The sequence below is a fragment of the Streptomyces celluloflavus genome, assembly GCA_000720995.1.
GTDB classification, from domain to species: domain Bacteria; phylum Actinomycetota; class Actinomycetes; order Streptomycetales; family Streptomycetaceae; genus Streptomyces; species Streptomyces celluloflavus.
This window is the reverse complement of sequence record JOEL01000051.1, coordinates 1-57448: the sequence shown is the minus strand read 5'-3', so window position 1 is coordinate 57448 and position 57448 is coordinate 1. Positions and strand designations below refer to the sequence as shown.

The 57448-nt window shown below is 71.1% G+C and carries 50 protein-coding genes, 2 tRNA genes, 2 pseudogenes and 1 riboswitch (1 of these 55 cut by a window edge); of the genes and pseudogenes, 24 read left to right on the top strand and 30 right to left on the bottom strand.

Annotated elements, in window-relative coordinates; translation table 11 throughout:
- From IH09_RS30415 to IH09_RS30400, 4 genes are all read right to left on the bottom strand, one after another.
- Nucleotides 1-371, bottom strand: partial view of a glycoside hydrolase family 3 protein gene (locus IH09_RS30415; protein WP_052860738.1) — the beginning only. Its footprint begins 1162 nt before the window's first position; 371 of the gene's 1533 nt are visible here — the first part of the coding sequence; it begins with the start codon at nt 369-371; its stop codon lies off the left edge, out of view.
- Between the two features lie 8 nt (nt 372-379).
- Complete coding sequence (locus IH09_RS30410; protein WP_052860737.1) at nt 380-1210, bottom strand: carbohydrate ABC transporter permease; 831 nt, start codon at nt 1208-1210, stop codon at nt 380-382.
- Entirely contained in the window at nt 1207-2190 is a 984-nt protein-coding gene (locus tag IH09_RS30405) for a carbohydrate ABC transporter permease (protein WP_052860736.1), read from the bottom strand. The genes IH09_RS30410 and IH09_RS30405 overlap by 4 nt, the downstream gene beginning before the upstream one ends.
- 257 nt (nt 2191-2447) lie before the next feature.
- Complete coding sequence (locus IH09_RS30400) at nt 2448-3716, bottom strand: extracellular solute-binding protein (protein ID WP_052860735.1); 1269 nt, start codon at nt 3714-3716, stop codon at nt 2448-2450.
- Between the two features lie 241 nt (nt 3717-3957).
- Here IH09_RS30400 and IH09_RS30395 point away from each other — a divergent pair, with 241 nt between their 5' ends.
- The 3 genes from IH09_RS30395 to mctP all read left to right on the top strand — a co-directional run bounded on the left by IH09_RS30395 (nt 3958) and on the right by mctP (nt 6841).
- On the top strand, nt 3958-4719 hold the full coding sequence (locus IH09_RS30395) for a GntR family transcriptional regulator (RefSeq protein ID WP_052860734.1): 762 nt from the start codon (nt 3958-3960) through the stop codon (nt 4717-4719).
- A gap of 182 nt (nt 4720-4901) precedes the next feature.
- Nucleotides 4902-5162, top strand: a complete 261-nt coding sequence (locus tag IH09_RS30390) for a DUF3311 domain-containing protein (protein WP_052860733.1) — start codon at nt 4902-4904, stop codon at nt 5160-5162.
- Nucleotides 5163-5218: 56 nt separating this feature from the next.
- Complete coding sequence (mctP, locus tag IH09_RS30385; protein ID WP_052860758.1) at nt 5219-6841, top strand: monocarboxylate uptake permease MctP; 1623 nt, start codon at nt 5219-5221, stop codon at nt 6839-6841.
- Nucleotides 6842-6937: 96 nt separating this feature from the next.
- Here mctP and IH09_RS30380 read toward each other — a convergent pair whose 3' ends face one another.
- Nucleotides 6938-7525: a Uma2 family endonuclease gene (locus IH09_RS30380; RefSeq protein ID WP_052860732.1), complete on the bottom strand. Its 588-nt coding sequence runs from the start codon at nt 7523-7525 to the stop codon at nt 6938-6940.
- Between the two features lie 129 nt (nt 7526-7654).
- Nucleotides 7655-7800: riboswitch (cobalamin riboswitch) on the top strand.
- 162 nt (nt 7801-7962) lie between these two features.
- Between IH09_RS30380 and IH09_RS30375 the strand changes: the two genes are divergently transcribed.
- The 3 genes from IH09_RS30375 to IH09_RS30365 all read left to right on the top strand — a co-directional run bounded on the left by IH09_RS30375 (nt 7963) and on the right by IH09_RS30365 (nt 13630).
- Entirely contained in the window at nt 7963-10410 is a 2448-nt protein-coding gene (locus tag IH09_RS30375) for a ribonucleoside-diphosphate reductase subunit alpha (protein WP_190233452.1), read from the top strand.
- Between the two features lie 119 nt (nt 10411-10529).
- A complete protein-coding gene (locus IH09_RS30370; RefSeq protein ID WP_240150593.1) occupies nt 10530-11486 on the top strand; it encodes a ribonucleotide-diphosphate reductase subunit beta in 957 nt (318 codons plus the stop codon).
- 173 nt (nt 11487-11659) lie between these two features.
- Nucleotides 11660-13630: a transglycosylase domain-containing protein gene (locus IH09_RS30365; RefSeq protein ID WP_052860730.1), complete on the top strand. Its 1971-nt coding sequence runs from the start codon at nt 11660-11662 to the stop codon at nt 13628-13630.
- A gap of 91 nt (nt 13631-13721) precedes the next feature.
- Here the strand turns inward: IH09_RS30365 and def are convergent, their stop codons facing one another.
- The 6 genes from def to IH09_RS30330 all read right to left on the bottom strand — a co-directional run bounded on the left by def (nt 13722) and on the right by IH09_RS30330 (nt 20194).
- Complete coding sequence (gene def, locus IH09_RS30360; RefSeq protein WP_052860729.1) at nt 13722-14366, bottom strand: peptide deformylase; 645 nt, start codon at nt 14364-14366, stop codon at nt 13722-13724.
- A 58-nt stretch (nt 14367-14424) separates the two neighbouring features.
- The gene (locus IH09_RS30355) at nt 14425-15411 is read right to left on the bottom strand and encodes a tetratricopeptide repeat protein (protein WP_052860728.1); all 987 of its coding nucleotides are present in this window, start codon (nt 15409-15411) and stop codon (nt 14425-14427) included.
- Nucleotides 15412-15889: 478 nt separating this feature from the next.
- Nucleotides 15890-17065 carry an HD domain-containing protein gene (locus IH09_RS30350; protein WP_052860727.1) on the bottom strand — a complete coding sequence of 392 codons (1176 nt, stop codon included), beginning with the start codon at nt 17063-17065 and terminating at the stop codon, nt 15890-15892.
- 287 nt (nt 17066-17352) lie between these two features.
- Nucleotides 17353-18924: an HD-GYP domain-containing protein gene (locus tag IH09_RS30340; protein WP_052860725.1), complete on the bottom strand. Its 1572-nt coding sequence runs from the start codon at nt 18922-18924 to the stop codon at nt 17353-17355.
- A 161-nt stretch (nt 18925-19085) separates the two neighbouring features.
- Nucleotides 19086-19493 carry a mycothiol system anti-sigma-R factor gene (gene rsrA, locus IH09_RS30335; RefSeq protein WP_052860724.1) on the bottom strand — a complete coding sequence of 136 codons (408 nt, stop codon included), beginning with the start codon at nt 19491-19493 and terminating at the stop codon, nt 19086-19088.
- Complete coding sequence (locus IH09_RS30330) at nt 19490-20194, bottom strand: sigma-70 family RNA polymerase sigma factor (protein WP_190233451.1); 705 nt, start codon at nt 20192-20194, stop codon at nt 19490-19492. Before IH09_RS30330 ends, rsrA begins: the two co-directional genes overlap by 4 nt.
- A 353-nt stretch (nt 20195-20547) precedes the next feature.
- Between IH09_RS30330 and IH09_RS30325 the strand changes: the two genes are divergently transcribed.
- Nucleotides 20548-21135, top strand: a complete 588-nt coding sequence (locus IH09_RS30325) for a helix-turn-helix domain-containing protein (RefSeq protein WP_318279594.1) — start codon at nt 20548-20550, stop codon at nt 21133-21135.
- A 30-nt stretch (nt 21136-21165) separates the two neighbouring features.
- Here the strand turns inward: IH09_RS30325 and IH09_RS30320 are convergent, their stop codons facing one another.
- Nucleotides 21166-21762: an alpha/beta family hydrolase gene (locus IH09_RS30320; RefSeq protein WP_052860722.1), complete on the bottom strand. Its 597-nt coding sequence runs from the start codon at nt 21760-21762 to the stop codon at nt 21166-21168.
- Between the two features lie 176 nt (nt 21763-21938).
- Nucleotides 21939-22772: an SOS response-associated peptidase gene (locus IH09_RS30315; RefSeq protein WP_052860721.1), complete on the bottom strand. Its 834-nt coding sequence runs from the start codon at nt 22770-22772 to the stop codon at nt 21939-21941.
- 35 nt (nt 22773-22807) lie between these two features.
- Between IH09_RS30315 and IH09_RS30310 the strand changes: the two genes are divergently transcribed.
- The 4 genes and pseudogenes from IH09_RS30310 to IH09_RS38165 form a co-directional block, all read left to right on the top strand.
- Nucleotides 22808-23521 carry a M50 family metallopeptidase gene (locus IH09_RS30310; RefSeq protein ID WP_052860720.1) on the top strand — a complete coding sequence of 238 codons (714 nt, stop codon included), beginning with the start codon at nt 22808-22810 and terminating at the stop codon, nt 23519-23521.
- A 182-nt stretch (nt 23522-23703) separates the two neighbouring features.
- Complete coding sequence (gene aroA, locus IH09_RS30305) at nt 23704-25062, top strand: 3-phosphoshikimate 1-carboxyvinyltransferase (RefSeq protein WP_052860719.1); 1359 nt, start codon at nt 23704-23706, stop codon at nt 25060-25062.
- A 14-nt stretch (nt 25063-25076) separates the two neighbouring features.
- Nucleotides 25077-26084 carry a ribosome small subunit-dependent GTPase A gene (gene rsgA / locus IH09_RS30300; protein WP_052860718.1) on the top strand — a complete coding sequence of 336 codons (1008 nt, stop codon included), beginning with the start codon at nt 25077-25079 and terminating at the stop codon, nt 26082-26084.
- Nucleotides 26085-26175: 91 nt separating this feature from the next.
- Nucleotides 26176-26436: pseudogene (locus IH09_RS38165) on the top strand (DMT family transporter); the annotation flags it as partial.
- 376 nt (nt 26437-26812) lie between these two features.
- Here IH09_RS38165 and IH09_RS40325 read toward each other — a convergent pair.
- Nucleotides 26813-27406 (bottom strand): annotated as a pseudogene (locus tag IH09_RS40325) (TetR/AcrR family transcriptional regulator); the annotation flags it as partial.
- Between the two features lie 189 nt (nt 27407-27595).
- Between IH09_RS40325 and hisN the strand changes: the two are divergent.
- Complete coding sequence (gene hisN / locus IH09_RS30290) at nt 27596-28399, top strand: histidinol-phosphatase (protein ID WP_052860717.1); 804 nt, start codon at nt 27596-27598, stop codon at nt 28397-28399.
- Between the two features lie 153 nt (nt 28400-28552).
- Nucleotides 28553-28954: a CBS domain-containing protein gene (locus IH09_RS30285; protein WP_052860755.1), complete on the top strand. Its 402-nt coding sequence runs from the start codon at nt 28553-28555 to the stop codon at nt 28952-28954.
- Nucleotides 28955-29087: 133 nt separating this feature from the next.
- Here the strand turns inward: IH09_RS30285 and IH09_RS30280 are convergent, their stop codons facing one another.
- Nucleotides 29088-30551, bottom strand: a complete 1464-nt coding sequence (locus tag IH09_RS30280; RefSeq protein ID WP_052860716.1) for a catalase — start codon at nt 30549-30551, stop codon at nt 29088-29090.
- A gap of 158 nt (nt 30552-30709) precedes the next feature.
- On the opposite strand from IH09_RS30280, the gene IH09_RS30275 reads away from it, so the two are divergent.
- Nucleotides 30710-31126 carry a Fur family transcriptional regulator gene (locus IH09_RS30275; protein ID WP_052860715.1) on the top strand — a complete coding sequence of 139 codons (417 nt, stop codon included), beginning with the start codon at nt 30710-30712 and terminating at the stop codon, nt 31124-31126.
- 110 nt (nt 31127-31236) lie between these two features.
- Here the strand turns inward: IH09_RS30275 and IH09_RS30270 are convergent.
- The 4 genes from IH09_RS30270 to IH09_RS30255 all read right to left on the bottom strand — a co-directional run bounded on the left by IH09_RS30270 (nt 31237) and on the right by IH09_RS30255 (nt 36540).
- Nucleotides 31237-31310 (bottom strand) — tRNA-Met (locus IH09_RS30270).
- 92 nt (nt 31311-31402) lie between these two features.
- The gene (locus IH09_RS30265) at nt 31403-33256 is read right to left on the bottom strand and encodes a tetratricopeptide repeat protein (RefSeq protein ID WP_094791699.1); all 1854 of its coding nucleotides are present in this window, start codon (nt 33254-33256) and stop codon (nt 31403-31405) included.
- A gap of 208 nt (nt 33257-33464) precedes the next feature.
- A tRNA-Met gene (locus IH09_RS30260) sits at nt 33465-33538 on the bottom strand.
- A 113-nt stretch (nt 33539-33651) separates the two neighbouring features.
- Nucleotides 33652-36540: a UPF0182 family membrane protein gene (locus IH09_RS30255; protein ID WP_205379393.1), complete on the bottom strand. Its 2889-nt coding sequence runs from the start codon at nt 36538-36540 to the stop codon at nt 33652-33654.
- Between the two features lie 137 nt (nt 36541-36677).
- Between IH09_RS30255 and IH09_RS30250 the strand changes: the two genes are divergently transcribed.
- Nucleotides 36678-37232, top strand: a complete 555-nt coding sequence (locus IH09_RS30250) for a PPA1309 family protein (protein ID WP_052860712.1) — start codon at nt 36678-36680, stop codon at nt 37230-37232.
- 43 nt (nt 37233-37275) lie between these two features.
- On the opposite strand, the gene IH09_RS30245 is transcribed toward IH09_RS30250, so the two are convergent.
- The 4 genes from IH09_RS30245 to IH09_RS30230 all read right to left on the bottom strand — a co-directional run bounded on the left by IH09_RS30245 (nt 37276) and on the right by IH09_RS30230 (nt 40724).
- A complete protein-coding gene (locus tag IH09_RS30245; protein WP_052860711.1) occupies nt 37276-38373 on the bottom strand; it encodes a YlbL family protein in 1098 nt (365 codons plus the stop codon).
- A 109-nt stretch (nt 38374-38482) separates the two neighbouring features.
- Nucleotides 38483-38665, bottom strand: a complete 183-nt coding sequence (locus tag IH09_RS30240; RefSeq protein WP_052860710.1) for a hypothetical protein — start codon at nt 38663-38665, stop codon at nt 38483-38485.
- Between the two features lie 343 nt (nt 38666-39008).
- Entirely contained in the window at nt 39009-39488 is a 480-nt protein-coding gene (locus IH09_RS30235) for a molybdenum cofactor biosynthesis protein MoaE (protein ID WP_052860709.1), read from the bottom strand.
- Between the two features lie 96 nt (nt 39489-39584).
- Nucleotides 39585-40724, bottom strand: a complete 1140-nt coding sequence (locus tag IH09_RS30230) for an SDR family oxidoreductase (protein WP_052860708.1) — start codon at nt 40722-40724, stop codon at nt 39585-39587.
- A gap of 190 nt (nt 40725-40914) precedes the next feature.
- Between IH09_RS30230 and IH09_RS30225 the strand changes: the two genes are divergently transcribed.
- Both IH09_RS30225 and IH09_RS30220 read left to right on the top strand, forming a co-directional pair.
- Complete coding sequence (locus tag IH09_RS30225) at nt 40915-42459, top strand: zinc-dependent metalloprotease (protein WP_052860707.1); 1545 nt, start codon at nt 40915-40917, stop codon at nt 42457-42459.
- Entirely contained in the window at nt 42456-42986 is a 531-nt protein-coding gene (locus tag IH09_RS30220) for an NUDIX hydrolase (RefSeq protein ID WP_052860706.1), read from the top strand. The genes IH09_RS30225 and IH09_RS30220 overlap by 4 nt, the downstream gene beginning before the upstream one ends.
- 118 nt (nt 42987-43104) lie before the next feature.
- On the opposite strand, the gene IH09_RS30215 is transcribed toward IH09_RS30220, so the two are convergent.
- Nucleotides 43105-43731 (bottom strand): SprT-like domain-containing protein, encoded by a 627-nt coding sequence (locus IH09_RS30215; protein WP_110952677.1) that lies wholly within the window; start codon nt 43729-43731, stop codon nt 43105-43107.
- A gap of 194 nt (nt 43732-43925) precedes the next feature.
- On the opposite strand from IH09_RS30215, the gene IH09_RS30210 reads away from it, so the two are divergent.
- Together IH09_RS30210 and IH09_RS30205 are read left to right on the top strand one after the other, a co-directional pair.
- The gene (locus tag IH09_RS30210) at nt 43926-45047 is read left to right on the top strand and encodes a TOMM precursor leader peptide-binding protein (protein ID WP_052860704.1); all 1122 of its coding nucleotides are present in this window, start codon (nt 43926-43928) and stop codon (nt 45045-45047) included.
- A 266-nt stretch (nt 45048-45313) separates the two neighbouring features.
- Nucleotides 45314-46705 carry an ABC1 kinase family protein gene (locus IH09_RS30205; protein WP_052860703.1) on the top strand — a complete coding sequence of 464 codons (1392 nt, stop codon included), beginning with the start codon at nt 45314-45316 and terminating at the stop codon, nt 46703-46705.
- Nucleotides 46706-47110: 405 nt separating this feature from the next.
- On the opposite strand, the gene IH09_RS38155 is transcribed toward IH09_RS30205, so the two are convergent.
- The 4 genes from IH09_RS38155 to IH09_RS30195 form a co-directional block, all read right to left on the bottom strand.
- Nucleotides 47111-47428 (bottom strand): hypothetical protein, encoded by a 318-nt coding sequence (locus tag IH09_RS38155; RefSeq protein ID WP_094791694.1) that lies wholly within the window; start codon nt 47426-47428, stop codon nt 47111-47113.
- On the bottom strand, nt 47425-47778 hold the full coding sequence (locus tag IH09_RS30200) for a WhiB family transcriptional regulator (RefSeq protein ID WP_052860702.1): 354 nt from the start codon (nt 47776-47778) through the stop codon (nt 47425-47427). The genes IH09_RS38155 and IH09_RS30200 overlap by 4 nt, the downstream gene beginning before the upstream one ends.
- A gap of 120 nt (nt 47779-47898) precedes the next feature.
- Nucleotides 47899-48225: a hypothetical protein gene (locus IH09_RS39390; RefSeq protein ID WP_190233450.1), complete on the bottom strand. Its 327-nt coding sequence runs from the start codon at nt 48223-48225 to the stop codon at nt 47899-47901.
- A gap of 143 nt (nt 48226-48368) precedes the next feature.
- Entirely contained in the window at nt 48369-50621 is a 2253-nt protein-coding gene (locus tag IH09_RS30195) for a UvrD-helicase domain-containing protein (protein ID WP_110952676.1), read from the bottom strand.
- A 1243-nt stretch (nt 50622-51864) separates the two neighbouring features.
- Between IH09_RS30195 and IH09_RS30190 the strand changes: the two genes are divergently transcribed.
- A complete protein-coding gene (locus tag IH09_RS30190) occupies nt 51865-52122 on the top strand; it encodes a glutaredoxin domain-containing protein (RefSeq protein WP_052860700.1) in 258 nt (85 codons plus the stop codon).
- Between the two features lie 239 nt (nt 52123-52361).
- Here the strand turns inward: IH09_RS30190 and IH09_RS30185 are convergent, their stop codons facing one another.
- The gene (locus IH09_RS30185) at nt 52362-53702 is read right to left on the bottom strand and encodes a transcriptional regulator (RefSeq protein ID WP_110952675.1); all 1341 of its coding nucleotides are present in this window, start codon (nt 53700-53702) and stop codon (nt 52362-52364) included.
- Between the two features lie 196 nt (nt 53703-53898).
- On the opposite strand from IH09_RS30185, the gene IH09_RS30180 reads away from it, so the two are divergent.
- The 4 genes from IH09_RS30180 (at nt 53899) to IH09_RS30165 (ending at nt 56895) form a co-directional block, all read left to right on the top strand.
- Nucleotides 53899-54645, top strand: a complete 747-nt coding sequence (locus IH09_RS30180; protein WP_052860699.1) for a hypothetical protein — start codon at nt 53899-53901, stop codon at nt 54643-54645.
- Between the two features lie 93 nt (nt 54646-54738).
- Entirely contained in the window at nt 54739-55653 is a 915-nt protein-coding gene (locus IH09_RS30175; protein WP_052860698.1) for a phosphotransferase family protein, read from the top strand.
- 76 nt (nt 55654-55729) lie between these two features.
- Entirely contained in the window at nt 55730-56323 is a 594-nt protein-coding gene (locus tag IH09_RS30170) for a class I SAM-dependent methyltransferase (RefSeq protein ID WP_110952682.1), read from the top strand.
- Nucleotides 56324-56349: 26 nt separating this feature from the next.
- Nucleotides 56350-56895: an HAD domain-containing protein gene (locus IH09_RS30165; RefSeq protein ID WP_052860696.1), complete on the top strand. Its 546-nt coding sequence runs from the start codon at nt 56350-56352 to the stop codon at nt 56893-56895.
- A 447-nt stretch (nt 56896-57342) separates the two neighbouring features.
- On the opposite strand, the gene IH09_RS30160 is transcribed toward IH09_RS30165, so the two are convergent.
- Nucleotides 57343-57448: helix-turn-helix domain-containing protein (locus IH09_RS30160; RefSeq protein WP_190233368.1), on the bottom strand; the 106-nt coding region annotated here is incomplete at its 5' end.

Below are 57448 nucleotides of genomic sequence, written 5' to 3'. Positions count from 1 at the left end.
TTGACACCGCAGCCGGCCAGCCGGCGGCCGAGTTCCCGGGCGACCTCGCGGGTCAGCGCGGTGTCGTCGACGGTGCCGAGGGCCAGGTTGCCGGGGAAGGAGGAGCCGCCGCGCACTTCGAGGCGGGTGACGTCGCCGCCCTCCTCGTCGATGGCGACGAGGACGTCCTCGCGTTCGCCGCGCAACTGGGCAGTGAGCGCCGCGAGTTGCTCGGCGTTTGCGACATTGCGGCCGAAGACGCCGACCGCCGCCAGGCCCTCGCCGAGCCGGCGCAGCAGCCAGTCGGGGGCGGTGGTGCCGGTGAAACCGGGCTGGAGGACGGCGAGCGCGTCGCGGGTGAGGGTGTCGGTGGAGCGTACGAGGGTGGTCATGCGGGGTGTCATCCCTTCACTGCGCCGGAGGTGAGACCGCCGACCGCCTTGCGTTGCAAAAACAGGAAGAGCACCAGGATCGGGATGGCGAAGATCGAGGCGGCGGCCATGGTGGCTCCCCAGTCGTCCCCGAACTGGCTCTGGAACTGCGAGAGCCACAGCGGGAGGGTGCCCTGGGCCGGTTCCTTGTTGAGCACCAGCACCAGCGGGAACTCGTTCCAGGCGGTGATGAAGCCGAACAGGGAAGTGGCCATCAGGCCGGGGGCGAGGAGGGGGAAGACGACCTTGACGAATGCCTGGCGGCGGGAGCAGCCGTCGACCATCGCGGACTCCTCCAGCTCCTTGGGCACCGCGGCGACGTACCCGCGCAGCGTCAGCAGGGTGAAGGGCAGCACCATCAGCATGTAGAAGAAGGTGAGCGGCACCAGGCTGTTGAGCATGTCCGCGTCCCGGACGATCATGTAGATCGAGATCACCATGACCTCCCAGGGCGCCATCTGGGCGACCATGAAGGTCAGCAGGAAGCTCTTGCGCCCCTTGAAGCGCATCCGCGCGATGGCGAACGACCCGCAGAGCGCGATCAGCAGCGACAGCCCCACCGCGAGCACGGTCACCAGGACCGAGTTGCCGGCCAGCGTCCAGAAGTTGGGGGCGTGCACGGCCGTCACGAAGTGCTCGAAGGTGCCGTGGAAGGGGAACCACACGGGTTCCTCGGTGACGATGTCCTGGGTCGGCTTGAAGGCCGTGTTGAACATCCAGTACACGGGGAAGACGAAGCCGATCGCGAGCACGACCGCCGTCGCGTTGGGCCAGATCCGGCCGGCCAACGAGCGCTTCACAGCTCGTCCTCCTCTTGCTTGAGCGTCAGGCGCAGGTAGTACGCGGTCATGGCCAGCAGCACCACGATCGTGAGCAGCGAGATCGCGGCGCCCATGCCGAAGTGCAGATTGCCGACGCCCTCGGTGAAGGCGTAGACCGGCAGGGTCTCGGTGAGCCGGTCCGGGCCGCCCTGGTTGATCGCGAAGATCTGCGGGAACGCCTTGAAGACCCAGATGACTTCGAGGAACGTCGTGGCCAGGAAGAACGGTTTGAGGAAAGGGAAGGTCACCGACGTGAAGACCTTCCAGGTGCCGGCGCCGTCCATCCGGGCCGCCTCGTAGAGCTCCTTGGGGATGGTCGTGGTGGCGGCGTAGAGGTTCAGGGCCACGAAGGGCAGCGACTGCCACACGATCAGGACGGTGATGACGAAGAAGGTCGACAGCTGGGTGCCGACCCAGTCGTAACCGGCCATGGAGTGCCAGCCGAGCTTGTCCAGCACCCAGTTGACGACGCCGTAGCGGGAGTCGAAGAGCCACTGGAAGACGGTGGTGGCGGCGATCACCGGCATCGCCCAGGCCAGCACCAGCGCGACGGACAGGGTCAGCCGCATCTTCTTGCCGAGCCGGGCCAGCAGCAGTCCGATCAGCACGCCGAACAGCATGATCAGGGTGACGTTGACGGCGGTGAAGACGATGGTGCGGAGGGTGACCCGCCAGAACTGCTCGCTGCCCAGGACCTCCTGGTAGTTGCCGATCCCCCGCCACTCGGTGAGGTGCTGGATCAGCTCCTTCATGTTGAGGTTCTGGAAGGAGAGCAGGATGTTGCGCACCATCGGCCAGCCCAGGAAGACCGCGGTGGCGGCCACGGCCGGGAGCAGCAGCAGATACGGGGCGCCGCGCGCGATCCGCCTGCTGCCGGAGCCGCTGCGGGCCGGCGGTGCGCCGCCCTTGCCGATCCGCGGCGCGGACTTGCCCACCGCGTCGTCGAGCTGCACTGCCATGGCCGTCTTCTCCCCATCGAACCGGTGGTGCGCGTGCTGGGACCGCGTACGGGCCGGGGACGGCCGGCCCGTACGCAGCCTGGTGTCACCGCTGTCCGGCGGGTACCCGGTCGCTGTCCGGTGCGTACCGCTCGGTGAAGAGCACAGGGTGACTGGTGAAGTGGTGGCCACGCGCCGATGACCGGTATCGGTATCCCGTATCGGTCATCGGCACGTGGCGGGTACCGCGTGCCGAGCTCTCCTCGGCGGGCCGGTGCCTACTGCTTGGCGAGGCGCGAGTTGATCTCGGACTCGATGTCCTTGGCGGCGTCCGCCGGGGCCTTGCCGTTGAGAACCGCGGTCATGTAGTTCTTGATCGGGTTCGGCACGTTCTCCACCGCGGCCCACTGCGGGATCAGCGGCGTGGTGCCGCCGGACTTCGCCGCGGCGGGTGCGGCGGCCTCGGCGGCCGGGTTCTCCTTGGCGGCGGCCGCCAGGTCGGGGGACTTGGGGGTCCAGCCGACCTCCTTGACCATCTGTCCGTCGTTCTCCTTGGACAGGGCGATCTTCAGGAACTCCTTGGCGAGGTCCTGCTTCTTGCCCATACCGGCGACGGCGAAGTTGGAGCCGCCGAGGAAGACGCCCTCGGGCTTGTCGGCGCTCTCACCGGGGATGGTGAAGAAGCCGATGTCGTCCTTGATCTTCGGGTTGGCCGCGATGGCGGTCTTGGCCTCGTAGCCCATGGCGATGACGGCGCCGGTCTTGCCCTTGGCGAAGACCTCGGCCTGCTGCGGGGTGGCCTCGTCCTTGTTCTTCGGCGCGGTGCTGAACGCCTGGTACTGCTTGTAGATGTCCATGGCCTTGGAGACCTTGGGGTCACCGAGGTTGGAGACCCATTTGTCGCCGTCCTTCTTCACCAGGTCCGCACCGGTGCCGATGGTCAGACCGTCGAAGAAGTACCAGTTCTGGCCGGGGAGGTAGAGCGGCTCGGCATCGGTCTTCTGCTTGATGGTGTCGAATGCCTTGAAGAGCTCGGTGCGGGTCTTGGGCGTGTCCTTGAGACCGGCCTCGGCCCAGATCTTCTTGTTGTACATCACGACGCGGTTTCCGGCGTACCACGGAAGCGCGTACTGCTTTCCGTCCGCCATCGCGGCCTTGTTGAAGGCGTCGTTCCAGTCGCCGCCGATTTCCTTCTTCAGGTCGCCGAGGTCGGCGAGCGCGCCGGCCTTGGCGTACGAGGCGGTCTGGGTGTTGCCGATTTCGACGATGTCCGGCGGAGTGTCCTCGGAAAGGGCGGTGCTCAGCTTCTGCTGAATGCCGTTCCACTGCTGGACCTTGAAGTCGACGGTGGCGCCGGTCTTCTTCGTGAACTGCTCGGAGACCTGCTTGGTCCACTGCTCCGGATTGGAACCCGACATCACCCAGACGGTCAGCTTCTGGCCCTTGAAGCCATCGGCACTCGCCTTCTTGGTGTCGCTGGACCCACAGGCAGCGACACTCACCAGCATTCCCGCGACTGCCGTCGCTGTGATGAGTCCACGCTTCATTGCGCTCTCCCCTAAAGGCCGGATGTGGTCTTTAATGGTTTAGACCAGTTCCCGCAGCTTGGCCTAGACCTTTTGGGGTGTCAAGGGTGTATAAGAGTCGCTGTCAGGTCCGTTACCGGACCGACATCTGGCAGGCCGGGACCAGCAGGTGAACACGGGAGTCGCGGCCGTGCCACGATGTGAGCCGCTACGTACGGAGGAGCCGGTGACGGCAGCGCGTCAGGAGTCGGAGAGGCGGGTCATGGAGACCGACGGGGGCAGTGCCGAGAACGGCGGCAGCGGCGCGCGGACCGCCCGCGTGCCCAAGTACTACCGCCTCAAGCGGCACTTGCTGGAGATCACCGAGACCCTGCCACCCGGCACCCCGGTCCCGCCGGAGCGCACCCTCGCCGCGGAGTTCGACACCTCCCGCACGACGGTGCGGCAGGCCCTTCAGGAACTGGTCGTCGAGGGCCGCCTGGAGCGCATCCAGGGCAAGGGCACCTTCGTCGCCAAGCCCAAGGTCTCCCAGGCGCTGCAACTGACCTCCTACACCGAGGACATGCGCGCCCAGGGTCTGGAACCGGCCTCGCAGCTGCTGGACATCGGCTACGTCACCGCCGACGACCGGCTGGCCGGGCTGCTGGACATCACCGCCGGCGGCCGGGTGCTGCGCATCGAGCGGCTGCGGCTGGCCAGCGGCGAGCCGATGGCGATCGAGATCACCCATCTTTCGGCCAAACGGTTCCCGGCGCTGCGCCGCAACCTCGTGAAGTACACCTCCCTCTACACCGCGCTCGCCGAGGTCTACGACGTACGGCTCGCCGAGGCCGAGGAGACCATCGAGACCTCGCTCGCCACCCCGCGCGAGGCCGGTCTGCTGGGCACCGACGTCGGGCTCCCGATGCTGATGCTCTCCCGGCACTCCGTCGACGCCCAGGGGCAGCCGGTGGAGTGGGTGCGCTCGGTCTACCGCGGCGACCGCTACAAGTTCGTCGCCCGGCTGCGCCGCCCCACCGACTGAACGGCCCGCGGACGGCGGCGGATTCCCGGCCGGGACCCCGCCGCCGCCGACGCGGCGACGGCGCCACCGCGGCAGCCGCCGTGTCCGTACTGATATGCGGACAGCTAGTGACGCGCGCCACGCCCCTGCCATAGATTTCCTAGCCGATCACACAGGAGATCACCAGGGACGGAGCCGTCACCATGCCAGAGCCAGCCCAATCACCGGATACCGGACAGGTCGTCACCCCCACACGTGTGGTGGCCGCCGTATGCCTGATCGCTCCGTTCGTGGCGATGCTGTGGGTGAGTTCGTACGCCAAGGTCGAACCGACCCTCATCGGGATCCCGTTCTTCTACTGGTACCAGATGCTCTGGGTGCTGATCTCGACCGCGCTGACCCTGCTCGCGTACCGGCTCGTGCTGCGTGAGCAGCGCGCCCGCAAGGGCGGTGCGGCCAAGTGACCGCGGCACTCCCCTCGACCGGGTCCGACCAGCTGGCCGCCGCCGCGGCCAAGGGCGTGAACGGCGTCGCGCTCGCCGTCTTCGTGTTCTTCTTCGTGGCCGTGACGGTCATGGGCTTCCTGGCCGCCCGCTGGCGCAAGGCCGAACAGTCCGCGAACCTCGACGAATGGGGCCTGGGCGGCCGCAGCTTCGGCACCTGGGTGACCTGGTTCCTGCTCGGCGGCGACCTCTACACCGCGTACACCTTCGTCGCCGTCCCGGCGGCGATCTACGCGGCGGGCGCGGCCGGCTTCTTCGCCGTCCCGTACACGATCCTCGTCTACCCCCTCATCTTCACCTTCCTGCCCCGGCTCTGGTCGGTGTCGCACCGGCACGGCTACGTCACCACCTCCGACTTCGTACGCGGCCGCTTCGGCTCCAAGGGCCTGTCGCTGGCCGTCGCACTCACCGGCATCCTGGCCACGATGCCGTACATCGCGCTCCAACTGGTCGGCATCCAGGCCGTCCTGGACGTGCTGGGCGTCGGTGGCGGCGAGCACACCGGCTGGTTCGTCAAGGACCTGCCGCTGCTGATCGCGTTCGCCGTACTGGCCGCGTACACCTACTCCTCGGGGCTGCGGGCGCCCGCGCTGATCGCGTTCGTCAAGGACGGGCTGATCTACCTCGTCATCGCGGTCGCGATCATCTACATCCCGATCAAGCTGGGCGGTTTCGGCGCGATCTTCGATGCGGCCGGGAAGGCGTTCGCAGAGCCGGGGCCGACCGGCAAACCGCGCGGCGAGCTGGTGAGCGGCGCCGGCAGCCAGTGGGCGTACGCGACGCTGGCGCTCGGCTCGGCGCTGGCGCTCTTCATGTACCCGCACTCCATCACCGCGACGCTCTCCTCGCGCAGCCGCGAGGTGATCCGCCGCAACACCACCATCCTGCCCCTGTACTCCCTGATGCTGGGCTTCCTGGCGCTGCTCGGCTTCATGGCGATCAAGGCCGGTACGGACATCCAGGGCAATCCGCAGCTGGCCATCCCGCAGCTGTTCGCGGACATGTTCCCGAGCTGGTTCGCCGGCGTCGCGTTTGCGGCCATCGGCATCGGCGCGCTGGTACCCGCGGCCATCATGTCGATCGCCGCCGCCAATCTCTTCACCCGCAACGTCTACAAGGACTTCCTCAAGCCCGACGCGACGGCGGCGCAGGAGCACAAGGTCGCCAAGCTGGTGTCCCTGCTGGTGAAGGTGGGCGCGCTGATCTTCGTCCTGACCATGGACAAGACCGTGGCGATCAACTTCCAGCTGCTGGGCGGCATCTGGATCCTCCAGACCATGCCGGCGCTGGTCGGCGGCCTGTTCACCCGCTGGTTCCACCGCTGGGCGCTGCTGGCCGGCTGGGCGGCCGGCATGCTCTACGGCACCCTCGCGGCGTACGGCGTGGCCAGCCCCACCCAGGCGCACTTCGGCGGCTCCAGCAAGGAGATCCCCGGCATCGGCCAGATCGGCTACATCGGCCTCACCGCGTTCGCACTGAACGTCCTGGTGACGGTGGTCCTGACGGTCGTCCTGCGGGCCGTGAAGGCCCCCGACGGCGTCGACGAGACCAGTCCCGCCGACTACACCGCGGACGTCGGCGACAAGGGCACCACCCCCGACCTGCCCCCGGCCACGGTGAGTTCCCCGGCCGGGCACTGAACCGGCATCTCACACGCGGTCAACGGGCCGCCGCGTCCCCTCCGGGGCGCGGCGGCCCGTTGGTGTGCCGGAGCGAGGCGCACCGTCCGCGCCTGCTCAGCCCACCCAGTCCTTGAGCGCCTCGGTTTCGAGCGTGATGCCCACCGGGTCCGGCAGACGGAGCGTCCGGCCGAACGGCACGGTGCGCACATCCTCGTAGCGGACGCCGTCGGGCTCGCTGTGGAGCGTCACCTGACCGGCCTCGCGGTCGATCAGCAGAAAGAGCGGGATACCGGTCTCGGCGTACGCGCGGGGCTTTTCCACCCGGTCACGCCGGTCGGTGTCGGAGTCGTAGGAGGTGACCTCGAAAACCATCAGCACCGGGTCGGGATCGGCCCATTCGCCCTGGCCGACGAAAGCACCACTGGCCGCGAGCGAGCCGTCCGGACGGGCGCGGCCGCTGCGGTACGCCTGCACCTTGAGTCCTTGGTCCGGGTAGAGCCACAGTTCGGGGCGCGACTGGATGCAATGACGCATCAGCCACTCGACGATCCGCCCGTGATCCCCGTCCGGCATGGGCTTGCTCCTGATCTTCCCGTCGATGAACTCCAGCCGCGCGCCTTCCTCCAAGCGTGCGAGTATCCGGGCGGCCTCTTCGAAGTGCTCGGTGAGCAGGATGTGCGGCCGGTCGGCGAGCGCGGTCATGGGGCCTTCTCCTCGCTGTCAGAGGGAGCAGGAATCGTAGAACCGACGATAGCGGAGGCCACTGACAGATACCGCTCCATCACTCACGACTCACTACATGTGGGGGTGCGCGCGAGGGGCCACCCCCACATGTATGCTCGTCCTCGCTGTCGCCGCAGGGAAATCCGGTGGGAATCCGGAACTGTCCCGCAACGGTGTATGAGCGCGCATATATGGCCATTCGGCCCCTTCGCGCGCCCGTGAGTCCGAGGACCTGCCGACGGTACGTCCGCGCCGCCATCGGTGCGGGTGTCGATACGTCCGGGCCTCGCGGGTTGGGCCGGTGGACGCCGCGCGGTGTGCCCGCGCATCCCGAACCGTATCGGGGTGCCGCATGCCCGCGTGCGCCCGTCGCGCCCCGCCCCTCCTGGCCCCCGCCGAGTGAGGGAGAGCACCACGTGACCATCGCGCCAACGGAGCCCGCGTCAGACGCCGAGGTCGGACAGCCCGCGGTGGCCACGCCCGGCGTCCCCGCCGGCCGTGCCGGAGCGGGCGAGGACGGTCCGGGGGTCGCCCTGCTGCGCACCCTGACCGAGCTGACCGAGGACCTCACCGCGACCGACCCCGGCAAGGTGGCCGCCGCCGCGCTCCGCGGCCGGCACCCGGGCTCCGACGAGGCCGAGCTGCGGTCACTGGCCATCGACGCGGCGGCAGGACTGATCGGCGACGAGCCGCAGTACTCCAAGCTCGCCGCGCGCCTGCTCACCCGCGCCATCGCGGAGGAGGCCGCGGGCCAGGGCGCCGTCTCCTTCTCCGCCTCGGTCGAGACCGGCCACCGCGAGGGCCTGATCGCCGACGCGACCGCCGCGTTCGTGCGGACCCACGCGGCCCGCCTGGACGCGCTCGTCGGCCGGGCCCTGGCCGACGGCGCCGACGACCGGTTCGGCTACTTCGGGCTGCGCACCCTGCACTCCCGTTACCTCCTGCGCCACCCCACCACCCGGCAGGTCATCGAGACCCCCCAGCACTTCCTGCTGCGGGTGGCCTGCGGTCTGGCGGAGAACGACTCGGTGGCCGCGCTGGACGATGTCGCCGAGCTGTACCGCCTCACCAGCTCGCTCTCCTACCTCCCCTCCTCCCCCACCCTCTTCAACTCCGGCACCCGCCACCCGCAGATGTCCTCCTGCTATCTGCTGGACTCGCCGCTGGACGAGCTCGACTCGATCTACGACCGCTACCACCAGGTCGCCCGGCTCTCCAAGCACGCCGGCGGTATCGGCCTCTCGTACTCCCGGATCCGCGCCCGCGGGTCGCTGATCCGCGGCACCAACGGCCACTCCAACGGCATCGTGCCGTTCCTGCGCACCCTGGACGCCTCGGTGGCCGCGGTGAACCAGGGCGGCCGGCGCAAGGGCGCCGCCTGCGTCTACCTGGAGACCTGGCACGCCGACATCGAGGAGTTCCTGGAGCTGCGCGACAACACCGGTGAGGAGGCCCGCCGTACGCACAACCTGAACATCGCGCACTGGATCCCGGACGAGTTCATGCGCCGGGTCGAGACGGACGCCGACTGGTCGCTGTTCTCGCCGTCCGACGTGCCGGAGCTGGTGGACCTGTGGGGCGACGAGTTCGACGCCGCGTACCGCAGGGCCGAGGCCGAGGGCAAGGCGCTCAAGCAGATCCCGGCCCGGCTGCTGTACTCCCGCATGATGCGCACCCTGGCGCAGACCGGCAACGGCTGGATGACGTTCAAGGACGCCGCCAACCGCACCGCCAACCAGACCGCCGAGCCCGGCAAGGTCGTCCACTCGTCCAACCTGTGCACCGAGATCCTGGAGGTGACGGACGACGGGGAGACGGCCGTCTGCAACCTGGGCTCCGTGAACCTGGCCGCCCACCTGGGCGAGGACGGCGAGATGGACTGGGCGCGGCTGGACGCGACCGTCCGCACCGCCGTCACCTTCCTCGACCGCGTCGTGGACATCAACTTCTACCCGACCGAGCAGGCCGGCACCTCCAACTCCCGCTGGCGCCCGGTCGGGCTGGGCCTGATGGGCCTCCAGGACGTCTTCTTCCGGCTGCGGCTGCCCTTCGACTCGCCCGAGGCGCGGGAGCTGTCGACGCGGATCTCCGAGCGCATCATGCTCGCCGCGTACGAGGCGTCCGCCGACCTCGCCGAGCGGCACGGCCCGCACCCGGCGTGGTCCGCGACCCGCACCGCGCGCGGTGTGCTGCACCCCGACCACTACCCCGACGCCGAGCCCCGCTGGGCGGACCGCTGGGCCGCGCTGCGGACCAGGGTCGCGGCGACCGGGATGCGCAACTCGCTTCTCCTGGCCATCGCGCCGACCGCCACCATCGCCTCCATCGCGGGCGTCTACGAGTGCATCGAGCCGCAGGTCTCCAACCTCTTCAAGCGTGAGACGCTGTCCGGCGAGTTCCTCCAGGTCAACACGTATCTGATCGAGGAACTCAAGTCGCTCGGCATGTGGGACGCGCGCACCCGTGACGCGCTGCGCGAGGCCAACGGCTCGGTGCAGGACCTCGGTTGGATCCCCGAGGAGATCCGGGCGCGGTACCGGACCGCCTGGGAGATCCCGCAGCGCGCCCTGATCGACATGGCCGCGGCCCGTACGCCCTATCTGGACCAGAGCCAGTCGCTGAACCTCTTCATGGCGTCGCCGACCATCGGCAAGCTCAGCTCGATGTACGCCTACGCGTGGAAGCGCGGTATCAAGACGACGTACTACCTGCGCTCGCGCCCGGCGACCCGGATCGCCCAGTCGGCGCGCGGCACCGCCGCCGCCACCGCCGCCCCGACCGTCCCCGTTCCGCAGCAGGCCACCGACCCCGAGGCCGTCGCCTGCTCCCTGGAAAACCCCGAGTCCTGCGAGGCATGCCAGTAATGTCCCACCCCTCCCCCGACCAGACCACCGTCCCGGCCCCCGCCGCCGCCCTCGGCAACGGTCCCGCGACCGGCACCAAGAACCTTCTCGACCCGGGCTTCGAGCTGACGCTGCGCCCCATGCGGTACCCGGACTTCTACGACCGCTACCGCGACGCGATCAAGAACACCTGGACCGTGGAGGAGGTGGACCTCCACTCCGACGTGGCCGACCTGGCCAAGCTCTCACCGGGTGAGCAGCACATGATCGGCCGGCTGGTGGCGTTCTTCGCGACCGGCGACTCGATCGTGGCCAACAACCTGGTGCTGACGCTCTACAAGCACATCAACTCCCCCGAGGCGCGGCTGTACCTGTCCCGGCAGCTCTTCGAGGAGGCCGTGCACGTCCAGTTCTATCTGACGCTGCTGGACACCTACCTCCCCGACCCGGACGACCGCGCCGCCGCCTTCGCGGCCGTGGAGAACATCCCGTCCATCCGGGAGAAGGCGCAGTTCTGCTTCAAGTGGATGGATTCGGTCGAGAAGATCGACCAGCTGGAGTCGAAGGCGGACCGCCGGCGCTTCCTGCTCAACCTCATCTGCTTCGCGGCCTGCATCGAGGGGCTCTTCTTCTACGGGGCCTTCGCCTACGTCTACTGGTTCCGTTCGCGCGGTCTGCTGCACGGCCTGGCGACCGGCACCAACTGGGTGTTCCGCGACGAGACGATGCACATGAACTTCGCGTTCGAGGTGGTCGACACGGTGCGCGCCGAGGAGCCCGACCTCTTCGACGAGACGCTGGAGCAGCAGGTCACGGACATGCTCAAGGAGGCCGTCGAGGCGGAGCTCCAGTTCGGCCGGGACCTGTGCGGCGAGGGCCTGCCGGGCATGAACACCGAGTCGATGCGCGAGTACCTCCAGTGCGTCGCCGACCAGCGGCTCCAGCGGCTGGGCTTCGCGCCGGTCTACGGTTCGCAGAACCCGTTCTCCTTCATGGAGCTCCAGAACGTCCAGGAGCTGACCAACTTCTTCGAGCGCCGGGCCTCCGCCTACCAGACCGCCGTCGAGGGCTCGGTCTCCTTCGACGACGAGTTCTAGGGTCCGCCCCGGGAGACGTTCCGGGGGCGTGCCGGGGGACCTCTCCCGGTACGTCCCCCACCGCCCGAAATCCTCAACACCCCACGCTGCGACGCCCCTTCACCCGGCCGCCCCCAAAGCCGACCATTCGGTCAGGTGGCAACCGGAGCCTCTCCCACCACATCTAGGTGGGCATGAAAGGCACGAAGGGGCGTCGTCGGTTCATTGACTATCCACGTCGGGGACGGGAGGGCCCCCGCCGCTGGCTGCCGTCGTGGAGACAGTGGCTCAGCGTCTTCGCGTGCGGGGTCCTCGCCCTCGCGACGGCGTTCGCCATCATCTACGCCAACGTCGACATACCGGGCGAGAACGCCCTCGCGCGGAAGGAGGCGACGGTCTACTACTGGGCGGACGGCAGCCAGATGGTGAGCGTCGGCGCCGTCAACCGGCAGAACGTCCCCCTCGACCGGGTGCCGGAGTCCGTCCAGCGCGCCGTGATCGCCGCGGAGAACGAGACCTTCTACAGCGACTCCGGCGTCTCCCTCAAGGGCATCGGCCGCGCCGTGGTGAACATGGTCTCCGGCGAGGACGCCCAGGGCGGTTCCACCATCACCCAGCAGTTCGTGAAGAACACCTATCTCTCGCAGGACCAGACGGTCACCCGCAAGGTCAAGGAATTCTTCATCGCACTGAAACTGAGCAATCAGCGGGACAAGAAGGAAATCCTGCGGGGATATCTCAACACCAGCTGGTTCGGCCGCGATTCGTACGGTGTCCAGGCGGCCGCGCACGCGTACTACGGCGTCGACGTGAAGGAGTTGAACGCCAGTCAGGGCGCCTTGCTGGCCGCCCTGTTGAAGGGTTCCGAGCTGTACGACCCGGGCCTGAACAAGGCCAACCACGAGCGGGCCGAGGAGCGTTGGAAGTGGATACTCGACCGGGAGGTGGAGACCGGTGTGATGACCGCGGCGGAGCGGGCGAAATACCGGGAGTTCCCGGAGCCGCGCGCCTTGGTCAAGCCGACCAGCCAGGCCGGCCAGACCGGCTATCTCATCGACGTCGCCAACAAGTTCATCAAGAGCGCCACCGATCTGACCGACAAGGACCTGCTGCGCGGCGGCTACCGCATTTACACCACCTTCGACAAAGCGCGTACCCGCCGGCTGGAAAAGGCCGTGACCGATGTCCGCAAGAAGACGATCGACCCGAAGCAGCGCGCCGCCGACACCTTCGTGGAGTTCGGCGCGGCGTCCGTGCGGCCCAAGGACGGTGCGATCCTCGCCCTCTACGGCGGCGCCGACGCGACCAAGCACTTCATCAACAACGCGGACACCTCCGCCGTCCCGGCCGGTTCCGCCTTCAAACCGTTCGTCCTGGCGGCCGCCGCACAGGAGTTGAGCGAGCGGAGCGGTTCGCCCTCGGTGATGGCGACCGCGGACCGCCGTTTCGGGGAGCTGCGCGGGGCGCTGCTGAACTCCAAGAGCCAGCCGTTCGTCCAGGCCGGGAAGAGCCTCGGGCTGGAGAAGATCCGGGACATGGCGGTGGCCGCGGGGCTGCGCAAGGAGAGCATGGCCCGCCTGGAGCAGACCTTCCCGCTCGGCACCTCGGCGCCCAGCGCAATCCGGTTGGCGAACGCGTACGGCACCTTCGCCAACGGGGGGCGGCACTCCGAGCCGTACGCGGTGACGAAAATGACCCTGGACGGCGAGCCGGTGGACGGTTTCACCCGCCCGGCGCCCAAGGAGGTCCTCACGCCCTTCCAGGCCCGGCAGATGGCCGGGGTGCTGGAGTCGCTGGGCTGGCTCACGACGCGCCTGAAACCTGAGGAGGCCGCGGACGCCAAGGGCACGGACCCGGCCGACGATGCGGGCGGACGCCAGGCCGTGCCCGCCGCGCCGGACGACAAGCCGGTCGCGGCGGGCGCCACCCTGCCCGGTGACCGGCAGAAGTCGGCGTGGTTCATCGGCACCCCCGGCCCCACCGGCGGTGCGCCCGACGCCGGTGAACCGGTCACCGCCGGCGAACCGACCACCGCCATCACCATGTTCCGCAACAAGCCGGGAGCGCCCCAGCTGCTGCCCATGCAGGGCGTGGGCGGTCCCAAGACCGAGCTGGGCACGTCCATTCCGCCCCAGATCTGGGCCGCCTACCAGGGCACCCCCTGAGCTCCTGAGCCGCACCCGCGGCACCACGACAGCGCGACGCCGCCGCGCCCGGCGGAATCCGGGCCCGGCGGCGTCGCGTGTGCGGTGCCGGTCAGGCGTTGGCGACGACCGGGTAGCGCGGTTCGCCCTCGGCCATCTGCCGGAGCGCGTCCTTGCGGTCACGCTTGGAGAGCCGGTCGATGTAGAGGTAGCCGTAGAGGTGATCGGTCTCGTGCTGGAGGCAGCGCGCGAAGTAGCCGGTGCCCTCGATCGCGATCGGATTGCCCTGCGCGTCCTGGCCGCGCACCACGGCGTAGTCGGGGCGGGCCAGCGGGGCGTACGCGCCGGGCACCGACAGGCAGCCCTCGTTGGAGTCGTCCAGGATCCGGCGCTCGGGCGGCAGCTCGTCCAGGACGGGGTTGCAGATCGCGCCGGTGTGCCGGACACCGTCGTCGTCCGGGCAGTCGTAGACGAAGACCTTCAGGTCCACGCCGACCTGGTTCGCGGCCAGGCCCACGCCCTCGGCGGTCCGCTGGCTGGCGAACATGTCGTCGATGAGCTGCGCGAGCTCGTCGCCGAACTCCGTGACGTCCTTGCACTCCTTGTGGAGCACCGGGTTGCCGACGACCGTGATCGGCCGCGAGGTGCCGCGCTCGCGGTGGGCGGCCTCGCGCTCTGCCGCGTCCGTCGTGTCGTCGATGAACGCGTCGTCCACGCGCTGCTCACCGTCTTGGTCAAACACAGGCTGCTGGGCCATCTCCGCCGTACGCCTTCCTGAAATCCCTGATTAGTCGCCCTACAGACTACGGGGGCGCTCAGCAGACCTCTTCGAGGTCCCGCCATTCCCTGCTGTCCGGGCTGTCCGCGACCCAGCCGTCCAGCAGCCCGCGCACCAGGGCGGCGGGCGCCGCGATCCCGCACTCGCGCTCCGGGAGCCACAGCGAGCCGGAACCCGCCGTACGGTGCCCGAGCGGCCCGGGGTGGCCCGGCTCGCTGTGGTCGTGCGGGTCCAGGTGCTCGCCGTCGCCCTCGTCGCTGGGCATCCGGCTCTCCGAGCACGTACGGCACAGCAGCCGCACCGACGACGACCAGTCCTCGGCGGCGAAACCGGCGTCGGCCGCCAGCCGCTCCAGGGCGTCCCGGTCGGCCTCGGTGGCCGCCTCCAGCAGCACCACCCAGGTGGGGACCGGTGAGGGCGCCCACAGCTCGATCTCGTCGAACACCGGGTACGAGGGCCCGGCCGCGGTGATCCGCTCGCCGTTCGGGACGCCGTCGTGCAGCACCACCTCGCCCCAGCGCCGCCCGGAGGACGGCAGCGGGATGGACAGCACCTCGATCCGGGCCGGGTCCAGCCGGCGGCCCCAGACCACCTCGGCCTCACCCTCGGGCGAGAGGCGGACCGCGGCGCTGCCCAGGTCCATCCCGACCGGTTCACCGGACGGCGACCCCTCGCCGGGGACCCGGAGGCCGTACGCCTGCCAGGCGCGGCGGGCCAGCGGCCAATCCTGGAGGGCGGTGGCGGCGATGCCGACATTCCACCAGTCGGGCGCCCCGGACTCGCGGTCCAGCAGCGCGACCGCGCGCAGCCCGGCGGCCCGCGCCTGCTCCCAGTCGTGCCGGAACTTGTGCAGCAGCGCGAGATTGAACCAGGACTCCGACAGCCACGGCTCCATATCGGCGGCACGGGTCAGCAGTGCGCCCGCGTCGTCGTAACGGCCGTCGCCGATCAGCGTGAAAGCGCGGTCGGTCGCCTGCCGCCACGAGGCGGAGGGCCGGTGCCGTACCTTGCCGAAGATCCTCACGATTCCCGCCTGCTGTTGTTCTCGATGCCGCTGCGAAGGTGTCCCGAGCGGTGCCCGGGGCCGTCTTGGGGGCTCACTCGACAACCTGCCACAGATTGCCGCCGGGGTCAGCCCGTAACTGCGCCCCTGTGCGGCTCCTTGCCCTCCGCCGCCCCCCTGAACCCCCTTGGGAGGGGCTTCCTTCGCATCCAACCATGCCCGTCTCGGCGGGCGCTCATTACCCATCGGTTCCACCATGTGAGACGAGCCGCCGCGCGCCACCCGGGGACGCCCGGGGGCCCGGCGCGGGCCAGGACGCCCCGGACCTGCGGCAGAGCCGCTTCCCCGGCCTTCTGGTGCCGCCCTCGGGGCCTGGACGACGGGTACGGCACCTGAGGGAGTACGGGGCGGACGCGGTCTCCCGGCGGGGCGCCGCCCGCCCTGCGGAGCGCGGCATTCCTGTTCCGCGTCGCGCGAACACCCGCGCTCCGGTCCCCTCTCACGCCGTACGGCCGCCGCGCGCCAGGACCCGGGCGAGCGCCTCGACGACGCGTGGCTCATACTCCCGCGCGGTGGCGCGCCGCAGCCGCTCCAGGGCGCGCGCCGGGCCCCCGGGTCCGGCAGACTCCGCCGCCAGATCGTCGTAGGCGTTGACCGTGCGGACGATGCGCGCCGTGACCGGTTGGTCCCGGAACGGATCCGCCTGCCGCTCGACGATCACCGCGACCGCCTCCGGCACCCCGGTCTGCCGCACCACGGCGCCGCCCAGCAGCGCGATGCGGCGCTGTTCCGCGGGCGCCAGCGGCGCGGTCGCACCGGCCGGCACCGGGTCCAGGAGCGAGAGCTGTCCGATGTCGTGCATCAGGGCGGCGTATTCGAGTACGTCCAAGTCCGCCGCGCCCAGGCCCAGTTCCCGCCCGACCGCGCGGCTGAGCCGGGCCACCCGGCGGGCGTGGCCCGGCCGGGTGTAGCCGGCGATCTCGGTGGCGCGGGCGAGCGAGGCGATGGTCTGGCGGTAGGTGGCCAGTACGGCGGCGTACCTGCGGAAGGCGAACTGGGTGAGCAGCAGCGGCAGACAGAACACCGGCAGCGCCCACAGCCCGGCGACCGCGGTGCCGAGCGAGATGACCACCCCCGTGGCGCAGATGGCGGAGCCGATGCCCAGCAGCGACCGCAACTCGTCGCGCAGCAGCGGACCGTACGGCCAGCCGGTACGGGCGCGGGTGAGTGTGGCGGCCAGCACCGCGTCGCAGAGCGCGGCGAGCGCGAGCACCGTGACCATGAAGAGCGGATAAGCGGGGCCGTCCGCCAGCCAGCCGGTCAAGGTGCCGCTGTTGTAGAGGGGTTGGAAGCAGGCGGCGGCGAATCCGGCGGTCAGGACGCGGCGTACGAGATCGTCGGCGGCCGCGCCCCGGCCGCCGGCCACCCGCGGGACGAGCCCGGCGAGGCAGGCCGCCGCGACCACGGCCACGGTCTGCGCCACCCCGTGCGTCGTCGGCCGGCCGCCGGCCGCCCCGAGCAGCGCGTAGGCGAGCGCGCCGGCCGCCCCGAGCGGCGCGCTCGCCCGCTCGCCGGATCCCCGGCCGGGCGGGGCCGTCCGTACGGGCCCCCGGCGCAGCACCTCGCCCACCGCGATCAGCAGCCCGAAGACCAGCGCGATCTCGGGCTCCGCCACGCCGTCGCGGAGCGTGCGGACGAGCCCCCAGCAGACGAGCGCCGCGGCCGCCGTGTGGACACCGGCGACGACGACGGCGGCGCCGCGGCGGCGGCCCTGCGTACCGGGGCCGGTCCCGTGCCCGCCACCGGGGGCGTCCGCCGCCCGGCCGCCTCCACCGCGCCCACCCGGCGTCCGGCCGTCCGCGCGCCCGGCCGCCGGGCCGTGGTCCGCCGCCCGCTCCTCTTGCTCGCCCCGGCGGCGCGCGCCCCGTAAGGGCCCCCCGGCGGGCTCCCCCGGTCCGCCGCTCACCTGGCACCGTCCCGCCGGGCCCGCCCCGGGCGCCCGTCCCGCCGGCCGGGCCCGGCGGGACCGGGCCGCCCGCCGCGGCCCGCCGGTCCGGCCGCCGCGTGGCCCGTGCGGTCCCCCCGCCCGCCGGTGTCGTCGCCCGGCCGGGCCCCCGTGCTCTCCGGCGCCGCCTCCGGCCGCCGGGGCGGGACGTTTCCTCTGCCGCCCGGCGCGGCGCCCGCGTCCGCCTGCGCGGCGCCGACGGGCACCACGGCGCCGCGCACCGCCGCATCCCCGGCCACGCCCGCCCCGGCCTCCGCCGGCGGTACCGGATCCGGATGCCAGCCGTGCCGCTCCAGCGACGCGGCCAGCGCCCGGACCATCCGCGGGTCGAACTGCGCCCCGGCGCAGTTACGCAGTTCCGCCAGTGCGGCCGCCACCGGGCGGGCCCGCCGGTAGCAGCGGGTGGAGGTCATCGCGTCGAAGGCGTCCGCCACCGCGACCACCCGGGCCAGCTCCGGGATCTGCGCTCCGGACAGGCCGTGCGGGTAGCCGCGGCCGTCCACCCGCTCGTGGTGGTGCAGGATCGCGGCCCGTGCCTCGCCGAGGAAGCCGATTCCGCGGACGATCTCGTGCCCGTACTCGGGATGCAGCTCGATGGCGTCGCGCTCCTGCGGGGTCAGCGGCCCGTCCTTGCGCAACAGCCGGGTGGGGACGCCGAGTTTGCCCACGTCGTGCAGGATGCCGGCGATGCGCAGCACCTCCAGCCGGTCCTCGGCCAGGCCCAGCTCCCGGCCGATCATCACCGAGGCGCGGCCGACCCGCTCACTGTGTCCGCGCGTGTAGCGGTCCTTGATGTCCACGGCCTGGACGAGGGCGCGGACGGTGGCCCGGTGGGCGGCGCGTTCGCGGTGGTACTGGGCGAAGACCCAGCAGGAGATGTGCATCGGCAGCAGCACCGGCAGCGCCGCGAGCGGCCCGTACGAGCTGTGCCACAGCACCGCCATCATCAGCCCGGCGAGCCCGTGGACGAGATGCGGCCCCAGTGAGCGGGGCAGCAGCCCGCGCCAGGCGGTGCGCGCCGGGTGCCGCTCGGCGGCGATCAGCACCCCGCCGTCCAGCACCGCGAGCACCGCGCTGAAGGTGCCGGCGGCCGCCGCCGCGGGCAGCAGCAGGAGGGGGAACTGCGGTGCGGACAGCGGCTGGTGGCCGACGGCCCGGAAGACGTGGGCGGCCGCGCAGGTCGCCAGCGCGAGCTCGGCGGCGTGCCAGATCTTGCGGGCGGCGGCCGACCGTTCCTCGACCGGGGCGATCAGCGCTCCCGGGACCGCCACCAGGGCGGCGAGCGGCGGGGGCAGCAGGAAGACCGCGGTCAGCAGGACGGGGAGGAACAAGCCCGTGGTGAACGGCAGATGACAGCCCGTCACCTCACAGCGGCGCACCTGCCCGCACAGTCCGTACAGGGCGGCCAGTACCAGAGCGGTGGCCCAGGGGGCTTCGGCGCCGAGCAGTACCGCGGGGGCCGCGCACAGCGCCGCGGCCAGGGCCGCGCCGGCGATGTACCCCCGCGCGGCCGCCGGAAGTTCCCGCATCGCGCCTCCTCCCCCGTGCCCACCGCTCGTCGCACGCGTCCGCATCCGTGACACGCGTGAGTTCGGTGAGAATAGAGGGGCTGAGGCGCCGGAGAAGGTACATCAGCGGATCGGGCGGGACGAATCACCTCGCCCCTCACCCCTTAGGGTGATGCGCCGCCTTATTCGGCGCGGGCGGCCTCGGGGCGTGCATCGCCCGCGTCGCCGTCGGCGCAGGCCGCGGCGGAGCCGGAGCTCGCGGCGTCGGCCGCCCGCTCCCGCTGCGCCTGTTCACGGGCGGCCTGGTCGCGCACGCTCGCCTCGGACACCACTTCGCCGGCCTGGATCAGTTCGATCCGGCCCATGACCTTGGAGCGCAGGTCGGAGGGGACGTCGTCATGGCCGCAGCACCGCTTGACGAGCTTCTTGACGGCCTGTTCCAGGCCGTACGTCGCCAGGCACGGCGAGCACTCGTCGATGTGCACCTGGAACTTCTCGCTCTCCCCCGCGGGCATCTCGCGGTCGAGATACTCGTAGAGGTGATCAAGGACCTCTGAACAGTCTTTGTCGTGCGGGTCTCCGCAGCTCATGATCCCGAGCCTTTCCGGTCGTGCGACCCCGACGCCTGCGCGGCCTGCGTGTTCGCAGCCCCCGCACCGGCCGGGACCAGCCCGCGCTCACGGGCGTAGTCCTCCAGCATGCCGCGCAGTTGGCGCCGGCCGCGGTGCAGACGGGACATCACCGTGCCGATAGGTGTCCCCATGATGTCCGCGATCTCCTTGTACGCAAAGCCCTCGACATCCGCGAGATAGACCGCGATGCGGAACTCTTCGGGAATCGCCTGGAGCGCGGCCTTGACATCCGAATCGGGCAGATGGTCGAGCGCCTGCGATTCGGCGGAGCGCAGCCCCGTCGACATATGCGACTCGGCGCGCGCCAGCTGCCAGTCCTCGATCTCCTCGGCGGCGCTGCGCTGCGGCTCGCGCTGCTTCTTGCGGTAGGAGTTGATGAACGTGTTCGTGAGGATGCGGTAGAGCCACGCCTTGAGGTTCGTGCCCTCCCGGAACTGGTGGAAGGACGCGTACGCCTTCGCGTACGTCTCCTGCACCAGGTCCTCCGCGTCGGCCGGATTGCGCGTCATGCGCAGCGCGGCGGAGTACATCTGGTCCAGGAAGGTGAGCGCGTCCCGCTCGAAGCGCGCGTTGCGCTCGGCGTCGCTCTCCTTCCGGCTCGCAGGGCTCTCCTCAGCCGTGCCGTCGGTCCCTGCGTCGGTCCCAGTGACCGGACCCACCTCCTCCAACGCCGTGACGGATCCGGATGCGGATCCACTCGAATCGGAGAATAGACGACGATCTACTGCCCCCGCCGCTCCAGCCATGGCGTGCTGCGGGACCTCCGTCGGTGACCACGGCAGGTCGGCGGCCCGTCGGGCCAGGCAAGCGGTTCCCATGCGGTGTACTCCCCATCCTCATGCTTCGCCGGACGTACGCGTTCCTACGCATGGCACAACAGCCGGGCCCCGTGGCTCATTCCCGCCTTTCACGGTTCCGTACGGCCCGTGCGGCGCTTGCGGTCCCGGAGCCGCTGTGCCCCGCGCGGACCGTGCGGCTTGACACACCGCCTTGCGGGTTCGGCAATGGAGAGGTGATCGACGACGACTACGCACGGGTGCTGTCCGATGTGGGGCCCGGCCTGCGGCGGCTGCGGCAGGAGCGGGGCGTGACGCTGGCCGCGCTCGCGGCGTCCACCGGTATCTCGGTGAGCACGCTCTCGCGGCTGGAGTCGGGCGGCCGCAAGGCCACCCTGGAGCTGCTGCTGCCGCTGGCGCACGCCCATCAGGTGCCGCTGGACGAGCTGGTGGGGGCCCCGGAGGTGGGCGATCCGCGGGTGCGGGCGACGCCCCGGAACCACGACGGCCTGACCGTTCTGCCGCTGACCCGCCAACCGGGTGCCCTCCAGGCGTTCCGGCTCGTCATGGAGCCGGCCACCGGCCCGCCGGAACCGCGTACGCACGAGGGCTACGAATGGCTGTACGTCCTGTCCGGGCGGCTGCGGCTGCTGGTGGCCGACCGCGATGTGGAGCTGCGGGCCGGGGAGGCGGCGGAGTTCGACACCCGGCTGCCGCACTGGTTCGGGCCCGCCGGCGGCCGGCCGGTGGAACTCATCAGCCTCTTCGGCCGCCAGGGTGAACGGATGCATGTCCGCGCCGGCCCGCACCACCGGGCCGGCTGAGCGCCCGCCGCGCCGCGCCGGCGCCCGCCGTCAGCCGAAGAGCCCGTCCAGCCAGCCGGCCACCACGTCGGTGAGCGTGGCCATCGACGCCGCCTCGGTGACGCCCGCCGACTTCGGCACCGCGAATCCGTGGTCGCCGTACGCCACCTCGGTGAGCTCCGTCCCCGGCGGGAACTCCCCGGGCCGGCCGAACGGGTCGCGGGCGCCCTGGACGACCAGCGTCGGCACCCCGGCGCCGGTCAGCTCGTCCGCCCGCGACTTCTCCGGCCGGCCCGGCGGATGCAGCGGGAAGGCGAGCGCCAGGACGGCGTGCGCGCCCAGCTCCCGCGCCGTCCGGCAGGCCACCCGGGCACCGGCGCTGCGGCCGCCCGCGACCACCGGCAGCCCCGGCTCCGCCAGCGCGGGCCACAGCGCGGTCCATCCGGTGTCCAGGGTCTTCGGCGCGGGCGCCACCTTCTTGCCGGCCACCCGCCACGGCTGCTCGACCAGCGCGACGGTGTAGCCGCGGGCCGGCAGCGCGGCGGCCAGGGCCCGCAGATCCCTGGCCTCGATACCGCCGCCCGCACCGTGGCTCAGGGCCAGTACGGCCCGCGGCGCCCCGGCCCGGTGCCAGGTGATCCGGGCCACACCGGCGGGCGTCCCGACCGTCTCGGTCCCGGACGCCGCCGGGAGCGATGTGCTGCCTGTGTTCCCCGGACTGCCTGTGTTCCCCGTGGTCCCTGCGTTCTCCGGGTGCCCTGTGCTTCCTGCGCTCATGGCTCCCATCCTGCAACGCGCCCGTACCGCGTCGTGCCGCGTACCGGTCAGAACAGCGTGCCGACCTCCGGCCCGTCCAGCTCCTTGAGCAGCTCGGGCCCGTTGTTGCGGACGTTGCTGACGTCCGTCGGGACGGGATAGGCGCGCATCAGCCCGGCCGGCGGCGGTGCCAGCAGCGCGCGCAGCTCATCGGGGTCGGTGTGGGCCGGGTCGAGCCAGGCGTCCCAGCGGTCCGGCGGCAACACCAGCGGCATCCGGGGGTGGATTTCGGACAGCGACCGCGGGCCGGGTCCACCGGTGGCCCCGGCCAGCGGCGTGGTCTCGGCCTCGGTGGTCAGGACGGTGCAGGTCGCCCACCACGCCAGGGGGTGGTCGCCGGGCAGCGTGCGGTCCCGCCAGAACTCGTACAGTCCGGCCATCGCCATCACGGAGCCGTCGGCGGGCGTCACGAAGTACGGCTGCTTGCGGCTCCGCTTCTTCTTGCCCTGCTCCTCCAGCTGCCGTTCGGCGGCGTCGGTGACCCACTCGAAATAGCCGTCACCGGGAAGCAGACAGCGGCGGGCCGCGAACGCCTGCCGGAAGGACGGCTTCTCGTGCACCGTCTCGGACCGCGCGTTGATCATTTTCGCCGCGCCGTCGGGCGACGCCGACCACGACGGGACCAGCCCCCATTTCAGCGCCCGCAGCTGGCGCACCGGACGGCCCGGCGGGAATTCCGCGGCCGCCGCGCCTTTCAGGGGACGTTCGAGCACCGCGTGCACGTTCTTCGTCGGGGCGATGTTCCAGTCGGGTGCCAGGGTCTCCGTCGGCTCCCACCGCTGCACCCCGAAAAGTCCCACCAGGTCCTCGGGGCTGCGACTCGCTGCATACCTACCGCACATGCATGCCACACTGCCATGCCACACGAAGGGGAGACATGGACACCGACCACATCACCGACGTATGGAGCCGAGTCTTCGGGACGCAGCCCGATCCGTCGTTCTGGCTGGTGATCGTCACCGCGGTGCTGGCGCTGGCCGCCGTCGTCCCGCACACCGCCTGGCGGCTGTCGCGCAACGCCGTCACCATCGCGCACGAGGGCGGGCACGGGCTGGTCGCGCTGCTCACCGGCCGCCGCCTGGACGGCATCCGGCTCCACTCGGACACCTCCGGGCTGACCGTCTCCCGCGGCCGGCCGACCGGGCCCGGGATGATACTGACCGCCGCGGCCGGCTACATCGCACCGTCCCTGCTGGGCCTGGGGGGCGCCGCGCTGCTGGCCTCGGGGCACATCACGGCGCTGCTGTGGGGCGCCACCGCGCTGCTCCTCGTGATGCTCGTCATGATCCGCAACGCCTACGGTGTGCTCACCGTCGTGCTGTCCGGTGCCGCGTTCCTCCTCGTTTCCTGGCTGACGGCACCGGACGTCCAGGCGGCGTTCGCGTACGCCGTGGTCTGGTTCCTGCTGCTGGGCGGTGTCCGGCCGCCGTTCGAGCTGATGGGCAAGCGGCGGCGCGGCGGGGCGGTGGACTCCGATCCGGACCAGCTGGCCCGCCTCACGAACGTCCCGGCGGCCGTCTGGCTCGGCCTCTTCCATGTGGTGACGCTCTGCTCCCTGATAGGCGGCGGGCGCTGGCTGCTCGGCGTCTGACCGGCGGCCGGTGTCCCGAACGGCGGCGTACGCGGTCCCGTACGTCCGCACCCCTGCAGCCCGTACGTATCCCGTATCTCCGCGCCCCCGGCGGGCGGGTGCACTATCAGTGCCGTGTTTCGTACAGGTTGCACCGCTTTTGATCAAGATCGGGCCCCTTGCCCAGCCATTAAAGTGAGGGCATGACCGAGAGCCCCGCACTTCCCGCCCTGTGGCCCGCCCCCCTCGCACCCGGGGCGGTCGACGCCACCGTCACCGTGCCCGGCTCGAAATCGGTCACCAACCGCGGCCTGGTACTCGCCGCCCTCTCCTCCGAGCCCGGCTGGCTGCGCCGCCCGCTGCGCTCACGCGACACCCTCCTGATGGCCGAGGCGCTGCGCACCCTGGGCGTCGGCATCGAGGAGACCGCCTCCTCCAGTTCCGCGGGCGCCACGGCGCAGGGCGGCGGCGGTGAGGCGTGGCGGGTGATTCCCGCGGGACTGCACGGCCCGGCCACCGTCGACGTCGGCAACGCCGGCACGGTCATGCGCTTCCTCCCGCCGGTCGCGGCGCTCGCCGACGGCCCGGTCCGGTTCGACGGCGACCCGCGGTCCTACGAGCGTCCGCTGGGCGGCGTCATCGACGCACTGCGCGCCCTCGGGGCCCGGATCGACGACGACGGCCGCGGCGCGCTCCCCATGACGGTGCACGGCAGCGGCGCCCTGGACGGCGGCCCGGTCGAGATCGACGCCTCCTCGTCCTCCCAGTTCGTCAGCGCCCTGCTGCTGTCCGCGCCGCGCTTCAACCAGGGCGTCGAGGTACGGCACACCGGCTCCGCGCTGCCGTCCCTGCCGCACATCCGGATGACCGTCGACATGCTGCGCAGCGTCGGCGCCCAGGTGGACGCCCCGGAGTCCGGCGGCGAGCCGAACGTCTGGCGGGTCACCCCCGGCGCGCTGCTGGGCCGCGATCTGGTCGTGGAGCCGGACCTCTCCAACGCCCAGCCGTTCCTGGCCGCGGCGCTGGTGACCGGCGGCCGGGTCACCATTCCCGACTGGCCCGCGCACACCACGCAGCCCGGCGACGCGCTGCGCGAGATCTTCACCACCATGGGCGGTTCCTGCGAGCTGACCGAGGACGGCCTGACCTTCACCGGCACCGGCCGGATCCACGGCATCGACGTCGACCTGAGCGAGGTCGGCGAGCTGACCCCGGGCATCGCCGCCGTCGCCGCCCTCGCCGACTCCCCCTCCACGCTGCGCGGCGTCGCCCATCTGCGGCTGCACGAGACCGACCGGCTGGCCGCGCTCACCAAGGAGCTGGGCGAGCTCGGCGGCGATGTCACCGAGACCGCGGACGGCCTGCACATCCGGCCGCGCCCGCTGCACGGCGGGATCTTCCACACCTACGACGACCACCGGCTGGCCACCGCCGCCGCGGTCATCGGCCTCGCCGTCCCCGGCGTGCAGGTGGAGAACGTCGCGACCACCGCCAAGACCCTGCCCGACTTCCCCGCGATGTGGACGGACATGCTCGATCCGGCCCCCGCCCGGAGCGTCTGAGAGTTACCGCCGCCATGCGCCGCTACGGCAAGAACCCCGACGAGGACGACATCCGTGTCCGCCCCAACCCCAAGGGCAACCGTCCCCGCACCTCCATCCGCCCCAAGCACGAGAACGCCGTCGAGGGCCTGGTCCTGACCGTCGACCGGGGCCGTCTGACCTGTCTGATCGAGGGCCGTACGGTCACCGCGATGAAGGCCCGCGAACTGGGCCGCAAGAGCGCAGTGGTCGGCGACCGGGTCTCCGTGGTCGGCGATCTGACCGGCGCCAAGGACACCCTCGCGCGGATCATCCGGGTCGAACCGCGCACCTCCACGCTGCGCCGTACGGCCGATGACGACGATCCCTTCGAGCGGGTCGTGGTCGCCAACGCCGACCAGCTCGCGATCGTCACCGCGCTCGCCGACCCCGAACCGCGCCCCCGCCTCATCGACCGCTGCCTGGTCGCCGCCTATGACGCGGGGCTCGAACCGCTGCTGGTGCTGACCAAGTCCGATCTGGCCTCCGCCGGCCCGCTGCTGGAGTCCTACGGTGCGCTGGGCGTCCCGTACGTGGTCACCAACCGCGACGAACTGGCCGACGGCAGCGCCGCCGAGCGGGTCCGGGCCCATCTGACGGGCCGTATGACGGCCTTCGTCGGCCACTCCGGCGTCGGAAAAACGACCCTGGTCAACGCGCTGGTCCCGGACCGCAACCGGGCGACCGGCCACGTCAACGCGGTCACCGGCCGCGGCCGGCACACCACCACCTCCGCGCTGGCGCTCCCGCTGCCCGGCGACTCGGGCTGGGTCATCGACACCCCGGGCGTCCGGTCCTTCGGACTGCACCATGTCGATCCGTCGCGGGTCGTGCTCGCCTTCCCCGATCTGGTGCCCGGCACCGAGGGCTGTCCGCGCGCCTGCAGTCACGACGAACCGGACTGCGCGCTGGACCAGTGGGTGGCCGACGGCCACGCCGACCCGGCCCGCCTCTACTCGCTGCGCCGTCTGCTGGCCACCCGGGAACGGCGCGAGGGCGACTGATCGCCGAAGTTTGCTGCCGTCCGTCCGAGGTAAATGCATAATCACACCAAGGCTGGCGAAGCGGTCACCGAGCTGACGGAGGCAATGGGACATGGCGTGGCTGCTGGTCGTGGTGGCGGGGATCCTGGAGACGGGCTTCGCGGTCTGCCTCAAGCTGTCCCACGGCTTCACCCGCCTGTGGCCGACCATCGCCTTCGCGTCCTTCGCCCTCGCCAGCTTCGGCCTGCTGACGCTGGCGCTGCGGAAACTGGACGTCGGCCCGGCGTACGCGGTCTGGACCGGCATCGGCGCGGCCGGTACGGCGCTCTACGGCATGGTCTTCCTCGGCGATGTGGTCTCCACCCTCAAGATCACCGGGCCCGACCCGCACAGCACCGCCGACATCACCGGCCCCACCCACCACGATGCACTCCCGGCACCCCCGCCGGCCGCCGCCGTTCGCCCGGCAACCGGGCGAACGCACCGCGCACCAGCCGCGACACCGTCTCCATCTCGGCCTCCCGCCGCCGCTGCGGCCCCCACCCACCACGATGCACTCCCGGCACCCCCGCCGGCCGCCGCCGTTCGCCCGGCAACCGGGCGAACGCACCGCGCACCAGCCGCGACACCGTCTCCGTCTCGGCCTCCCGCCGCCGCTGCGGCACCGCTCCCCCGGTGGTCTCCGCCACCCGGCCGGGTCCGGGCGCCGCCTCCGGGCCGGCGGACGGCCCCGGGGGCGCGGCGGGACCCGCCGGGGCGAGCACGCACGAGAGCGTCAGCCGCGCGGCGGTCTCGCAGGCGGTGCCGAGGGCGGGCAGCTCCTCCGCGGGCCAGTCCGCCTCCAGCGCCGCCACCGCCCGGGCGCAGAATCCGCCGACCAGTTCGGCGGGGCCCGGCAGCGGCCCGTCGCCGGCGCCCGCGGTACGCCGGGCGGGCCCGCCGGTCCGCGCGGCCGGTACAGGGGCCGGGTCCGCCGCCCCGTGCGGGGTGGGCAGCCGGTCGCTCCAGCAGCCGGTCAGGGCGGCCCGGACCAGCGGATTGGCGCGTGCGGTGCGCAGCGTCCAGGCGGCCGCGGCCGCCACCCGGCCCGCCGCGTCACCCGGCGGCCCGGCGGCCGTCCGCCCGTCGCGGGTCAACGCCCGTGCGACGCCCGCCAGATAGTTGTCGGTCTCCCGGCGCACCAGGGCGCGGGCCAGCCCTTCCTTGCTGCCGAACTCGTTGTAGAGGGTCTGCCGGGAGACCCCGGCCGCGGCCGCGACCTCGGCCATCCGGATGGCGCCCCACGCCCGGGTGGTCAGCGCCGTATAGGCGGCGTCCAGCAGGGATTCACGCGCTGCGGGCATCCGTCGCCTCCTCCCCGGCCCGCCCATGTGGCCGGTGTGCGCACAGAATTGACGCGGTGCCGGGGACTGTCAAGAGCCGTCGCGGGGCGGTTCCGGGCGCGCGGGCCGGCGCGCTGTGCGTCCTGTGGCCGCCGTGCCGAGCGGAGCCGTATGTGGCTCCTGCGTATAACCAGTCGATACTCTTCGCACATGCCCGACTATCACGATGATCTTCGTCTCGGCCATGTCCTCGCGGACGCCGCGGACGCCGCGACCATGGAGCGGTTCAAGGCGCTCGACCTCAAGGTCGAGACCAAGCCGGATATGACGCCGGTGAGCGAGGCGGACAAAACCGCCGAGGAGCTGATCCGTGGCCATCTCCAGCGGGCCAGGCCGCGCGATGCGGTGCTCGGCGAGGAGTTCGGGAGCGAGGGCTCCGGCCCGCGTCGCTGGATCATCGATCCGATCGACGGCACGAAGAACTACGTCCGCGGGGTGCCGGTCTGGGCCACGCTGATCGCCCTGATGGAACGCGGCGAGGGCGGCGACCGCCCGGTGGTCGGCATCGTCTCGGCGCCGGCGCTCAACCGCCGCTGGTGGGCCGCCGAGGGCCTGGGCGCCTTCACGGGCCGGAGCCTGAGCTCCGCCTCCCGGCTGCGCGTCTCGCAGGTCGGCCGCATCCAGGACGCGTCGTTCGCCTACTCCTCGCTGACCGGCTGGGAGGAACGCGGCAAGCTGCCCGGCTTCCTCGATCTGACCCGGGACTGCTGGCGCACCCGGGGTTATGGCGACTTCTGGCCGTACATGATGATCGCCGAAGGGTCGGTGGACATCTGCGCGGAGCCGGAACTCTCGCTGTGGGACATGGCGGCCTGCGCCGTCGTCGTCCAGGAGGCCGGCGGCCGCTTCTCCGGTCTGGACGGCAAGCCGGGCCCGCACAGCGGGAACGCCGCGGCCTCCAACGGCCTGCTCCACGAGGATCTGCTGGCCTACGTCGGCGACGCCCGGCGCTGACGCCCGAACGGGGCGGGTGTCGGACGGCTGTCCGGACGCTTGCCCCCTTGTGACCACGGCACCCGCATGTGACGATGAAACTCCCCCCGTTTGTGAACTTGTGAATTCGCTCGCAAGGCACTCACACCAAGGAGGTGGCTCCCCTCCATGCCCGTGTACGTCAAAGACGCCATGAGCACGGTCGTCCTCACCATCGGACCCGCTCACACCCTCCGCCAGGCCGCCCAGCTGATGGCGGCCCGCCGCGTCGGCGCGGCCGTCATCCTCGACACCGACACCAGCGGCCTCGGCATCCTCACCGAGCGCGACATCCTCAACTCCCTCGGCGCCGGCGAGAACCCCGACCGGGAGATCGCCCAGACCCACACCACCCCGGACGTCGTCTTCGCCGCACCGTACTGGACGCTGGACGATGCCGCGGACGCCATGGTGCGCGGCGGATTCCGCCATCTGATCGTGCTGGACGGGTACGAGCCGGTCGGCATCGTGTCGGTACGCGACATCATCCGCTGCCGGTCCGCCGTCACCGAGCGCGTGAGCGGCGTCCCCGCCTGACACCGGTCACGCCGGGCGGGCAGCACTCCGGGAGACCGGGCACACCGTACGGCCCGGCACACCGGAGGCCGGACGCACGAAGAGGCCGGAGCCCCCTGGCGTCCGGCCTCTTCGGTGGTACGGCAAGCGCCCGTCAGCCGCGCAGGGCCTGGACGGCGGCCTCCAGCCGCTTGCCGTAGTCCGCGTCCGCCTTGCGGAAGTTCTCGATCGCGCGCTGCGCGATGTCCTCACGGGAAACCTGGGAGAGGGAGCCCGCCAGGTTGTTGATCAGACGCTCCCGCTCGTCCTCCGTCATCAGGCGGTAGAGGTCGCCCGCCTGCACGAAGTCGTTGTCCTCGGCGTGCGTGGGCGCCTCGTGCTCACCGGACGGGCCGGTCACCGCGACCGACTGCCACAGCGGCTGACCGGTCTCGACCGGACCGCCGAAGCTGTTCGGCTCGTAGTTCTTCTGCCGGCCGTGGCGGCCGTCGTAGAGCGCGCCGTCCCGGCCGTAGTTGCGCGCCTCGGTGGCGTGCGGGCGGTTCACCGGCAGGTGGTCGGCGTTGATGCCGACGCGGTAGCGGTGGGCGTCGGCGTACGCGAAGAGTCGGCCCTGGAGCATCTTGTCGGGGGACGGCCCGATGCCCGGCACGAAGTGGCTCGGAGAGAAGGCCGACTGCTCGACCTCGGCGAAGATGTTCTCCGGGTTGCGGTTGAGCTCCAGCTTGCCGAACACGATCGGCGGGTAGTCGGCGTGCGGCCAGATCTTGGTCAGGTCGAACGGGTTGAAGCGGTAGGCGGCCGCCTCGGCGACGGGCATGACCTGCACCTGGACGGTCCAGGTCGGGAAGTCGCCACGCTCGATCGCGGTGCGCAGGTCGCGCTGGTGGCTGTCGGGGTCCTCACCGGCGACCTTGTCGGCCTCGGCCTGGGTCAGGTTCTTGATGCCCTGGTCGGTCTTGAAGTGGTACCGGACCCAGAAGGCTTCGCCCGCGGCGTTGACCCACTGGAAGGTGTGCGAACCGTAGCCGTTCATGTGGCGGAACGAGGCGGGGATACCGCGGTCACCGAACAGCCAGGTCACCTGGTGGGTGGTCTCCGGCGAGAGGCCCCAGAAGTCCCAGACGTTGTCCGCCTCCTGCGAGCCGGTGTACGGGTCGCGCTTCTGGGTGTGGATGAAGTCCGGGAACTTGATGGCGTCCTTGATGAAGAAGATCGGGGTGTTGTTGCCGACGAGGTCGTAGTTGCCCTCCTCGGTGTAGAACTTCAGCGCGAAACCACGGGGGTCACGCACCGCGTCCGCCGCACCGAGGCTGCCCGCGACCGTCGAGAAGCGCAGGAACGTCTCGGTCTGCTTGCCGATCTCCGACAGGAACTTCGCGCGGGTGTACTTGGTCACATCCGCGGTCACCGTGAAGGTGCCGTACGCACCGGCGCCACGGGCGTGCACGATGCGCTCCGGAATGCGCTCGCGGTTGAAGTGCGCGAGCTTCTCGATCAGCAGCTGGTCCTGGATGAGGCCGGGTCCACCGATGCCGGCCGTCTCACTGTTCTGGTTGTCCGAGACCGGAGCCCCGGACTCCGTGGTCAGCGGTCCGGTGGTGCTCTCTACCGACACGTGCGCCTCCTGAAGTCTTTACGCCTGCCCTTGGCTTACGCCGCTTCCGATCCTACATTGGACAATGTCTAAGTCAAGAAGAACCCGAAACTCATACCCGATCCGGGGACAAACCGGCCGCTGCTACCCTTGCTTTATCTGACTGATAGGTGAATGGCATGAGTGACCTGCTGGAACGGCTCCGCGGACGTGGCTGGCGGCTGACCGCGCAGCGGCGCGTCGTCGCCGAGGTCCTCGACGGGGACCACGTCCACTACACCGCCGACGAAGTGCACGCCCGCGCCACCGACCGCCTCCCGGAGATCTCCCGCGCCACCGTCTACAACACGCTCGGCGAGCTGGTCTCGCTCGGTGAGGTACTGGAGGTGAGCACCGACGGCCGCGCGAAGCGCTACGACCCGAACGCCCACCACGACCACCAGCACCTCATCTGCTCGCGGTGCGGCACGATCCGGGACGTCCACATCCAGAGCGACCCGCTCTCCGCCCTGCCCGAGCCCGAGCGCTACGGCTTCCAGGTCTCCGAGGTCACCGTGACCTACCGGGGCATCTGCCCCAGCTGCGCCACTCCCTGACCCCGCCGACGGGCTGTCCGGGCCGCCCGCCGCCCCGCAGGACGCCGGACCGCCGACCGAACATGACGAAGGCCCGGATTCCCTGAGGAATCCGGGCCTTCGTTTGTGAGTAGCGGGGACAGGATTTGAACCTGCGACCTCTGGGTTATGAGCCCAGCGAGCTACCGAGCTGCTCCACCCCGCGTCGTTGTGCCTTTACTCTAACCCGGCGCCGACGAGCAGAGCAAATCCCTTCCACGGCTCCGGGGCCGGGCCCTTGGACCCGGCCCCGGAGTACTACGCGCTGAGCTCCTCCTGGAGCGCCGCGCGCAGCCGCGCCGCACGCTCCGCCACCTCCGGCGGCCCCAGTTCCACCGCCCGCGCGCACCAGCTCTGCGCCTCCGCGAGCGCGCCCCGACGGGCGGCGAGCAACGCCAGCCGCAGCGCCGCGCGGCCGTGCCCGCCCTCGGCGGCGCGCTGCCACCACAGGGCGGCCTCGGGCAGGCTCCCCTCGCGGGCCAGCAGCAGCCCGAGGTTGAAGGCGCCGTTCTGGCTGCCGGCCTCGGCCGCCGCGCGGTACCAGGTCGCGGCCTCGACCACATCGCCCCGAGCCGCCGCGAACATGCCAACCCGGACCTGAGCACGCCGGTGCCCCTGCCGCGCGGCCCGCTCGTACCACTGCGTGCTCTCGGCGTCCGGCGTCCGCGCACCGCCCGCCCGCCCGGCGCCGTCCGCCTCCGCGGACCTGCGGTCCAGGAGGTCGGCGAGCCGGAAGGCCGCCTCGGCGCTGCCGCCGCCGGCCGCGCAGCGCAGATTCCGCTCCGCGTCCTGCGCATCGCCCTCGCGCAGCTGCACGATGGCGACCTGCAACGCCGCCTCGGTGTGCCCGGCCGCCGCCGCACGCTCGTACCAGGTGTGCGCCATCCGCTCCTCGCCGCGTCCGGCGAACAGGATGCCGAGGTTGAAGGCGGCATCCACACTGCCCGCCTCGGCGGCCTTGGAGAACCACGGCTCGGCCCCGGAGGCGTCGCCACGCTGCAGCAGCAGGATGGCGAGCGCGTTGGCGGCCTCGCGGTGCCCGGCGTACGCGGCCCGGCGGTACCACTGCTCACCGCGTCCGGCCCGGCGCTGCGCGGCGCAGAGCAGCCCGAGGTTGTAGGCGCCGTTGACATCACCGGCATCGAGCGCGGCGCGGTACCAGCGCTCGGCGGTCTGGAGTTCGCCGCGGTCGGCGTGGAGCGCGCCCAGCGCGTTGGCGGCGTTGCCGTCGCCGTCCTGGGCCGCGCGCCGCCACCACTCCGCGGCGCTCTCCTCGTCGCCGGCGTCGCGCAGCAGGAAGCCCAGCGCGCAGGCGGCCCGCGGCTCGCCGTCCTTGGCGGCGGACAGGTACCAGCGGCCCGCCTCCTGGATGTCACCGCGGTCCTCCAGCAGCGCGCCCAGTTGCAACGCGGCCCGCCGGTGACCGCGCGCGGCGGCCTGGCGGTACCACTGCTCGGCCTCGGTCTGCCGGGTCAGCTCGCCGTAGGCGGGCACCGTCCGGCGGTCCGTGTCACGGCCTTCCTCGATGAGCCGGGCCAGGCGGTACGCGGCCTCGCGGTGGCCGCGCTCGGCGGCCGCCCGGAACCAGCGCTCGGCGCCGGTGTCGCCACGGTGCTCCAGCAGGTCAGCGAGGGCGTAGGCGCCCAGGCAGTGACCGGATTCCGCGGACTGGCTCAGCCAGTACTCGGCGGCCGGCTCGTCGCCGCGCTCGCGGTGGTGGCGGCCGAGGGCGTGCGCCGCGGCGGCGGATCCCGCGACGGCCGCGGTGCGCCACCAGCCGGCCGCCTCGTCCGTCTGGCCCCGCTGGTGCAGCAGGACGCCGAGATTGTTCGCTGCGGCGCGGTCCCCGGCCGCGGTGGCGGAACGCAGATGCGGCTCGGCGCCGTCCAGATCACCGCGCCGCAGCAGCAGCGCGCCGAGCACACTCATGGCCCCGGTGTCGCCTGCTTCGGCGGCCCGGCGGTGCCCCGTCTCGGTCACCGCGTCCGACGCTTCGGCGGCCTCCGCCGCTTCCATCGCGTCCATCGCCAGCTCGGATTCGCGCCCCTCGTCGGGCGCATGTACAAACCGGTCTGTCTCCAACAACCTTGCCTTGTCCCCCATAAGAGCCATCGTCGCACCACCCGTAACCCGCGTACACCTGGTATACCGCAGCCAGTGAGGTCACTTCAGCGGTTTGTCGACTTCCCGATACGACGACTTGTCAAACTCAAGCACACAGTTTTCCCACATCGGCGGTACGACCCGGCCGTACTTGGCAGGAAATCGCACGCATGACGAAGGCCCGGATCCTCTGAGGAATCCGGGCCTTCGTCTTGAGTAGCGGGGACAGGATTTGAACCTGCGACCTCTGGGTTATGAGCCCAGCGAGCTACCGAGCTGCTCCACCCCGCGTCGTTGTGTACTCAAGGTATCACGGCATCGGGGTGACCCCTGACCACCCGCTGCCGGGCGGCCGCCGGGACGAACCCGGCGGCCGCTCGGCCTGCTGCGCCGTGCCGGGCCTGTCAGCCGCCCGGCGTGCCGCCCTTCTGGGACGCCTTCGCAGCTCGGTCCAGCGCCGCCTTGAGCTTCTTCTGGGCCTCGCCGTAACCGGCCCAGTCGCCCGAGGCGCGGGCCTTCTCGCCCTCTTCGTACGCCTTCTCGGCGTCGCCGAGGGCCTGCTGCACCGTCTGGCCGGCCGGCGGCGGCTGGGTCTTCTCGCCACCGCCCGGGGGCTTCTCCGTGCCGGTGCTCGGTGCCTTCTTGCCGAAGACGACGTCCAGCGCGTCCTTGAGGGTGTTCTCCAGGACGGGCTTGTTGTCGCCGTAGCTGACCAGCACCTTCTTCAGCAGCGGGTAGTTGGTGTTGGCGCCGCGCAGATAGACCGGTTCGACGTACAGGAGTCCGCCGTCCAGTGGCACCGTCAGCAGGTTGCCGTACTCGATCTCCGAGTCGCCGAGTTTCTTGAGGATGTTGAGCTCATTGGCGATGCTGGGATCGGAGTTGAACTTCGACTGCACCAGCTGTGGGCCGGGCACCGGTGTCTGCGAGGGCAGTTTCAGGATTCTGATCTTGCCGTAGTCACCGCTGGTCGCGTTGGCGTCGACGGCCATGAAGGCGCCGAGGTTGTCGCGTTTGTTGGGCGTGAAGGTCGTCGTCAGCGAGAAGGACTGGTCCTTCTGGTCCGGCATCTTCATGCTCAGGTAGTACGGCGGTACGGCGTTGCCCGACTTGGTCGTCGGGTCGTTCGGGATCTGCCAGCGCTCGGAGCCCGTGTAGAAGGTGCCCGGGTCCGTGACGTGGTAGGTGGTCAGCAGCTGGCGCTGCACCTTGAAGAGGTCCTGCGGGTACCGCAGGTGCTCCATCAGCGCCGGGCTGATGGCCTCCCGCTTCTCGACCGTGCCCGGGAAGGACTTCATCCAGGTCTTGAGGACCGGGTCCTTCGTGTCCCACTGGTAGAGCTTGACCGAGCCGTCGTAGGCGTCGACCGTCGCCTTGACGGAGTTGCGGATGTAGTTGACCTGGTTCTGCTGGGCCATCACGGTCCGCTGGCCGTTGGTGAGCGAATCGGCCGTGGTGTCCCCGAGCGTGGTGCGCGAGGCGTACGGATAGCCGTTGCTCGTCGTGTAGGCGTCCACGATCCACTGGATGCGGCCGTCGACGACCGCCGGATAGGCGTCACCGTCGATGGTCAGCCAGGGGGCGACGGACTCGACGCGCTCCTTGGGCGTGCGGTTGTACAGGATCCGCGAGCCGTCGCCGATGGCGCCGGAGTAGAGGATCTGCGGCTCCCCGAACGCCACCGCGTACGCGGCGCGGTTGATCGGGTTGGCGAGATCCACCCCGCTCTTGCCCTGGTAGCTGTAGCTCTTCTCGCCGCTGTCGTCGGAGTAGTCCAGCTCCTTCTGCGGACCGCCGACGATGGAGTACTGCGTGGTCTTCTCGCCGTAGTACACCCGCTGCTCGTATGTGCCGAGCTGCCCCTTGGCCGGCAGGTCCGACTCGGTGTAGTCCGGGCCGCCGTCGTCGGCGGTCTCGGTGCCCTTCGCGGCAACCGCGCCGTAGCCGTGGGTGTACTTGAAGTGGTCGTTGATCCAGTTGCGCTCGGGGATACCGGCGATGTTCAGCTCGCGCAGACCGATCACGGTGTCCTGTTCGACGCCGTTCTTGTCCTTGTACCGGTCGACGTCGAGGGTGGAGGGGAACTGGTAGTACCCGCGCACCTGCTGCTGTTGCTGGAAGGCCGGCGAGACCACGTTCGGGTCGAGCAGCCGGATGCTGGCCGTGGTGTCGGCGTTGTCCCGCAGCCGCTGGCTGTCCGTGTCGTTCTTGGGTTTGTAGTCGCCCTTGTACGGCGTGACATCGGTGTCCTGGATGTCGTACGCGTCCCGGGTCGCCTTGATGTTCTGCTTGATGTACGGCGCTTCCTTGGCCTGCTCGTTCGGCTGGACCTGGAACTTCTGCACGATCGCCGGGTACAGACCGCCGATGAGGACCGCGGAGAGCACCATCAGGCCGAAGCCGATCACCGGCAGCTGCCAGGTGCGGCGCCAGAGGGTGGCGAAGAAGAGCACCGCGCAGATCGCCGCGATGAAGAACAGGATGGTCTTCGCCGGGAGGTAGGCGTTGGCGTCCACATAACGCAGCCCGGTCCAGTTGTCGGCCGACTTCAGGCCGCTGGACTTGACCGCGAGGCCGTACCGGTCGAGCCAGTAGGCGATCGCCTTGAGCGAGACGAAGATGCCCAGCAGCACCGACAGATGGCCGGTCGCGGCGGCGGTCGCCCGGGAGCCCGGACTCGTCAGCCGCAGCCCGCCGTAGAGGTAGTGCGTCAGCGCCGCGGCGACCAGACACAGCACCGCGCAGGCGAAACCGAAGCTCAGCAGGAAGCGGTACCAGGGCAGGTCGAAGGCGTAGAACGAGACGTCCTTGCCGAACTGCGGGTCCTTCTGGCCGAACGGCACGCCGTTGATCCACTGGAGCCAGGTGCGCCACTCACCGGAGGCGGAGGCCCCGGCGATCAGACCTATCACCGCGGTGACCGCGATCAGCGCCCACTTCTTGAACGGGGCGATGCCCATCCGGTAGCGGTCCAGGCTCTGCTGCTCCATGGACATCGCGCTGAGCGGCGGCCGCAGCCGGTGGGCCAGCCAGATGTTCACGCCGACGGCCACGGCCATCAGCACACCGAAGAAGGCGAACAGTCCGATCTTGGTCCACAGGGTGGTGGTGAAGACCGAGGAGTAGTCGACCGAGCGGTACCAGAGCCAGTCGGTCCAGAACCCGGAGAACATCACAAAGAGCATGGCCAGCACCGCCAGCACGCCCAGTGTCATGAGCAGGGTCCGGACCCGCCGGGATGGCCGGCCGACCCTGATCCGTGGCCCGGTGGGGCCTCCGCCGCGGTCCGGCATCTGGAAAGCCAAGGTGCGCACCTCAGAAGTTCGCTGTCGTGTGGAGCAGGCCCGGCGATAGTAGGACCCACTGATGCAACTTACGAAGGCTTTACTCGGTTCCCGATTTCCGGGGTCCACAAGGCACGATGTTGAACATGACCAACCTCCCTGTTGACGGCACCCCCCTCGCCGCCGGTCCGCTGACCCGTGCCGTACTCGAAATCGACGAGTACAGCGCCGGGCTCGGCTGGGATCAGCCCGCCCGCCTGTTCGCCCTCGTCGACACCGCCAAGCTGCGTGCCCAGGAGCCCTCGCTCGCCGCCCAGCTCGGCATCGACGACACCACCACCGCTTCCCTGACCCCCGTGGAGCAGGACGAGATCCCCACCGGGGCCCCGCTCGACGAATTCCTCGCCACCATCGCCTGGCCGGACACCGTCGCCGGCTGCGCGCTGACCGTGGAGCGGCTGATGCTGCCGCCGTCCGCCGAGGACTCCGTGCCCGAGGGTATGGACGACGCCCAGCTCGCCACGTGGGTCGCCAAGCACCCGGACCGGCAGGAGGTGCGGATGACGGTGGCCGTGCTGCGGGACGGTTCCCGTGAATCGGCGCTGCGGCTGCGCGAGAAGGACTCCACGTCCGAGGTGCTCACCGGCTCGGCGCTGGTGCCCGGCCTCGCGGATGCGCTGGCCGCGACCTTCGAGTCCTGACCCGCGGGCCGGGCCCCGGCGGCCCGGCCACGGCCGGAGCCCGCTACCGGCCTGCCGTGCTGCAGCTCGGCAGGCCGGCCGTGTCGCCCGTGCTGATCTTCTCCAGCGCCTTGATCGCGTCGCCGATGGTGTTGACCTTGACGAGCGTCAGACCGGCCGGGGTGTCCTTGGCGGCGGTCGCGCAGTTGTCCTTCGGCGTCAGGAAGAACTCCGCGCCCTTGTCCCGGGCCCCGATCGTCTTCATCGAGATGCCGCCGATCGGGCCGACCTTGCCCTTGTCGTCGATCGTCCCCGTACCGGCCACGAACTTGCCGCCGGTCAGGTTTCCGCCCGGGGTGAGTTTGTCGACGATGCCGAGCGCGAACATCAGCCCGGCGCTGGGGCCGCCGACATCGGCGAGCTTGACGTCGATGGTGAACGGGAAGATGTGGTCGACCCGGGCCTGGATGCCCACGATGGCCCGGCCGTCCTCCGCCTTGGCCGTGGTCAGGGTGACCTGCTTCTCCCCGGTCTCGGGCCGCTGGCCCTTCTTCTCCGCGGCGGCCGCCACCTTGGCGGGGATGATCGTGAAGACGGTCTGCTCACCCGGCTTCCGCTGGGTGACGAACTTGGCGACGTCGGCGGTCTCCTTGACCTCCTTGCCATCCACCGCCCTGATCACATCGCCCGCATGCAGCCGCCCGTCGGCCGGTTTGTCCTTGACGACGGAGCCGACGACGGTCTGGGCGGCGACCGGGATGTGCAGCTGGTTGAGCGCGGCGACCTTGGCGCTCTCCTGCGACTGGCTGAACTCCTCGGCGTTCTCCTGGTCGGCCTGCTCCGCCGTCTGCCCCTCGGGGTAGAGCGTCTTGTGCGGGACCACGGCGCTGTCGCGGTCCAGCCAGCCGTAGAGCGCCTGGAAGAGGTTCATGCTGTAGTCAGGGCCGGTGACACGGACCGTGGTCATGTTGAGGTGACCACTCGTCGGATAGGTCTTGCGCCCGGAGATCTGGAGCACCGGCTCACCCTCGTGATCACCGAGGGTGTTCACCGTCGGGCCCGGAGACATCTCGGCGTACGGCACGGGGATCGACACCCCGACGCAGAGCAGCACGATCAGCATCAGGAACGAGGCAAGCAGCGTCACGGTGCGGCGGGGCATGGAACGACAGTACGGGACGGGTATGACAACCCGCCCGCGGGGCCGTCCGTACGGGGACGCACCGGCGCACGCCGGAATCCTGCCGCGTACGCGTACCCGCCCGGGGGCGTCAGACCGTGTCGGAGGCCGGGTCCGGAGCGGGCGGTTCCTTTTCCATCGCGGCGCGGAACCGGGCGTACCCTGCGAGTTCCGCGACGTCCCCGGACTTGCGGTTGCGCATGACCCAGGTGCTCCACAGGGTGGCGGCGAGCGCGGCGAGAACCGGAATCAGCAGCCAGAGGAGCGCACCCATGGCGACCTCCCAACCCCTTGCACGACCGCAATCGACCAATAAGCAGATTTAACCATCCGACAGGTCCACGCTCATGCCGTCGGACGGGTTACGCAACCGGAACGCACGGCACCGATTCGGCCCCGCTACCGGCGCGACGGCCCCGGATGACACTCAGGCGCGGGCATGCGCCTCGTCTTCCAAAGACGGCGCCATGCACCCACCATCCCACCCGTCGTCCGTCCCGGGAAGACGGCACTACGCGACGGTCCGCCCAGCCGTCGTACGGCCACCGCCCCCGAAAGGCAGTGCTAGGCGCCGACCCGCCCACCCGTCACCCGACCACCACCCCCAGAAGACAGCGCTACGCGCCGACCCACTCTTCTGCACCGTCGGAGAACGTCTGGTGCTTCCAGATCGGTACCTCGTGTTTGAGGTCGTCGATCAGCTTGCGGCAGGCTTCGAACGCCTCGGCGCGGTGCGGGCAGGAGACCGCGACGATGACGGCGAGATCGCCGATGGCCAGGTCTCCCACCCGGTGGACGGCGGCCAGCGCGCGGACGGGGAAGTCGGCGACGGTCTTCTCGGCGACGCGGCGCATCTCCGCCTCGGCGGTCGGGTGCGCGGAGTAGCCCAGGGCGTCGACGTCGGCGCCGCCGTCGTGTGAGCGGACCGTGCCGACGAACAGCGCCATGCCGCCCGCCGCGGGGTCCTGGACGGCCGCGAAGACCTCGTCCACGGACAGCGGGGTGTCGCGGATCGCGAGCAGCCGGATCGGATCCGCCGCACCCTGCTCACCGGGGTGGAAGTGGGCGGGAACCGGAGGGGCGTGCGTGCCAGACATACCCCCATCGTGCCGTACCCGGGACGCGATGGGGAACGGCCGCACCCCTGGCATACGGGTCGCCGGGGGGCGGCTCGTACGGCCGGCCGCCCCCGGTCAGATGCGGCGGCGGGCCTTGCGGGCGCGCCGGACCAGGGCCGCGGTGCCCAGCAGGGCGACGGTGGCCCCGGCCGCACCGGCCGCGGTGGCGTCCTTGCGGCCCAGCCGGCGGCCGGCGACAGTGTGCCGGCCCGCGACCTCCGCCAGCAGTTCGGCGAGGACCTCTTCGTTGGTCCACCGGGGCCGCCAGCCCGCCTCGTGGAGGCGGCTGCCGCTGACGACCCAGGGATGCATCGTGTAGGCGAGGTCCCCGGCGGGGGACGGTGTCAGGCCGATGCGGTGCAGCCGGGCGGCGGCGCCCAGGGCCACCGAGGAGGGCAGTTCCATGCGTCTGATGCCCGACAGCTCCTCGACCTCCTCCTGCTCCAGCCAGCCGTCGCAGCCCACCGCGAGCTCGCCCTCGACCTTCTCCAGGGCGGCGTATTCCAGGGCGCTGACCAGGTCCTCGACGTGGCAGAACTGCCAGGCGGGGCGGGATCCGGCGACGACCAGGAGGCGGGGTGACTCGAAGTAGCGGGTCAGGGCGGTGTCCGTGCCGCCCACCAGGACGGTGGGGCGCAGGACGGTGACGTTCAGGCCGGGGTGTGCGCGGGGGGCGCGGTGCGCCAGGTGTTCGATCTCCAGGAGGTCGCCGACACCGGTGGCGTCGGCGGTGGCGCGCAGTTCGGCGTCCTCGGCCAGCGGCACGTCGTTGTCGGGCAGTGCCCCGTAGACCATGGCGGAGGTGCAGAGCACGACCCGGTGGACGCCGGCCGCCGCGGCGGCGGTGAGGACCGTCTGGGTGCCGCGCACGTTGTAGGCGGTGCGGGCGGTGTCGTCGGTCTCCAGGTCGAGGTCGAGCGCGAGGTGGACGACGACGTCCACGCCGCGCAGTTTGTCGGCGATAGCGGGATCCCGTACGTCCAGGACGTGCCAGTGCGCCTCGGCCTCGTCGCCGCGTCGCTCGTCGATGGCCACCACCCGCTTGACCTCGTCGGATGCGACGAGGGCACGGGTGAGCAGCGCACCGACTCCGGATGCGGCTCCGGTGACGGCGACGACGGGCCGGCGCCGTGACCGGTCCGTGGTGCCGTCTGTCTGCTCGGTCTTGGCCGCGGTGTTTCGCGCAGCGCGAACGGTCGGATCTGGGGAACTCACCGGGCGTCTCCAGCGGTTGTCTTCAGTACGCACGTGTGTTGACACGTACGTACCAGGTGGCGTCCATCCTGCCGCAGGCATCGGGACAGCGAAGCACCGAGCCCCGGGGCGGTCCGGGTGTCTACGCTGGAGGTGATGTCGGGCAGTCGCCGTCGGCCCGAGCCGGCGGCCTTACGAGCCGAGGAAACCCGTGAGTGACACCCCGTTTGGATTCGGCCTTCCGCCGGAGGAGCCGGAGGACGGCGACAACGGCAAGAAGAAGGGCGGCCAGGGAGGTAGCCAGGGCCCCGCGGACCCCTTCGGGTTCGGCGGCGGGAGCGGCGGCGCGGACAATCCGTTCGCGGCGCTCTTCGGCGGCATGGGCGGCCCCGGTGGCCAGATGAACCCTGGCGACCTGGGCGCCGCCTTCCAGAAGCTCGGCCAGATGCTCTCGTACGAGGGCGGCCCGGTGAACTGGGACATGGCCAAGGACATTGCGCGGCAGACCGTCGCGCAGGGCGCCGAGGACGGCAGCAAGGACGCGAGCCTGTCGCCCGGTGAGCGCACCGCGGTCGAGGAGGCCGTGCGACTGGCGGACCTGTGGCTGGACGGTGTGACGTCGCTGCCGTCGGGGTCCGGCTCGGTGGTGGCGTGGAGCCGCGCCGAGTGGGTCGAGGAGACCCTGCCGGTCTGGCAGGACCTGGTGAATCCGCTCGCCGAGCGCGTCGGGGCGGCCATGGGCGATGTGCTGCCGGGCGAGATGCAGGCCATGGCGGGCCCGCTGCTCGGCATGATGCGCTCCATGGGCGGCGCGATGTTTGGCACGCAGATCGGCCAGGCGCTGGGCGTCCTGGCGAGCGAGGTCGTCGGCTCGACGGACGTCGGGCTGCCGCTGGGTCCGGCAGGCAAGGCCGCGCTGCTGCCCGGGAACATCGCGTCCTTCGGGGCGGGCCTGGGCGTACCGGACGAGGAGGTGCGGCTGTATCTGGCGCTGCGCGAGGCCGCCCACCAGCGGCTCTTCGCCCATGTGCCGTGGCTGCGCTCCCATCTGTTCGGTGCCGTCGAGGGCTATGCGCGCGGCATCAAGGTCGACACGAGCAAGCTGGAGGATGTGGTCGGCCAGCTCGACCCGCAGCATCCCGAGGAGTTGCAGAACGCTCTCCAGCAGGGCATGTTCCAGCCCGAGGACACGCCGGAACAGAAGGCGGCGCTGGCCCGTCTGGAGACCGCGCTGGCGCTCGTCGAGGGCTGGGTGGACGCGGTGGTGCACGCCGCCGCCAAGCCGCATCTGCCGGCGGCGGACGCGCTGCGGGAGACGCTGCGGCGGCGCCGGGCGAGCGGTGGCCCGGCCGAGCAGACGTTCTCGACGCTGATCGGTCTCCAGCTGCGTCCGCGGCGGCTGCGGGACGCCTCGCGGCTGTGGGCCTCCTTGGCCGATGCGCGGGGCATGGAGGGCCGCGACGCCCTGTGGGAGCACCCGGACATGCTGCCGACGGCGGCCGATCTGGACGACCCGGACGGCTTTGTGCACCACGAGCAGCTGGACTTCTCCGAGCTGGACAAGATGCTGGGCGAGGCCGCGAGCGGCGGCAAGCCGGATCTGACCAAGCCGGCGGGTTCCACGGAGACCGACGGCCTGAAGGCGGCGCCCGCGAAGGACGCGCCGGCCGGCGGGTCCGAGGCGGCCGGCGGTGCGGCGGACGGCGCCGACGGCCCGGACGTTCCCGGCGAGGGCAAGGGCGACGGCGGCGCATGAGTCTGCGCGAGGAGGCGGCGCGGGTGCTCAAGGAGTGGCCCGCGCCGTCGCCGGAACAGGAACAGCTCCGGCTGTCTTATCTGGACCATCTCGCCGACCACCGGGACGGCATGTGGCGGCGCTGCGCGGAGGGTCACCTCACGGCGAGCGCGCTGGTGATCGACCCGGCCCGCGGCCGGGTTCTGCTCACCTTGCACCGCAAGCTGAAGATGTGGCTCCAGATGGGCGGCCATTGTGAGCCGGGGGACGCCACGCTGGCGGACGCGGCGCTGCGGGAGGCGTGCGAGGAGTCCGGGATCACCCGCGGGCTGACGCTGCTGCCCGGCGGGCCGGTGCGGCTGGACCGCCATCAGACGCCGTGCGCCTGGCATTTGGATGTGCAGTACGCGGCGCTGGCGCCCGCGGACGCGGTGGCCGCGATCAGCGACGAGTCGCTGGACCTGCGGTGGTTCGCGTACGACGAGGTGGCCGGCGTCGCCGACACGTCGGTGGTACGCCTGGTGGACCGCACCCGGGCGCTTCTCTAGCGGTCTGCTTCGGCGGTCTGTGCCCGCGCGGCTCCCGGGAGGCGCGCGGGCTGCTGCGTCTCCGGGCCGGGCCGCGGCGGTGCCGCGGGGACGCGACGGATCCGGGCTGCCGGGGCCGTCATTCGGTGCGTGCGGCGGGTAGCTGCGGCAGCCGGTCGGCCGCGACGACCCCTTCGAGGTATCCGCGGGCCCGTTCCGTGCGCGGGTACGCCTCCAGCAGCCGCCAGAACTGCGGGCCGTGGCCGGGGACGAGGAGATGCGCGAGCTCGTGCAGCAGGACGTAGTCGATGACGTACTCGGGCATGCCCTGGAGACGGTGCGACAGGCGGATGCTGCCCTCGGCCGGGGTGCACGATCCCCAGCGGGTGTTCTGGTTGGTGACCCAGCGCACCGTCGCGGGGCGGGCCCGGCCGTCCAGGAACTGGCCGGCCAGCCGCTCGGCCCGCTCGGCCAGCTCGCTGTCGCCCAGCATGCGCTTGCTCTCCTGGGCGGCGAGCCGGTCCAGCATGACGGTCACCCAGCGCTGTTCCTCGGCCTCGGACATACGGGCCGGAATCAGGACAACGGTGCGGTCGCCCTCGCGGTACGCGGAAACCGTTCTGCGGCGCCGTGAGCTACGGCGCACCTCGACCGCGCTCGTCCCTGGCCCTCGGGCCTCCGGGCTCGGGACAGCCCGGCGTGTCGTGTCTGCGGCGCGGCGCAGGGGGGTCTCCCCGGCGCCGCGAGGGGAAGGGTCGGCGGGCACGCGCCCGACGTTACCTGCTGGCACTGCGGGAAGTCCTGCCCCGCCGACGGTTCGTCCCCGAAACACTCCATGACGGGGACGATTTATATGACTAATGCCCATCGCCTGTGGACAACTTTCTCCGTCGGTCCGGCACTCGGCGCATGCTGAGAACCGTTCGACGGAGGAGACGGCGAAGGACGGGGGCGGATGTCATGCATCCGATGCTCAAGACCGCGCTGCGGCGCGGCTGGCGGGACAGGGAAACGGTGCGGTTCGGGGTGGCGCCGGCCCATGCGGTGGTGGTCGGCCCGGTCGACACGGCGACCGGCAGTTTCCTCGGGATGATCGACGGCACCCGCAGCATGAGCCGGCTGACCGCGGACGCCGCAGCGCTCGGTCTGCCCGCCGGGCATGCGCGGGGTGTGGTGGACCGGCTCGGCGCGGCCGGACTGCTGGACGCGCCGGCCGCGGGCGGCCCGGCGGCCGAGGCCGTACGGGCGGACGGCCCGGCGTTCGAGCGGCTCCGGCCCGATCTGGCCTCGCTGTCGGTGCAGCATCCGGAGGCGGCGGGCGCCCTGGGCCGGATAGGGGCACGTCGGGCGGTCCGCGTCCGGGTGCGCGGGACGGGACGGGTGGGGGCCTCGGTCGCGGCCCTGCTGTCGGCCGCGGGGGTCGGCCGGGTGGACGTGCTGGACGGCGGGACGGTCGAACCGTGGGACGTCGTGCCGGGCGGGCTGCCCGCCGAGCGGGTCGGTGAGCGGCGCGACGCCTCCGCACGGCAGTTGGTCCACCGCGCTTCCCCCTGGACGCGCAGACCGCGCCCGGTCGGCCCGGTGAGCGATGCCGGCGAACCAGGGCTCTCGCTCGTGGTGCTCACACCGCGCGACGGCCTCGGCGCCTACGCCCCCGATCCCGTACTGTCCGAGCCACTGCTGACAGCCGGTATCCCGCATCTGTACGCCGGTGTGGTCGAGGGCACGGGCGTGGTGGGACCGCTGGTGCTACCCGGCAGCTCGGCCTGCGCCCGCTGCGACGAACTGCGGCGTACGGACGCGGAACCGGCCTGGCCGCGGCTGCTCGCGCAGTGGCGGTCGGGGCGCGGCTCCCCCGCGGTGCCGGCCTGCGATGCCGCGTTGGCCACGATGGTGGCGGGGCTCGCCGCCGTCCAGGCCCTGGCGTTCCTGGACGGCGAACTGCCGCCCTGTACGGGGGCGCGGATGGAGCTGGCGCTGCCGTGTGCGAGCCTGCGGACAGTGCCGGTGACACCGCATCCGGAGTGCGGCTGCGGTGCGGCGGATTCCGATGCCGCGACTGCCTCGGATCCTCGGCCGTGACACGCCACAATGACGGAGAACCCCCGGCAGGGGGCAGTGTGAGTTGGAGGGGCGCATGTCTGGACTTCCGCGCGAGACGGTCACCCGCGCCGCCGGGTCGGCCGCGCTGCCACCGGGGTTCGCCGGCCGTGCACTTCAACAGCGCGCCGCGGCAGGGTTTTTCACGGGATCCGGTGGGCCGGGCGGCGCCGGCCGTCACGGTGCCGCGCCCCCGCTCCGCGCACACGGCGCTCGCCGCGCACTGGAAACCACGGAGGGGCGCGCACATGTCTGATCTGCCGCGTAAGGCAGTGGTCCGCACGGCCAAACTGGCCGCTCTTCCGCTGGGGTTCGCCGGACGCACGGCACTCGGGCTCGGCAAACGCATCGGCGGACGTTCGGCGGAGATCATCGCCAGCGAGTTGCAGCAGCGCACCGCGGAACAGCTCTTCGCGACTCTGGGGCAGCTCAAGGGCGGTGCGATGAAGTTCGGGCAGGCGCTGTCCGTCTTCGAGTCGGCGCTGCCCGAGGAGATCGCCGGACCGTACCGCGCCGCGCTGACCAAGCTTCAGGAGGCGGCGCCGCCGATGCCGACGAGCACGGTGCACTCCGTGCTGGCGGAGCGCCTCGGCGAGGACTGGCGGGAGCTGTTCGAGGAGTTCGAGGACAAGCCGTCGGCGGCGGCCTCGATCGGGCAGGTGCACCGGGCGGTGTGGCACGACGGCCGTGCGGTGGCCGTCAAGGTGCAGTATCCGGGGGCCGGGAAGGCGCTGCTGTCCGACCTAACACAGCTGAGCCGGTTCGCGCGGCTGCTGGGGCCGCTGATCCCAGGCATGGACGTCAAACCGCTGATCTCCGAGCTGCGCGACCGGGTCTCGGAGGAACTGGACTACGCCCTGGAGGCGGAGGCCCAGCAGGCGCACGCCGAGGAGTTCGCCGACGATCCGGATGTGCTGGTGCCGGCCGTGGTGCATCAGGGCGATCAGGTGCTGGTGACCGAGTGGATGGACGGGGTGCCGCTGTCCGAGGTGATCGCGAACGGCACCGAGGAGCAGCGGAACCGCGCCGGGCAGCTGTTGGCGCGCTTTCTCTTCTCCGGTCCCGCCCGGACGGGTCTGCTGCACGCCGATCCGCATCCGGGCAACTTCCGGCTGCTGACCGGCCACGCCCCGGACGGGCCCGCGCAGGAGTGGCGGCTGGGCGTGCTGGACTTCGGCACGGTCGACCGGCTGCCCGACGGGCTGCCGCCGACGATCGGCACATCGCTGCGGATGGCCTTGGCCGGCGAGGCGGACGCGGTCTACCGGCACCTGTGCGAGGAGGGCTTCGTCAAGGAGTCCATCGCGCTGGAACCGGAGGCGGTGCTGGACTATCTGCTGCCGATCATCGAGCCCGCGCAGGTGGAGGAGTTCACCTTCACCCGGGGCTGGATGCGTCATCAGGCGACGCGGATCGGCGATCCGCGCTCCCCCGCGCACCAGTTGGGCAAACAGCTCAATCTGCCGCCCTCGTATCTCCTGATACATCGTGTGACGTTGAGCACCATCGGGGTGCTGTGCCAGTTGGGGGCGACGGTGCGGCTGCGCGATGAGCTGACGGCGTGGATGCCGGGCTTCGTCGCCGAGGAGACCGCGGCACCGGAGGCCGTCGGGGACCTCTGCGAGGAGAGCACGGCCTGACGGAGCCCGGACCGGCCGAGCCGCTCGGGGCCGGCCGTGTTCCCCGGGCCGCCCGGCCGGGGCCGGACGAAGCGGTGCGACCGCCGGGTCGGCGGGTGTGCCACCTCGCCACCGGTTCGCGTCCGGGCAGCCTCCGACTGCCGAGGGCTCTCCCGCGCTGTCGTCGCAGGCAGAGCCGCGGCCGCCGCTCTCGACGGAGCAGATCCGGGTCGGCGGGATGCCCTCGAAGACCGTGCCACAGGCGGGCGCGCACGCGCCGTGCGCTCGGCGATCGAACCCGCCTGTTCCTACGTCTTCCGATCCGCCGTCCGGCGGTGTCCACACCCTTCCTGTGAAACGGGTGCACCACGGCCACGGGGCCGCCCTGTCGGACGGCCCCGTGGTGGGCGGCTTCGGTGTGTCGCGTTACTGCATCACCGCTATGGCCAGCGCGCGGCGGGCGCGGAGCGACGCGCGTTCGGCGCGGCGCTGCATACGCCGCGCGGCGGCGAGCCGATGTGCTCTGCGTTCCGATTCAGCTTCTTGAAGACGTTCGTGCATATGCGCACGCGCCAGGTCTTCTGGCATGAGTTGCATTTCGAGGTTCCTGTTCTGGCGCGACTCGATCGCGCCGGAGTTCGCGGGGGCGGGTGTATCGGTGAAAGAGGGGTTCATCGTGGGGTCCTGCTTCTTGGGATCCCGTGTGACGGGACGGTCGATCGTTCCTGCGCCAGGGGTGTTCATGCCGCGACCGGGTTCTTACGCGGACGGCCACGCGGACGCTTGCGCGGTACGACGACGCCCTGGACGAAGAGCTCGCCACCCCAGACACCCCACGGCTCACGCCGGTCCTTGGCCCCGGCGAGGCATGCCTCACGGACGGGACAGGTCTGGCACAGCGCCTTGGCGTACTCGACGTCGGCCGGGGACTCGGCGAAGAAGACCTCGGGGTCGTAGGTACGGCACGGGACAGCGGCGCCGAGACGGTCGATCTCGTTGTCGAGCTCGGTGAGGGGCAGCAAGGAGTTCTCCTGAGGAGTGGGCGGAGGGATCAGGTCGGTCACTACGGACGGGGCGTGCGTCTGGAGTTGCACTGTGGTGTGTTCCTCGTCTGTTCGGCCCGGCTGGTGGCCGGACGCTTGGGCAAAACAAAAGGGCCGCGGATCCCGGTGTGGGTTCCGCGGCCCTGGAAGGTGCCGACCTGATCATGCCGATCAGGCTGGATCTCTCCAGGGTTCGAGGCCGCGGGTGGCCCACATTGCGTGCTTCGTCTGGTACTGCTTCCGGGATTCGGCGCCATTGGCCGCCGCACGGGCAAAGGCATTCGCTTCTGCCGCCACTGCTGCTACCGCAGGTGCCTCACTCGGTCGCGCGCTGCGCTCGTTGATCGCCAGGACGGCGAACGGCTCGGGGCGCACGACCTCGGTACCGGACAGGTGGCCGGAGCCGGACAGACCGGTGCCAAGGAGGGAAGAGCCGAGAGCGCACGTGGCGACGACCGAGAGATCGGTCATTTTGTTGGTCTTGATAATGCTGATCACTGGGCTCGCCTCCTCTCGGCGTCTCGGTGGACCGGGAATCCCGTTCCAGACTTGTTCAAGTACAGCATGGATCGATCGGAACTCGGAAGGTCCGTCGTCTCCGTGCTCCCGCAGGCTATGGGGATGTACTCCGCGCGCGCAAACTATTTTTCCGACGAGTTTTCCGCAGCGTCTCCGGAGCCGTCCTGCGGCGCCCCCGCGGGCTCCTCACCGGCGCAGAGTGCCAGGACATCGGTGCCGTACCGGTCGAGCTTGCGGCGGCCCACGCCCGAGATGCCCGCGAGCTCCGACGCGGTCGTCGGCACCGTCTCGGCGATGGCCATCAGGGTCTTGTCGGTGAAGACACAGAACGCCGGCTGGCTCAGCCGGCCGGCCTGCTCGGCCCGCCAGTCCCGCAGCCGCTCGTAGAGCCCTTCGTCGAGGTTCGAGGGGCAGTCCTCGCAGCGCATCAGCTTCATCTCGCCCGCGTCCGTCAGCGTCTTGCCGCAGACCCGGCAGCGGGCCGGGCCGCGGCGCTTGCGGCGGCCCGCGCCCACGGCCTCGCCGCCGCGCTCGACACCGCCCGCCGCCGCGCCCGGGAGGCGGCGGACGGCCGATGCCCCGGAGCCGGGCCGCAGGCCGCTGAGGAACCGGCTGGCGCGGCGGGAGGCCCGGCCGCCGGGAGAGCGCGCCAGCGACCAGGACAGGCCCAGATGCAGCCGTGCGCGAGTGACGCCGACGTAGAGGAGCCGGCGTTCCTCCTCGATCTGCTCGTCGGTCTTGGCGTAGGTGATCGGCATCATGCCCTCGGTGAGACCGACCAGGAAGACGGCGTCCCACTCCAGGCCCTTGGCGGCGTGCAGTGAGGCGAGCGTCACACCCTCGACCGTGGGGGCGTGCTGGGCGTTGGCGCGCTCGTCCAGCTCGGCGACGAGGTCGGCGAGGGTGGCCTCCGGGCGGGCCTTGGCGAAGTCCTCCGCGAGCCGCACCAGGGCTGCCAGGGACTCCCAGCGGTCGCGGGCGGAGCCTGAGCCGGACGGCGGCTCACCGGTCCAGCCCATGTCGCTGAGCACCGCCCGCACCTCGGACGGCAGATCGACGGCGTCGTCGAGCAGGGCGTCGTTGGCGCCGAAGCGGGCGGCGCCGCGCAGCTTGATGCCGGCCTCGCGCACCTCGGGCCGCTCGAAGAACCGCTCGGCGCCGCGCAGCTGGTAGGGGACGCCGACGTCGGCCAGTGCCTGTTCATAGACCTCGGACTGGGCGTTGATACGGAAGAGGACGGCGATCTCGCTGGCGGGGACGCCGGAGGCGATGAGGTCGCGAATGCGGCGGGCGGTGCCCTCGGCCTCGGCGGGCTCGTCGGCGTACTCGACGTACTCGGGCTCGGCGCCGGCCTCACGCTGCGAGACGAGCTCCAGGCGGTGCTCGGCGGCGCGGCCCCTGGCCTGGGCGAGCAGGCCGTTGGCGAGGTGGACGACCTGGGGGGTGGAGCGGTAATCGCGGACCAGCTTGACGACGGTCGCGTTCGGATGGCGGGTGCGGAAGTTGAGCAGGTGGTCGGGGGTGGCACCGGTGAAGCTGTAGATGGTCTGGCTGGCGTCGCCGACCACGCACAGGCTGTCGCGGTCCCCCAGCCACAGCTCCAGCAGCCGCTGCTGGAGCGGGCTGACGTCCTGGTACTCGTCGACGACGAAGTGCTGGTACTGCGCGCGGACCTGCTCGGCGATGTCGTGCCGGTCCTGGAGCACACCGACGGTCAGCAGCAGCACGTCCTCGAAGTCGATGGCGCCGCGGTCGCGCTTGAGCTGTTCGTAGGTGCTGTAGATCTGCCCGATCTCGGCCGGGTCGCGGGGCGCCTCGCGGCCGGCCTTGACGATCGCGGCCGGGTAGTCGGCGGGCACGGTCTGGGTGACCTTGGACCATTCGATCTCGCCGGTGACGTCGCGCAGCTCGTTGCGGTCCAGCCGGATGCGGCAGCGGGCGGCGGCCTCGGCGACGAGCTGGATCTTGCGCTCCAGCAGGCGCGGGACGTCACCGCCGACGGCCTTGGGCCAGAAGAACTGGAGCTGCCGCAGCGCCGCGGAGTGGAAGGTCCTCGCCTGCACACCGCCCGCGCCGAGCAGGCGCAGCCGGCCGCGCATCTCGCCGGCCGCGCGGGCGGTGAAGGTGACGGCGAGCACGCTGGAGGGCTGGAGGATCCCGGCGCGCACGCCGTACGCGATCCGGTGCGTGATCGCGCGGGTCTTGCCCGTGCCGGCGCCGGCCAGCACACACACCGGACCGCGCAGCGCCGTGGCGACCTCGCGCTGCTCGGGGTCGAGCCCGTCGAGCACCGCGTCGGCCCCCTCCGGCGTCGCCGGAAACTGGGTCGCCGTGGAGAGCTGCGGGAAAAGAGTGGAGTCCGATGCTGCTGTCACCCCGCCATGCTGCCAGGTCCACCGAGACGCCCGGGAAAGTTGTCCACAGGGTCCGGATGCCGGTCGTACTTATCCCGCCCGCTGTGGAGGGGCCCCGACCTGCGGTCGACGCCCACTGCTTTGCTGTGTCCAGGCGGTCGGGATCGCCGGATCCGGCAGCCGGAGCCGGGCGGACGGGAATCCGGGTTCGGCGGCCGGAAGCGGCTGATGGGACAGGAGGTGATGGGGATGGCATGGCACGGGCTGAGGCCGGAGCCGATGGACTCGGGGAACGCCGGAGCCGACGGGCTCGGGCGGGCGCGGCTCGGGCCTGCGGGGGTGGCCCGAGCGGGTGGGGCTGGCGGTGCCGGTGCCGATGCCGGTAGGAGGGTGGTGGCGGCGGCATGGGCACGGCCGGGGTGGGGGCACTCGGTGCGGTGGCATGGGCAGAGCGGCTCGGGTGCAGTGGCTCGGGCGGCCCGGCCTGGGTGATGTAGCTCATGTCGGCGGGGGCAGGGGGGTGGGGCGGGGCGGGGGCGGGCCCCCCGAAGAGGAGGCAGGCGGACCGGCACTCACATCCAAGGAGGCCCCGCACAGCACGGGAAGCCACCGGAAGGACGGAAGGCCGGGGAAAGCCAGACGCTCGGATCGGGCCGGACGCAGGGGAAGGCTCGACGCCGAGGAAGGCCGGAAGGCCGGAAGGCCGGAAGGCCCAGGAAAGCCAGACGCTCGGATAGGGCCGGACACCGGGGAAGGCCAGACGCAGGCGAAGACTGGACGCCAGGGAAGGCCGCTGCAGGCCCGGGAAGACGTAAGGCCCATCACGGCCCAGGAAGGCGGAATGCCCGCACGGTAAGGCCCGCACAGGAAGGCCCATGAGGAAGACCCGTGAGGAAGACCCGCATGGGAATGCTCCCGCGAAGGACCCATGCGGAAGGTCCTCGTGGTTAGGTCCCCGCGGGAAGGCCCACCCAGAAGGCCCCGTATCTGAAGGCCCACGCAGAAGCCCAGCCACAGCCCGGAAGAGCTAAAGGCCCATCACCGCCACAAAAGCCGCCGCGAGGCAAAGTGGGCCCCGGGCGGCGCCGAGGTGCGGGAATGGTCCGGGAACGCGTGGGAATGGTCCGGGCTCGGCGAACGTTCTTTCCCATGCCGCCATGTCGGGTGCGGCGTCCGAGAGCCCTGGTCAGCCGGGTCGGATCGGGGCGTCGGGCGCAGCGTCGGCGGTTTTCGAACCGAGACTTATCGAAGGAGCACGGAACGCATGGCGGGCACTGTGACGATGTACAGCACCACCTGGTGCGGTTACTGCCGTCGGCTGAAGGGCCAGATGGAACGGGAAGGCATCCCGTACACGGAGATCAACATCGAGCATGACGAGGATTCCGCGGCGTTCGTGGAGAAGGCGAACGGCGGCAATCAGACGGTGCCGACGGTTCTGGTAGTTCCCCCCAACGGTGGTGACGACATCGTGATGACGAACCCGAGCCTTGCCCAGGTGAAGCAGGCGCTCGCCGTCTGAGCCACGCCCTTTATAGAGGACGCCCCCGCTACGGCGGGGGCCCTCTCATGTCTGCGCGCAGCCGCCAGCCGGTACGCATCCTCACTGGCCCTTCGCTGACCTGCGCTTCCTGCGGCCACAGAAGCCGCGTCAGTGGCCTATCCGTGCACGTTGCGCCCCTCGGTGCTCGGGGCTGGGATCGCCCAGCAGACGCCTGTCTGCCCGCCGCTACGCCCGACGGATTGCGCGGTCGGATTGGATCAGACCCGAGCCTGAGCCAAGGGGCGGGCTCGTTCGATCAGCTCGCGGACGTGGGAGTTCCGACCGTGCGGCCGGACGGCAGAGAGCATCGCCCGGAAGCGGTCGTCGGCGCGGCCGGACTGGACGTGGGGGTAATCGTCCAGGGACAGGTGCCAGGTTTGGACAGCTTCCTCCAGTCGGCCAGCCTCTAGCTGCCACTCGGCGAGCATCGAGCGGTGCCGGACCCTGGCGCGGCGGTACACGGCGGGCCTCACCTTCTCGGACTGCTGAAGGGCACGGATGGCACCCTCTCGTTCCCCAAGCTCGTAGCTCACCTGCGAGACGTGGTAGCTCAGTGACGACGGGTCGTAAGAGCCGTGGGCCTTGGCCTTGGACTCCGCCTTCTCCATCGCCACCTCTGCCTCACGGAGCTTCGCCCACGCCCCGCGCTGGTCTCCTGTCTGTGCGAGAGCGTGTGCCTGCTGTCCGGCGAGGAACGCCCGCATCCTGGGTCCGGCTTCGGGTGAGGCAGCGGACGCTGCGTCCGCGTACCGCAAGGCCGCTGCACCGTGGCCCAGCTCGACCGCTTGGACGCTCATGCCACGCAGGGTGGTGCAGTAGGTGAGGTGGTCCCCGGCTGCGCCAGCCAGCTCTAGAGCCTTCATGTAGTAGCTCTGGCCGAGCATGTCCAAGCGCTCGTCAACGGCCATGTATCCCGTCAGGTAGAGGTGATCGGCAGCGGCCGAGAGCATGGCCTTGCGTACGTTGTCGGATGCCGTGGCCTGTAGGCATGGGGCGATGTTGTTCACCAGGAACGCGGCGGCCATGGGCCGGGCAGTGCGCCCGCCGAACTGGTCGTCCAGCTCGCTGATGCGCTCGGTCATCGCTATCACTGACTCAACTTCGGCCATGCCGATACGCGTTTGCGGGTTGGTCTTGATCCGTTCGAAGCGTGAGAGCACGTCGGGCCAGCCGGGGATGGTCAGCGCGACCGAGTACAGGCCCGCTGCAAGTACTCCCCTTCGAGATGGGTCCATGTCCATGCTCCCGAGGTCGATCAGTCCTGCAACGGTATCCGTCGCCTCGGGTTGGATGTCGGGCTGATCGGCAAAGCCAGCTTCGAACGCGGTGACCTGCCTGCCGAGTTTGCGGGTGAGGGTTTCCAGTACGACGGGCTGGGACTTGGCCATGGGGCGTGTGCCGGATAACCAGTGGGAGACGGCGGACTCGTCGTACTTCAACCGGTGACCAGCCTCGGTTCCGGCACGGTTAACCGCGCGTGCGAACTCGCCGAGATTCCAGCGGGTCTCGGCGTACAGAGCGGCGAGCTTGTGGTTCGGAGTGCGTGCGCGTGCTGCCATGAGGCCGCCCCCCTGGGCCAGGTTTCAAGGGTTTCAAAGTACCGCCTGGCTCCTTCCATGTTCACGGCGGGCGCACACCGGTTGACTCAGGGTCAGACCACTCGGGGCGATGACAGAAGCTCCCCTCCGCCCCGTGTGGCCGCCCAAGCCGACAGGTGCAGCCGTGTGCTGCGCCATACCCGGAACGGAGAAACAGGTGACCACCGTCGACACCGCGACGATCACGGTCGAACTGCCCGACGCGTTCGACCCGCGCTGGAACCGCCTGCCCGGCATCACCGTGGACGGCAAGAAGATCACCCTCGACCCGGCCGAGTACTTCTTCCGGTTCGAGGCCAACACCTGGCTGGTCACCGACTGGCAGACCGTGACGGACGGCCTGCTGGGCGCGGACGAGACCGAGACCGCGAGCGTCGAGCAGATGGCGCTGGAGTTCGTGAAGGCCCACGGCCGCTCGACCAGCGACGCGGGCGAGGTCCTGGCCATCGCCTACCAGGTGTACTCGTACCTGTTCCGTGACGAGCACCTCGCCAAGCTCGGCCTGCCGGGCGTCACCGCCGCGCACCTGAAGATGCTCCGTGAGGCGGCCACGTTCATGGCCCTGAACAAGGTCGAGCTCGACGGCCACATCTCCAACGTGGGCCCGTGCTGGTTCTTCCCCTCGGCGACCGGTGTGGTCTTCGACCTCTCCGAGGAGGACGGCCAGATGCTGGACGAGGTCTACCACGGCGGGTGGTTCAACGAGCACCGCCGGATCGAAGGCATCAAGGCTCACGCCGCGCTCGGCGGTCGGCTGGTTCACGGCTGCCAGTCCAAGCCCGACCAGTCCGGCGGCGTCGTCGCCCCCTACGGCGCGTCGATGGACACCTTCGGCAAGGAGCTCGGCGAGATGAAGGCCAAGTGGATCGAGCAGGTCAACTCCTACCGGGTGACCGCCGCCTGATCCCAGCGTTGATCCACGGCCCGGGGTGGCAAGCGCGCTGTCGCCCCGGGCCTGGCCCCCTGACCCGCCCCCCGAACGAACGGAACCGCCCCCGTGGACAGCAAGCTCACCGCCACCATCCTCGCCGACATCTGCGCCCGCACAGGTCAGCCGCTCCCCGTCCGCGAGGAGATGCGGGTGTGGGACATGTCGGGTGTCGAACGCCTGGCCTTCCCTGGCGGGCGCACCGCGATCTACAAGTACGCCGTCGAGCCGTTCGCAAGCGAGGACGAGACCCTTCGTGCCGCCCGCCTGTCCGGCATCCCCGTGCCGGAGGTCATCGGTTCCATCGTCCGAGAGGGCACCCTCGGCATGGTCATTGAGGACCTGGGCGAACCGGTCCGGGAGGCACAGGACGCTGACGGCATCGTGGCCGCTGTCGCCCTGCACCAGGCACCCGCCGCCCCGTCGCTTCGGGAGATGGACGAGGACGCGCTTGCCGCCCTGCCTGAGCTTGCGCTCGGCCATCTTCGTCGCCTGCGTGATGCCGGCCGCTGGACCGAGGACACCGACGAGCTCTCGCTGGCCCTGGGCACCCTCGTCGCCTCGGCGGAGAAGCGGGCGACCGGTGCTGAGCTGGCGCCGTTCGGCTGGGTGCACTCCGAGTTCCACCCGACCAGCCTCCACATCGGCGAGGACGGCTGGCGCCTGCTCGACTTCGCCCGCGCCTTCACTGGTCCCGGCCTGCTCGACCTTGCGTCCTGGCACGGCACCACTGGTGACCCGGACCCGGAGAGGTTGCGCGCCTTCATCGAGGCGTACGTGAACGCTGGTGGCGACGAGGCCGCGCTTGCCGAGCGTGGTGGCCTGCCCGCCGAACGATGGGCGTTGGGCTGGCATCGGGTGTGGGCGAGTGAGTGGTTCATGGAGCAGGCGCTTCGCTGGATCAACAACCCCGAGGACGACCCGCTCTACATCAAGGTCGTCCGCAAGCACCTCCTCGCGGCCGTCAGGCTGCTGGAGGCGTGACGTGGACGCCTGGGATGCCCACGCTGCCCAGCGCCTGGCAGACGGCCCGCTGCGCCCTCTCGAACCGTCCGCTCGGATGGAGTGGACGCAGCGCCCCGGCATCGGCCCTGGCGCCGAGATCCTCGGCGGGGACCTGGCAGGACGACGGGTCGTAGAACTGGGCTGCGGACCCGGCCACAACGCTGCCCACCTGACCAGCCTCGGCGCGAAGGTCACCGGAGTGGACCGTTCGAAGGGGCAGATCGAACGAGCGCTCGCCCACTACGGACGCCACGGAACCGAGTTCGTCCACTCCCGAGCGCTGGACTACCTCACCCGTGAGAGCGAATGCCTGGACGGCATCGTCTCGGTCTTCGGAGCGATCGGCCTGGACGAACCTTCGACGCTGCTCGGCGCCTGCTCCCGCCGCCTCGGACGCAAGGGCGTGCTCGCCTTCTCGGTACCGCACCCCCAGCGAACCGGCACCATCCCTGTCAGCCCCCGCACCCGCGACCGGATGACCTTGCCGGACGGCACGGCCGCCACGGTGGACCGATGGGACATCGACCCGGCCGCGTGGGTGCGGTCACTCAACCGTGCCGGACTGCTGATCACGTCCGTGCACAACCTGTTCGCCCCGGCTGACGCCCGCTGGCCGACCACCTTGCTCATCACCGCACGAAAGCCCTGACACCCGACCGAATCCGGGAGGCACCGATGCACCGACCCCCGTTCCTGCTGTTGGACATAGACGGCGTCTTCATCCCGTTCCCCGGACCGGACGGCGCCACCCCGGCAACCCACACCCGCCACACGGTGAGCACGGACGACGTGGACAAGCCGTTCGATGTCTGGCTCAACCCGGACCACGGCAAGCTCATCACCGACGCCATCGGCACCGGACTGGTCCGGCCCGTGTGGTGCACGAGCTGGCGAAACGATGCCCGCCGGGTCATCGCCCCGCTGATGGGCGTGCCGGACTTCGAGCACATCGAGTTGCCCAACCTGCCGATCAAGACCAGTCACCCCGACGGCTACCTGTGGAAGCGCAACCACGTGGCGGACTGGCTGGCGACCGCTCCCGCCGTGTGGATCGACGACGACTTCACCCCGCTCGACCACCGGTGGGCGGCAGACCGTACCGCCTTCGGAAACCCGACCCTGTTGATCGAGCCTGACCCGCACGAGGGCATCCAGCCTGATCACGTCATGGCTGCTCTGGAGTGGGCTGCCAACCTCGTGACCGTGAAGGAGGCGGCTTGATGTCGGCTCGACATGCCGCACCGCCGGACCGTGACCGACTCGGCACGGTGCTCGCCGCGAGCTGGGCCCTGCTTCACCTGCTTGGCTTCGGCGTGCTCGGCCTGGCAGTGCACGACAGTGGGACTGTCGCCAACCGGGCGACGCCTGCGGATTCCGTTCCGGACTCGGAGCCTGCACCCGCCTGACCTGCCGTGCGCCTGTGTGCTGGCCTCTCTTGCCCGTGGTGGGTTCGCGGCCGGCTCGGGGTGGCCGGGCCTCGCAGGCGGGCGTACACGCTCGTGCGTAACAGCGGCCCCCGGCATCACGTCGGGGGCCTGCCTGTGTCGCAGTTCTCAGTCGGCGGGACACGGGGCCGATCGCTCGTTCCGGCCGTGATGAACGTGTACGTCATCGCTACACCGTGTACGTCATCTGCTTGACGTACCGGTGCGCCCCTGCGCGCCTGCCTCAGGCGCTGTCGGCAAGGTGCCGGTAGAGGGTGGCCCGGTGCACTCCGAGCGCCTTGGCGATGGCGGTGACGCTCTCTCCCTTGGCGTAGCGGGCACGGGCTACG

Coding starts and splice junctions, on each gene's coding strand:
- IH09_RS30405 (WP_052860736.1), bottom strand. CDS start 2,190: ATGGCAGTGCAGCTCGACGACGCGGTGGGCAAGTCCGCGCCGCGGATC.
- IH09_RS30400 (WP_052860735.1), bottom strand. CDS start 3,716: ATGAAGCGTGGACTCATCACAGCGACGGCAGTCGCGGGAATGCTGGTG.
- IH09_RS30395 (WP_052860734.1), top strand. CDS start 3,958: ATGGAGACCGACGGGGGCAGTGCCGAGAACGGCGGCAGCGGCGCGCGG.
- IH09_RS30390 (WP_052860733.1), top strand. CDS start 4,902: ATGCCAGAGCCAGCCCAATCACCGGATACCGGACAGGTCGTCACCCCC.
- IH09_RS30380 (WP_052860732.1), bottom strand. CDS start 7,525: ATGACCGCGCTCGCCGACCGGCCGCACATCCTGCTCACCGAGCACTTC.
- IH09_RS30370 (WP_240150593.1), top strand. CDS start 10,530: ATGCGGTACCCGGACTTCTACGACCGCTACCGCGACGCGATCAAGAAC.
- IH09_RS30365 (WP_052860730.1), top strand. CDS start 11,660: ATGAAAGGCACGAAGGGGCGTCGTCGGTTCATTGACTATCCACGTCGG.
- def (WP_052860729.1), bottom strand. CDS start 14,366: ATGGCCCAGCAGCCTGTGTTTGACCAAGACGGTGAGCAGCGCGTGGAC.
- IH09_RS30340 (WP_052860725.1), bottom strand. CDS start 18,924: ATGCGGGAACTTCCGGCGGCCGCGCGGGGGTACATCGCCGGCGCGGCC.
- rsrA (WP_052860724.1), bottom strand. CDS start 19,493: ATGAGCTGCGGAGACCCGCACGACAAAGACTGTTCAGAGGTCCTTGAT.
- IH09_RS30315 (WP_052860721.1), bottom strand. CDS start 22,772: ATGTGCGGTAGGTATGCAGCGAGTCGCAGCCCCGAGGACCTGGTGGGA.
- IH09_RS30310 (WP_052860720.1), top strand. CDS start 22,808: ATGGACACCGACCACATCACCGACGTATGGAGCCGAGTCTTCGGGACG.
- aroA (WP_052860719.1), top strand. CDS start 23,704: ATGACCGAGAGCCCCGCACTTCCCGCCCTGTGGCCCGCCCCCCTCGCA.
- rsgA (WP_052860718.1), top strand. CDS start 25,077: ATGCGCCGCTACGGCAAGAACCCCGACGAGGACGACATCCGTGTCCGC.
- hisN (WP_052860717.1), top strand. CDS start 27,596: ATGCCCGACTATCACGATGATCTTCGTCTCGGCCATGTCCTCGCGGAC.
- IH09_RS30275 (WP_052860715.1), top strand. CDS start 30,710: ATGAGTGACCTGCTGGAACGGCTCCGCGGACGTGGCTGGCGGCTGACC.
- IH09_RS30265 (WP_094791699.1), bottom strand. CDS start 33,256: ATGGCTCTTATGGGGGACAAGGCAAGGTTGTTGGAGACAGACCGGTTT.
- IH09_RS30255 (WP_205379393.1), bottom strand. CDS start 36,540: ATGCCGGACCGCGGCGGAGGCCCCACCGGGCCACGGATCAGGGTCGGC.
- IH09_RS30250 (WP_052860712.1), top strand. CDS start 36,678: ATGACCAACCTCCCTGTTGACGGCACCCCCCTCGCCGCCGGTCCGCTG.
- IH09_RS30245 (WP_052860711.1), bottom strand. CDS start 38,373: ATGCCCCGCCGCACCGTGACGCTGCTTGCCTCGTTCCTGATGCTGATC.
- IH09_RS30240 (WP_052860710.1), bottom strand. CDS start 38,665: ATGGGTGCGCTCCTCTGGCTGCTGATTCCGGTTCTCGCCGCGCTCGCC.
- IH09_RS30235 (WP_052860709.1), bottom strand. CDS start 39,488: ATGTCTGGCACGCACGCCCCTCCGGTTCCCGCCCACTTCCACCCCGGT.
- IH09_RS30220 (WP_052860706.1), top strand. CDS start 42,456: ATGAGTCTGCGCGAGGAGGCGGCGCGGGTGCTCAAGGAGTGGCCCGCG.
- IH09_RS30210 (WP_052860704.1), top strand. CDS start 43,926: ATGCATCCGATGCTCAAGACCGCGCTGCGGCGCGGCTGGCGGGACAGG.
- IH09_RS30205 (WP_052860703.1), top strand. CDS start 45,314: ATGTCTGATCTGCCGCGTAAGGCAGTGGTCCGCACGGCCAAACTGGCC.
- IH09_RS38155 (WP_094791694.1), bottom strand. CDS start 47,428: ATGAACACCCCTGGCGCAGGAACGATCGACCGTCCCGTCACACGGGAT.
- IH09_RS30190 (WP_052860700.1), top strand. CDS start 51,865: ATGGCGGGCACTGTGACGATGTACAGCACCACCTGGTGCGGTTACTGC.
- IH09_RS30185 (WP_110952675.1), bottom strand. CDS start 53,702: ATGGCAGCACGCGCACGCACTCCGAACCACAAGCTCGCCGCTCTGTAC.
- IH09_RS30170 (WP_110952682.1), top strand. CDS start 55,730: ATGGAGTGGACGCAGCGCCCCGGCATCGGCCCTGGCGCCGAGATCCTC.
- IH09_RS30165 (WP_052860696.1), top strand. CDS start 56,350: ATGCACCGACCCCCGTTCCTGCTGTTGGACATAGACGGCGTCTTCATC.